Below are 57671 nucleotides of genomic sequence, written 5' to 3' on the forward strand. Positions count from 1 at the left end.
CGGCTCGTAGGCCGCCTTCGTGAACAGGCTCACTCCTACAATTGGATTGGGTATGTTCAGGTGGGGATTGGTCGGCTCGTAGGCCGCCTTCGCGAGCAGGCTCACTCCTACAATTGGATTGGGTGTCAGTTGGGGACTGGTCGGCTGTCAGGCCACCTCCATGCGGCAAAGCCGCCCCACTCAACAGGATGAGCGTTAGCTCGGCTGCAGCTCTTGATCTTGATCTGAAAGGCCCCTTCGGCAGGCTGAGTGGAGGGGTTTATCCGGGGGTGGGAGCGAAGCGACCGTTTGGCGCAGCCAAACACATCGAGAGGAGGTGCAGCGAAGCAAACCGTAGACGATGCCCCCGGATGAACCCCGCAACGAAGGAACCCGAGCCTAAGCGAGGGCCGAACGCCGGGGCCCAGCCTTTTGGTTACTTTTTGGCGTCTGAAAAAGTGACCCGCTGTAAGAGCGGAACCGCCACCCGCCCCACCCACAGAAACGGATATACCCCCACCCCCAAAGAACATGGTCGGCCCAAAGGCCGCCAAGACAAACAGCCCAAAAAAAACCCCCAAGGCATACACCTCAGGGGTTTCAGACAAAACACCTCAACGCTTAATGATGCTCACGCGTCGCACGGAACTTCACATCCGGCCAACGCTCCTCCATCAACGCCAGGTTAACCCGCGTCGGCGCAAGATAGGTCAGGTGACCACCACCATCCAACGCCAGGTTCTCCACAGCCTTGTTAGAGAATTCCTCAAGCTTCTTCTTGTCAGCGCATTCAATCCATCGCGCAGAGTACACAGTGATCGGCTCATACGAGCACTCGACCTTGTATTCCTCTTTCAAGCGGCTGGCGACCACATCGAACTGCAGCACACCGACGGCGCCAAGGATGATGTCGTTGCTGCGCTCCGGGAAGAACACCTGAGTGGCGCCCTCTTCAGCCAGTTGCTGCAGGCCCTGACGCAGCTGCTTGGATTTCAGCGGATCACGCAAACGCACGCGACGGAACAGTTCCGGGGCGAAGTGCGGGATACCGGTGAAGCCGAGGACTTCGCCTTCGCTGAAGGTGTCGCCGATCTGGATCGTGCCGTGGTTGTGCAGACCGATGATGTCACCGGCGTACGCCTCTTCCAGTTGCTCACGCTCGGAGGAGAAGAACGTCAGGGCGTCGCCGATGCGCACGTCCTTGCCGGTGCGCACGTGGCGCATCTTCATGCCTTTTTCGTACTTGCCGGAGCAAATACGCATGAAGGCGATACGGTCACGGTGTTTCGGGTCCATGTTCGCCTGGATCTTGAAGATGAAGCCCGAAAACTTCTCTTCGACCGGCTCGACGGTACGCTCGTTGGCGACACGGGCCAGCGGGCGCGGTGCCCAGTCCACTACCGCGTCAAGCACGTGGTCGACACCGAAGTTGCCCAGTGCGGTACCGAAGAACACCGGGGTCAGTTGACCGTCGAGGAACTCCTGCTGGTTGAACTCGTGGCAGGCGCCCTGCACCAGTTCCAGCTGTTCGAGGAAACGGTCGTACTCGTCGCCCAGGTGCGCACGCGCCTCGTCCGAGTCGAGCTTCTCGATGATCTTGGTTTCGGTGCGTTCGTGACCGTGACCGGCGGTGTAGACAATGATGTAGTCGTCGGCCAGGTGGTACACGCCCTTGAAATCGCGGTAGCAACCGATCGGCCAGGTGATCGGCGCAGCCTTGATCTTCAGAACGGCTTCGATCTCGTCGAGCAGTTCGATCGGGTCGCGGATGTCGCGGTCGAGTTTGTTGATGAAGCTGACAATTGGCGTGTCACGCAGACGGCAGACGTCCATCAGCGCAATGGTACGCGGCTCTACACCTTTACCGCCGTCAAGGACCATCAGTGCCGAGTCCACCGCCGTCAGGGTGCGGTAAGTATCTTCGGAGAAGTCTTCGTGGCCCGGGGTGTCGAGCAGGTTGATCATGTGTTCGCGATACGGGAACTGCATGACCGACGTGGTAATGGAAATACCCCGTTGCTTCTCCATCTCCATCCAGTCGGATGTCGCATGGCGATCGGATTTACGGGATTTCACCGTACCGGCCACCGCAATCGCCTTGCCCATCAACAGGAGCTTTTCGGTGATCGTGGTTTTACCGGCATCGGGGTGGGAAATAATGGCGAAAGTGCGGCGTTTCGCGACTTCGGCGGCCTGGTTGGTCATGGGAAATCGCCTGGCGGTGATTCAAAAAAGGGCCGCGATTATAGCCCAAGTCGATGCAATAACCGAACCGTTGAGCACATTAAGGGTGGCCAAATGCTGCCCCGGATGGGAACCTTTTAAAGCACGGAGACGTCCATCCCCTGTTACGACATTTCGTCAGGGGCTGAAAAATCAGCAAGTTAGCCTGACGAGGCTGCGCTTATGGCTCGCTTTCAGACCGCTTTGCCGGCTCTGAAAAACGGCTACTTTTCGCGAACGACTCTCCCGGCAGCCATGTACGGCATGCCACACGGGACTGCGCTCGCCGACTATAAAAAAGGAGTCCGCCTGTGGCTATCCGCTATGGCAAAGGGCTGATGGGAGGTGCGGTGGTGATCGCGCTCCTGGCCCTGCTGGTCCACTGGATCGGCATCAACACGATCGAACACTACCGCGACGATTTGTTGTTTTACCTGCAAGCTCATCTGATTCTCGTCCTCGCTTCAATGCTGGCCGCCCTTGTCGTGGGCATCCCCGCCGGCATCTTCCTCAGTCGCCCGACCATGGTCGGACGTGCCGAACGCTTTATGCAGATCTTCAATATCGGCAACACCGTGCCACCGTTGGCCGTGCTCGCGATTGCCCTGGGCATTCTCGGCATCGGTAGTGGCCCGGCGATCTTCGCTCTGTTCCTCGCCTCCCTGTTGCCGATTGTGCGCAACACCTACGAAGGCCTGAAAAACGTGCAGGGCTCGCTGAAAGAAGCGGCCGTCGGCATCGGCATGACCCCGCGCCAGGTGCTGTGGAAAGTCGAATTGCCCAACGCCGTGCCGATCATCGTTGGTGGTGTGCGTGTGGCGCTGGCGATCAACGTCGGGACTGCGCCACTGGCGTTCCTGATCGGTGCCAACAGCCTCGGCAGCCTGATCTTCCCTGGCATCGCCCTGAACAATCAGCCGCAACTGCTGCTCGGCGCTGCGTGCACCGCACTGCTGGCCCTGCTGCTCGATGGCGTGGTCACCCTCGCCAGCCGTCTCTGGCTGGAACGCGGTCTGCGCCCGTCTTAAGGCTTTTGCGAAGGAATGAATATGAAACGACTTAGCTTGATCCTAGGCTGCGTCCTGCTGTTTGCAGGATTGGCGCAAGCCGCCGAGAAACCCGTGATCCGCCTCGGCGCCCGGGTGTTCACCGAGCAGACCCTGCTCGCGGAAATCACCGCGCAATACCTGCGCAGCAAAGGCTACGACGCGCAGATCACCGGCGGGCTGGGCAGCAACCTAGCCCGCAGCGCCCACGAAAGCGGGCAACTGGACATGCTCTGGGAATACACCGGCGTGTCGCTGGTGGCCTACAACCATGTCACCGAAAAACTCGACAGCGAACAGTCCTACGCCCGGGTCAAACAACTCGACGCGAAAAAAGGCCTGGTCTGGCTGACCCCGTCGAAATTCAGCAATACCTACGCCCTCGCGCTGCCGAAAAACGTCGCCGAGGAATATCCGCAGATCACCAACATCAGTCAGTTGAACGAAGTCCTGCGCGCCGAGGCCAAGACCAATCATCTGGTGGCTTTGGACACCGAGTTCGCCAACCGCTCTGACGGGCTGGTCGGCATGGTCGATCTCTACGGCATGAACCTGACCCGCAAGAACATCCGCCAGATGGACGCGGGGCTGGTCTACACCGCGCTGCGCAACGGCCAGGTGTTTGCCGGTCTGGTCTACACCACTGACGGTCGTCTCAACGCCTTCGGCCTGAAACTGCTCGACGACGACAAGCACTACTTCCCCGACTACACCGCCGCGCCGGTGGTGCGTCAGGCGTATCTGGATGCGCACCCGCAACTGGCCGAGCAACTCAAACCGCTGGCCGAACTGTTCGACGACGAAACCATGCGCCAGCTCAACGCGCGGGTCGATGTCGATCATGAGAGCCCATCGAAAGTGGCCGCCGATTTCCTGCGTCAGCATCCACTCAACTAAGGAGGAAAAGTCATGGAATTTCTGAACGCCTTTTCCCACCTCGACTGGCAGCAGGTGATGCACCTGACCTGGCAGCACATCACCCTGGTCGGCATCGCAGTGACGCTGGCGATCCTCATCGGTGTGCCGCTGGGCATTCTGATGACCCGGTTTCCGGCCCTCGCCGGGCCTTTGCAGGCCAGCGCCACGGTGCTGCTGACCGTGCCGTCGATTGCGCTGTTCGGCCTGCTGCTGCCGTTCTATTCGAAGTTCGGCCAGGGCCTGGGGCCGATGCCGGCGATCACCGCAGTGTTCCTCTATTCGCTGCTGCCGATCATGCGCAACACCTACCTCGCCCTGACCGGCGTCGAACCGGGCATCCGTGAAGCCGCACGCGGTATTGGCATGACCTTCGGCCAGCGCCTGCGCATGGTGGAGCTGCCGATTGCGGTGCCAGTGATCCTCGCTGGCGTGCGCACCGCCGTGGTGATGAACATCGGCGTAATGACCATCGCCGCGACCATCGGCGCCGGCGGCCTCGGCGTGCTGATCCTCGCCTCCATCAGCCGCAGCGACATGTCGATGCTCATCGTCGGCGCGCTGCTGGTCAGTCTTCTGGCGATCTTCGCCGACCTTCTCCTGCAGTGGCTGCAACGTACGCTGACTCCAAAAGGACTCCTCAAATGATCGAACTTCAAAACCTCAGCAAAACTTTCCAAAGCAACGGCAAAGACGTCAAAGCCGTGGACTCGGTAAGCCTGACCGTCAATGAAGGCGAAATCTGTGTGTTCCTCGGGCCATCGGGTTGCGGCAAAAGCACCACGCTGAAAATGATCAACCGCCTGATCAAACCGACTTCAGGCAAGATCCTCATCAACGGCGAAGACACCACTGATCTCGACGAAGTGACCCTGCGCCGCAACATCGGCTACGTGATCCAGCAGATCGGTCTGTTCCCCAACATGACCATCGAAGAGAACATCGTCGTCGTGCCGAAACTGCTCGGCTGGGACAAACAGAAGTGCCACGACCGTGCTCGCGAATTGATGAGCATGATCAAACTGGAACCCAAGCAGTATCTGCACCGCTACCCGCGTGAACTGTCCGGCGGCCAGCAACAGCGCATCGGCGTGATTCGCGCACTGGCGGCGGATGCGCCGCTATTGTTGATGGATGAGCCGTTCGGCGCGGTCGATCCGATCAACCGCGAGATGATCCAGAACGAATTCTTCGAGATGCAGCGCGCGCTGAACAAGACCGTGATCATGGTCAGCCACGACATCGACGAAGCGATCAAGCTGGGCGACAAGATCGCGATTTTCCGCGCCGGCAAACTGTTGCAGATCGATCACCCCGACACCCTGCTCGCGCATCCGGCGGACGACTTTGTCAGCAACTTCGTTGGCCAGGACAGCACCCTCAAACGCCTGCTGCTGGTGAAAGCCGAAGACGCCGCCGACAACGCGCCATCGGTCAGTCCGGACACCCCGGTGGCCGATGCGCTGGAGTTGATGGACGAGCATGACCGCCGCTACGTGGTGGTCACCTGCGCCGAGAACAAGGCGCTGGGTTACGTGCGTCGTCGCGACCTGCACCGTCAGACCGGGACTTGTGCGCAATTCCTGCGCGAATTCAACGCCACGGCGGCGTACGACGAGCATTTGCGCATCCTGCTGTCGCGCATGTACGAGTTCAATCGTTCGTGGCTGCCGGTGATGGATGCCGAGCGGGTGTTCCTCGGCGAGGTGACGCAGGAATCGATTGCGGCTTATCTGAGTTCGGGGCGTTCGCGCGGGATGAAGACCAATATCGTCTCGCCGGCTGAGGCCGTGGTCGCGTAAAAACGCAAAACCGTGGGAGCGAGCCTGCTCGCGAAGGCGCAATATCAGTCAGCAATGATGCTGGCTGTGAGAATGCTTTCGCGAGCAGGCTCGCTCCCACAGGAATTGTGTAATTTTATGGTCACGCGCAGGGCGGAAAAAAATCTCAACAGCAGCGTCCGCAGAACCTCTGCAAACAGACCTCCCCAAACAACCAAAATCCCCCTCACACCCTCGTCTCGCCGCCAACGTCGCCGATGTTGATGCCATCACACTTACCCACGAGTTAGCCGGCAAAAGCCGCGAACGTGCAGGTATTTTTAACACTTTAAAAATCTCTGGGAACATCTGCCCGTCATCTCGGTCGGCTACAAAGAGTGATATCCGCGACGCACGTCAGAAGCGTGCAAAAACGCGACATTTTTAGTTGATCTCAGGCCCCTCACGTCCTAAAGTTCGCGCCGAACGTCCATGCTGGAAACGATCCATCCGGCTCAAGTACTGACGACGAGACAGCAAGGCCAAGGGAAAGAAAGCTACATTTCCCATGGCCTTTTTGCTTTCGGCGACATGCCTTGGGAAGTAGGCGAACCAAAGTGGGGATACGGAGGACGTTCATTTGCACCCATTGATTAACGACGTTTGCCACTAGGAGTCCCAAGTATGTCGATCCAGGTCGAAGACTATTTCGCGCGCGCTACATTCGACAAAATGAAGGCGTTTGCCGACAAACAGGAAACCCCGTTCGTGGTGATCGACACCGCGATGATCGCCCAGGCCTACGATGACCTGCGCGCCGGTTTCGAATTCGCCAAGGTCTACTACGCGGTCAAGGCCAACCCGGCCGTCGAGATCATCGACCTGCTCAAAGAGAAAGGTTCGAGCTTCGACATCGCCTCCATCTATGAGCTGGACAAAGTGATGGATCGCGGCGTCAGCGCCGACCGTATCAGCTACGGCAACACCATCAAGAAATCCAAGGACATCCGCTACTTCTACGAGAAGGGCGTGCGTCTGTTCTCCACCGACTCCGAAGCCGACCTGCGCAACATCGCCAAGGCGGCGCCGGGTTCCAAAGTCTATGTACGCATCCTCACCGAAGGTTCAACCACCGCCGACTGGCCACTGTCGCGCAAGTTCGGTTGCCAGACCGACATGGCCATGGACCTGCTGATCCTCGCTCGCGACCTCGGCCTGGTGCCGTACGGCATCTCGTTCCACGTGGGCTCGCAGCAGCGCGATATCAGCGTCTGGGACGCGGCGATCGCCAAGGTCAAAGTGATCTTCGAACGCCTGAAAGAAGAAGACGGCATTCACCTGAAGCTGATCAACATGGGCGGCGGCTTCCCGGCCAACTACATCACCCGCACCAACAGCCTGGAAACCTACGCCGAAGAAATCATCCGTTTCCTGAAAGAAGACTTCGGTGATGACCTGCCGGAAATCATTCTCGAACCGGGCCGTTCGCTGATCGCCAACGCCGGCATCCTGGTCAGCGAAGTGGTACTGGTTGCACGTAAATCGCGCACCGCCGTCGAGCGTTGGGTGTACACCGATGTGGGCAAGTTCTCCGGCCTGATCGAAACCATGGACGAAGCGATCAAGTTCCCGATCTGGACCGAGAAGAAAGGCGAGATGGAAGAAGTGGTGATCGCCGGCCCAACCTGCGACAGCGCCGACATCATGTACGAAAACTACAAGTACGGCCTGCCACTGAACCTGGCGATCGGTGATCGTCTGTACTGGCTGTCGACCGGTGCCTACACCACCAGTTACAGCGCCGTGGAGTTCAATGGCTTCCCGCCGCTGAAATCGTATTACGTGTAAGCGATGCTTCAACTGAAAAGGCCCATGCATGCATGGGCCTCTTTTATTTGCGCAGCCAGGTCTCAAGATGATTGAGCATCGTCATGAACTCATCGGCGCCCTCTTGCGTGGCGGCCAGGTGGAAATTCAACTCGCCGAGTTTCGACACACGCTCTGCCCTCAATAAGTCATTGAACAGCATGTCGATGCGCAAGCCCGTTTCTTCGAGAAACACGCTGATGTGCGAACTCACGGAAGCCAATCCGTTAAACAACCCGGCAATATCAGCTTTGTATTCTGCGGCTCTGACGAGCAGATCCGCTGACGAATAAGCCAGGTCCCAAACCGGCGTCGTGCGCGCTTCACGAAACAACTCCTCAACCACTGCGGGCTGGGTATGGCACTGGCACGAGCGATGATCCATCGCCCTGCCAAACACCGACTTGAGTCCGAATGACTCGTCATGCACCTCGGCGATGGTGTATTTCAGTTGGCGTATCGCTGCCCTCAGCGAGGAAAAACGAAGCGCCAGTTCGTGAACAAGGTCCGGGACATCGGTGGGGGGAAACAACTTCCAGGTTGGCGACCTGGATAAGCTGTACAACTTGAAATCCACCTGACTGAGAGGCTCGTTCCTTGAAGTATTCCGGATGATTTCCAGCGTTTCAGCGGTAAACGCAGCGAGATCCGCGACGTAGGTGCTGCACTGGCGCCGAGCCTCTTCGGTGCGCTGCCAGAACTCCTGCAAGTAGCACGCATTGAAACTGGCGTTGTTCAAACGCGAATCACTGGCCAGTACCGCCAGTTGATGACCGCTGGCTCTGCGACGTTCAAACACCAAAGGAATATTGTTGAAGGTGGGGTGAAGAGAACCGAGGAAACTTGTGTATCGATCCAGCACGCGTCGTTGCGCTGTGGAGAATTCATAGGCTAGTGTTTTCATGAGTGACAGGGAAGCGGTGGGCATGTCGCCCACCGCCTCGACTCCTTACTTCTGAACAGTTTTCAGGAACTGCCTGACGTCGGCAATCCGGGTAATTGCTTCTGCCGTTCGCTGCTCGACTGGCTGCGACTTGTCTTGCTTGAAGTCCCGGGTGAAAATCTCAAACCGGATTACCAGATTCGAGAACTCATTCACGTAACCCCAGCGCTCGTCGTCCAGTTGGTCGAGGACTCGCACCAGCTGAATCTTTCCATCGATCTGTTCAATATCGTTGATGTGCTTCTTCAACTGCGCCCTTAGATCAGCCGCTTTTTCCTTGAGCTGGTTGTAAGCCGCCAGCATGTTCAGATAGGAAATGGCCTCGCCTATACCCGCGATCATTTTTTTCAAGGTATCAATGGCGAACAGCGCAATCTGGATCTGCGGTGGCGCCAGCCCCAGGGCTTTCAGGTTATCCAGTGTCAATCGGGCTTCCTGACCGATTTTCTCCACCCCTGCTTTCGCGAGCAGCTCGAGCGCTTCAGACACCGAGTTCATCTGTTTCTCGAAATCGACGACTTTTCCTTCCGCCTTGACCTTCAGTGCCTCGGTGGAGGCCCGGTCCTTATGTAGCGTCATGATCCATTGCGCCGAAGCCAACCGGTCATAGGCGGTACTCAAGCCGTTGTGGGTCATTTTCAAATCGGCCGCGTATTCGGCGACTTTCATCGATACATTCTTGAGCTCGCTTTCCATTTCCTCGTGGATTTCATCCGCGTCTTCCGGATATTCGAGACGTTCGCTCAGAGCGGTCTTCAGCTTGTTCTGCGCACGCTCCAGATTGATCCCTATCGTCTGGGCCTGATTACGAAGTTCAAATGTGGCTTTCTGGATAGCGACCGTCAGCCCATTCATTGTGCGGACGGTACCCGGCAGATAATTGAACTGTTCGCCCAGCATTTGCGCAGTGACATTACTCGCCTGAACCGCGGCACCCTGTGCCCGCAAAGCCACGACATCAAAATCCGAAACGGCAGGATGATTACTTAGCGACAACATGGTTGTTTTACTCCTAGATACTGCAATGCCGTTTTCATACTCTTTATCTGCCGCCGCGAAGACGTCCAGCAGCTGATCGGAACTCACCTTGATCTGCTCCCACGGATCAACAATGCCGAGAATCTGGTTCTTGAACTTCCTCAGGGAAGTTGCTTCTTGAAGCTGATCCACTTCTTTGACGGAGGCATTGATATAGGTGCTCAGCGCATTCCATACCAGCATCAGGTTCTGCGTGGCGACTTCAGCTTCAATCGCTACATAACTCAGGTTTTGCAAATCATCGCGCACTTTGTTCAGGGAGCTCAGCGTCTGGTCTTTGCTGGCCATTACCTCGTTGGAGGCCTGTTGCTCCGCCTTCAACAGGTTTCGCTCCTTGCGGATCTTTTCAGCTTTGACGCCCTGATAGATACCGAGAATCAAACCACCGATATTCAGTGTCGCTGCCGACCTGATCGCTTCCTGAACCAACTGATCATATTGCTTGTTCAGTTCATCGATTTCTTTCGAGCGCTGGTCGATTTCGTTCTGCAGGGCCTGGATGTCTGCCTGATAGGTATTGCGCGACACGAACTCCAGTCGCAGCTTGATCTCCGGCAGCACGATCTCGCGCATATCAGTGCCGAAACTGTCGAGCTCTGACCTGACATGCTCGGCCTTCGCGTGGCACTGCATGACTTTGGCCAGCATGTCATTCAGGTAGGCCTTGATTTCTGGCACATCACCGGACGGCAATTCCAAGTCGGGAAGACCCGGCATCGTGCGCTTCAGCTGCAGATACTCTTCCGGCGTATTGATGTCGTATTCCTCCAGATACCTGGAGGCTTTCAGGTCTTCGTAGATCTCTACGATGCCTTTACCCGTACGAATGATGCTGCCGGCAAAAATCTTCAGATCAGTACCCGTGAGCATGATTTTTTCACGCAACGTGGGCCAGCGCTTCGCATGGTCGAAGGTACAGGTGAATGTCCGCAGGAAGTCTGTTGCCTTGAGACCAACACTCCCCGTATCCCCGGCGCCATAATTCAGGAAGGCAACGACATCCGCCAGCCGAACGGGAAACGACAGCCCCAGATCCTGATACTTGCGCAGGTTGACAATCTGCTTTTTGGTTAACTGAATCCCGGTTTCCCGATTGTATTCTTCACCTTCACCGAGCGAAGCATTTACAAACATCAGAGGCGCCTTTGCGGCGACCTCGACAATCTTGCTGTCCATTTTGAACTCCATAAGATACTCCTTGTATTCTTCGGATATTTAATAAAAGTCATTTTATATACACAACATCATCAAGCGACTCACTTCAACTTGAGTACCGACATCGCAAAACAACCTTAGGACAGCAAGACAGCAATCAACAAGCGTTAAAATATTAGCAATCAATACAATTAAATCATCGACCCAGACACTTAACCAAGAACAACCATATCAACTTTACAAAACCAACTAACCGCAGAATAAATACTTACAAAGCAACTAACTCTTCCAACCGCAATTTATAAGCGCCGGCCATTGCACGAATGTGCGGATGTTGTGCATTCAACAAAGACACACTGGCGATTCGCAGGAAATTCACATTGCCCGCGCACAGCGCCTTGCGTAGCCAACCGAGAGCGTCATCAATGCGTCCCTCATCGGCAAGCACCGCGGCGTGACTGAATTGACCACGAAAATCGCCGCCCTCAGCCGCTCGACGATACCAGTCACGCGCCGCTGGCAGATCTTGCGGACAGTGACGTCCTTCTTCCAGATACCGGCCCAACAGGTTCATCGACTTGGCATGTCCCGACTCGGCAGCGCGGCAGTACAGGGCGAGGGCCTGCGCCTGGTTTGCGGGTATTCCACGTCCGGTGGCATGCAGATTTGCCAGGTTGTACATCGCCCAATCAAGCCCCGCGTCGGCGGCCGTCTGGTAATGGCGTGCAGCGAGTTCTGCGCTGGCCACACAACCCCAGCCATGTTCATGACAACGGCCGAGCATATTGCGCGCCATCAGATGCCCTTGCCCGGCAGCGATGCCGAACCAGCGCAGCGCCAGCGGCAGATCCTGGGCGATGCCGCGGCCGTCGAGCAGAATTTGTCCGAGCAGCGCCTGCGCTTCGACAATGCCCTGGCCGGCCGCGAGCAGAATCGCCTGCGCGGCACGGGCCGGGCTTTCTTCGAGCATGGCGCTGAGTTGCGTGCCGTCGAGCACTTCTTCGCGCCGCAGTTGGTAACTCATACCTCGACCCAGCGCCGCAACAGATTGTGATAGGTGCCGGTGAGGCGGATCAGCGACGGGTGATCGGGCATGTCTTGCGTCAGTTGCTGGATCGCCCCGTCCATTTCGAACAGCAGCGCACGCTGGCTGTCTTCGCGTACCAGGCTTTGCGTCCAGAAGAACGACGCATAGCGCGCACCGCGGGTGACGGCGTTGACCTTGTGCAGGCTGCTGCCCGGGTACAGCACCATGTCGCCGGCGGGCAGCTTCACTCGCTGGGTGCCAAAGGTGTCCTGGATTTCCAGCTCGCCACCGTCGTAATCCGCAGGCTCGCTGAAAAACAGCGTGGCCGACAGATCGGTGCGCACCCGCTCGATACTGCCCTTGGGCTGGCGCACCGCATTGTCGATGTGAAAGTCGAAACTGCCACCGGCCGTGTAGCAGTTGAGTAACGGCGGGAACACTTTGTGCGGCAGTGCAGCGGACATGAACTGCAGGTTTTTCCACAGCCGTTCGAGCATCGCCGCACCAATTTCCTTGGCCAGTGGATGGCCCTCCGGCAACTGCAGGTTGTGCTTGGCCTTGGCCGATTGAAAACCGGCCGTGATCTTGCCATCGGCCCAGTCGGCCTGTTCCAGAGCCTCGCGGATGCGCCGCACTTCGTCTTTCTCGAACAGAGCAGGGATGTGCAGCAGCATGTCGAAGTCACCTGATGGCAAAGAGGCGGCAATGGTATTGATTCTTATTGGCTGTGTAAAACCCGCTAGACGAATGAACTGGCAAAAACCGTAAGGTTAAATTGTAAAGAATGTAAATTCAGTACGGATAGCAATGTTTCGCAATTGATACGAATACCTGTTTACCCTATATTCCGCCCCCTCAAATCCTTGGGGAGGGAATAAAAATGGCACGTCAACACGCACAATTACCGGTGAGTTCACCACGTCTGCTCGCTTCCGCCATCGGCGTGGCAATCACCGCCGGTTCCGCTGGCCACATGGTGTTCGCCGCCGAGAAGACCGACAGCAAAGCCTCCGGCAATGCCATCGCCCTGGACGCTACCGCCATCACCGGCCAAGCCCAGGACTCGACGTCCTATCAGGTCGAAAAAGCCTCCTCGCCCAAGTACACCGCACCGCTGGTCGACACGCCGCGCTCGGTGACCGTGATCCCGCAACAAGTTTTGAAAGACACTGGCGCCCTGAACATGCAGGACGCGCTGCGCACCGTACCGGGCATCACTTTTGGCGCCGGTGAAGGTGGCAACCCGCAGGGTGACCGTCCGTTCATCCGTGGTTTCGACGCCCAGGGCGACACCTACCTCGACGGCGTGCGTGACACCGGTTCGCAGAGCCGCGAAATCTTCGCCGTGGAAAACATCGAAGTCAGCAAAGGCCCGAACTCGGCTATCGGCGGTCGCGGCGCGGCCGGTGGCAGCATCAACCTGGTGAGCAAGAAAGCGCACCTGGGCAACTCCTTCGACGGCGGCTTCACCTGGGGCTCCGACCAGACTCAGCGCTACACCCTGGACGGCAACTACCAGTTCAGCGACACCGCTGCCGGCCGTCTGAACCTGATGAGCCACGAGAGCAACGTCGCCGGGCGTGACAGCGTCGACTATGACCGCTGGGGTATCGCCCCGTCTCTGGCGTTCGGCCTTGGCACCGACACCCGCGTCAATCTCGATTACTACCATCTCGAAAGCAACGACACTCCGGACTCGGGCATTCCGTACACCATTCCGGCCGGTGGTTCGGCTGCACGCACCAAGTCCAACCCGGACAAACCGTACTCGGGTGGCGATCACAGCAACTTCTATGGACTGGACGGTCGCGACTTCCGCAAGGGCCGCACCGACACCGCGACCTTCGCCATCGAGCACGACCTGAGCGACTCGCTGACCATCAAGAACACCCTGCGCCACGGCACCAGCATGCAGGACTACATCCTGACCCAGCCGGACGACAGCAAGGGTAACGTCAACAACGGCAGCGTCTGGCGTCGTGCGAATACTCGAGTGAGCAACACCGAGACCACCACCAACCAGACTGACCTGTTCGGCAACTTCTACGTCGCCGGCTTCAAGAACAGCTTCTCCACAGGTGTCGAATACACCTACGAGGAAAGCCAGAAATCTTCGTACAACGTCAACACTGACACGACGCCGCGCTCGGCTGGCAACTCCAGCAGCAACTGCACCCCGTCGATGATCGGCGCGTCCAGCGGCTACAACTGCACTTCGCTGTCGAATCCGAACCCGGGTGACCCGTGGAACGGCGCGATCTCGCGCAATTACGCCGGTACCGACACCAAGGCCAATACCTACGCCCTGTATGCGTTCGACACCCTGGAGTTGTCCGATCAGTGGCTGGTGAACATGGGCCTGCGCTATGACCACTTCGACACCAAATACCGTACCTACGATGGCTCCGGCGCGACCGTCGTGACCAAAGGTGTTGAATCGAAAGGCAAGGACACCAGCGAGTTCGTCACCGGCCAGTTCGGCGTGGTCTACAAGCCGGCGCCAAACGGCAGCATCTACGCCTCGTATGCCACCTCCGCCACACCACCGGGCAGCACCCTGGGTGAAGGCATGGACGGCAACCCGTTGGGCGGCACCACCGATCGCAGCGGCAACCTGCTGAGCAGCGACATGGAGCCGGAAACCACCAAAAACTACGAAATCGGTACCAAGTGGGATTTGCTCAATGATCGCCTGTCGCTGACCGCCGACATCTTCCGCACCGAGAAAGACAACGCGCGCGTTCAAGTCGATACCACCTCGTACGAAAACGTCGGCAAGACCCGCGTGCAAGGTATCGAGCTGTCGGCCAGCGGCAAGCTCACCGACAAGTGGCAGGTGTTCGCCGGTTACGCCTACATGGACAGCGAGCAAGTGGACGGTGGTGACTTGCCGGCCAACAAAGCCAACAACGGCAACGAGCTGCCTAACACACCGAAAAACAGCGCCAGCCTGTGGACCACTTACCAGGTCACGCCGAAGCTGACCATCGGTGGCGGTGCGTTCTATGTCGATGACGTGTTCGGCAGCGTGGCCAACACCACCATGGTCGACTCGTATGTGCGTTACGACGCCATGGCGGCCTACAAGCTGACCAAGAACGTCGACCTGCAACTCAACGTGCAGAACCTGACCAACGAAACCTACTACGACAAAGCCTTCGCGACCCACTTCGCCAATCAGGCGGCGGGCCGTACGGCGCTGTTGAGCACCAACTTCCACTTCTGACCGATGTTGTAAATGTGCGAGAACCTGTAGGAGTGAGCCTGCTCGCGATGAGGTTGTGTCAACCAGCGAATGGATTTGACTGATCCACCGCTATCGCAAGCAGGCTCACTCCTACAAAGGCATGCGCCGCGAGACCATGGCCCCGTTCATTCATTTGAACGGGGCCTTTGTGCGTAATCAAAGAAGCTCTCGACAACCCACGGCATAATGCGCGCCGTGATGACATATTTTCGAACGGACAAGGCGAGCGACGTGTTGAAGAAAACCCTGTTCCAGCTGCACTGGTTTTTTGGCATCACTGCCGGGCTGGTGCTGGCCCTGATGGGCATTACCGGTGCCGCCTATTCGTTTCAGGACGAAATTCTGCGGGCGCTGAACCCGTCGGTATTGCAGGTGGAAAAACAGGTCGCCGGCGTCCTGCCTCCAGTCGAGCTGGTAGAGCACATCGAAGCAACCTCCGGCAAAAAGGTCTCGATGCTCTGGGTCGAGACTGACAGCGGCACCGCCGCACGTGTCTACTTCACCCCGCCCAAAGGCGAGCGCCGTGGCGAGATGCGCTATTTCGATCCGTACACCGGCGAGTTCATGGGCGACGCCGTAGGCCAGGATTTCTTCGGCCTGATGTTGCAACTGCACCGCTTCCTCGCCATGGGCGATACCGGGCGCAACATCACCGGCGCGTGCACCCTGATCCTGTTGTTCTTCTGCCTCTCCGGGCTGTACCTGCGCTGGCCACGACAGTGGAACAGCTGGCGCGTGTGGCTGACCCTCGACTGGAAGAAAAAGGGCCGCAGCTTCAACTGGGATTTGCACTCGGTGGCCGGCACCTGGTGCCTGCTGGTGTATCTGCTGCTGGCATTGACCGGGTTGTCCTGGTCGTACGAGTGGTACAACAAAGGCCTGACCAAACTGCTTTCCGATGCGCCGCAAAACGAGCGCGTGCGCGGCGGTCGCGGCCCGGCGCCGGAAGGTCCGGCACCAACCGCCGACTACGCGGCAATGTGGAGCAGCATCTACAGCGCGGCCGGCCCGGGCCTGTCGGCCTACAACATCCGTATGCCGCCAGTGGCCGGGCAACCGGCGACCGTGTTCTACCTGCTCGACAGCTCACCGCATGAGCGCGCCTTGAACCAGATCACCCTCGACCCGGTCACCGGCATCGTCAAACGCGTCGACCGCTACGCCGACAAGAGCTTCAAGGCGCAGTTGCTGACCAGCATTTACGCGCTGCACGTCGGCAGCTATTTCGGGCTCGCCGGACGGATCATCGTCACCCTCGCCGCCTTGTGCATGCCGCTGTTTTTCATCACCGGCTGGTTGCTGTATCTGGATCGTCGGCGCAAGAAAAAGCAGATTCAGGACGCGCGCAAAGGCCTCGAACAACAGGCTGGCAATGCACCTGGATGGCTGATCGGTTTCGCCAGCCAAAGCGGTTTCGCCGAACAACTGGCGTGGCAGACTGCCGGACAATTGCAGGCCGCCGGGTTGCCGGTCAAGGTGCAGCCATTGGCGGATGTCAGCGCGCAGGATCTGTGTGAATCGAACAACGCGCTGTTCGTGGTCAGCACCTTCGGCGACGGTGAAGCACCGGACAGCGCTCGCGGCTTCGAACGCAAAGTCCTGCGCAACGCCGCGAGCCTCGATGGCCTGAACTACGCGGTACTGGGTCTGGGTGACCGTCAGTATTCGCACTTCTGCGGCTTCGCCCGACGCCTGCATCAATGGTTGAGCGAGCACGGCGGCAAGACCCTGTTCGCCCCGGTCGAAGTCGACAGCGGCGACCCGTATGCCCTGCGTCACTGGCAGACTCAACTCGGGCTGCTCACCGGGCAAACGCCAGTCGACACCTGGCAAGCGCCGAGTTACGAAAACTGGACGTTGGTGCGCCGCGAACGGCTGAACCCCGACAGCAGTGGTTCGCCGGTTTACCTGTTGGGCCTGAGCGCACCGAGCACCAGCAGCTGGCTGGCCGGCGACCTGGTGGAAGTACTGCCGCGCAATTGCGCGTGGGCGGTCGAGCATTTCCTCGACGGCCTCGGCATTCGTGGCGAAACCAGCGTGAAGATCAACGGCCTCGAAGAGCCGCTGGAAGTTGCCCTCGCCTCGCGTCAGTTGCCGGAGCACCGCGCCCATCTGGTCGGCCTGCACGCGCAGGCGCTGGTCGATGCGATGGTGCCGCTGGCGATGCGCGAGTACTCGATTGCGTCGATCGCCGCTGACGGAGTGCTGGAGCTGATCGTGCGTCAGGAACAACACAGCGATGGCAGCCTGGGCATCGGTTCCGGCTGGCTGACCGAGCATGCCCCGGTCGGCGGCAGCATCAGCCTGCGCGTGCGCCGCAACAGTGGCTTCCACCTGCCGAACCAACCAGTGCCGATGATTCTGCTGGGTAACGGCACCGGTCTTGCCGGGTTGCGCAGCCTGCTCAAGGCGCGCATCGCCGACGGCCAGCAGCGCCACTGGCTGCTGTTCGGCGAACGTAATCGTCAACACGACTTCCTCTGTCGGGCAGAGCTGGAAGAGTGGTTGATCAATGGCGATCTGGCCCGACTGGACCTGGCGTTTTCACGGGATCAGGCGCAGAAGATTTACGTGCAGGATCGCCTGCGCGAATCCGCTGACGAGCTGAAGCAATGGCTGGCTGACGGTGCGGTGATCTACATCTGCGGTAGCCTTCAGGGCATGGCCGCCGGCGTGGATCAGGTGCTCAACGACATCCTCGGCTCCACCGAAGTCGAACGCCTGATCGAACAGGGCCGCTACCGCCGCGACGTTTACTGAGATTACTCACCTTCCTGAGGGAGCGGGCTTGCTCGCGAACGCGGTGTGTCAGCGGAGTCAATGTCGACTGACATGACGTCTTCGCGAGCAAGCCCGCTCCCATAAGGAAGTTGCAGTACCGGTTAAATCACACCGGTTGCAACTTCTGCTCAAACACGCTCACCCCATTCAAATCCCGCAACACCACGCTCATCTCCCCGCTCTGCCCCTCAATATTCACCTCGCCAAAAAACTGAAAGCCGGCAAACGGTGAGGCGTTCTGCGTTGGCGGTGCCTTCTGGAACACCACTTCCGGGCCAAAGGTCTTGTCCAGTGGATTAGGCCCGAAGCTCCCGGCATTCAACGGCCCGGCGACAAACTCCCAGAACGGTTCGAAATCCTGAAACGCCGCACGATCCGGGTGGTAGTGATGCGCCGCGCAGTAATGCACGTCCGCCGTCAGAAACACGAAATTGCGCACCTGCTGCGCCCGCAGAAAACCGAGCAGCTCGGCAACTTCCAGTTCACGCCCCTGAGCCGGGCCGGGATCGCCGTTGGCCACGGCTTCCCAGCGCGCCACGCCCGGACTGACTTCACCGTCCGGCACACCGAGGCCGATCGGCATGTCGGCGGCGATCACCTTCCACTGCGCCTTGGAGTGCTTCAGCCCACGCTTGAGCCAATCCAGTTGCTCACGCCCCAGGAACGGTTTCGCCGCGCCGAGATTGTCGTCATTGGCGCCGCGATAGCTGCGCATGTCGAGCACGAATACGTCGAGCATCGGCCCATAGCTGAGCTTGCGATAAATCCGCCCGCCACCGTCGGCCGCCTGCAGGCGCATTGGCGAATATTCGAGCCAGGCTTTGCGCGCACGGCCAACCAGGGTGTGGATATCTTTTTCCTGATAACGCTCGTCGAGTTGTTTGCCCGGCGACCAGTTGTTGACCACTTCGTGGTCGTCCCACTGCCAGATCTGCGGCACTTCGGCGTTGAAGCGGCGGATGTTTTCGTCCATCAGGTTGTAGCGGTAGTTGCCGCGATAGTCGTCCAGCGTCTGGGCGACTTTGCTCTTGGCTTCGGTGGTGAGGTTGCGCCACACGCGACCACCTTCGGTGGTCAACTGCGCCGGCACCGGGCCGTCAGCGTAGATGGTGTCGCCGCTGTGGATAAAGAAGTCCGGCAGGCGCAGGCGCATGGATTCGTAGATGCGCATGCCGCCGATGTCCGGGTTGATGCCGAAGCCCTGGCCGACGGTGTCGCCACTCCAGACGAAACGGATGTTGCGCCGCGCGGTCGGTGCGCTGCGCAAGTGACCGAGCCACGGTTCGCTGGCGACGCCGGTTTGTGCGTCCTTGAAATACACCCGATAGAAAATCGCCTGATCGACGGGCAGCCCGGTGAGTTCAACCCGGGCGGTGAAATCCGTGCGCGCATCGGCCAGTGGCGAGACCACACGGCGCGGGTGGCGAAACTGGCTGCGGGTGTCCCACTCGACCACCATCCGCGCAGGACGGTCGCTGCGGCTCCAGATCATCGCTCGGTCGCCTTGCAGGTCGCCGGACTGCACGCCGTCAGTCAGTTGTGGCCGATCCTTGACCGACGCAATCACCGCCGGCGCCAGCCCCGGCATCAACAGACCGGCACCGACCACTTGCATGACGCGCCGCCGACCCGGATTGAAATCGCTCATGGTGTTCTCCCTGAAAAAGGAAAACTTAAGCACGGGATGATGAATCCGGCATGACAACACCTCCCCCTGTGGGAGCGGGCTTGCTCGCGAAGACGTCGTGTCAGTCGATATTTCTTTGACTGACATACCGCTTTCGCGAGCAAGCCCGCTCCCACAGAGGATCGGTGTCAGGCTTTGGCAGGTTCCATCGCCAGCTCCACGGCTTCCGGGCGTTTGACTGTCGCGTAAATCACCGCCGTCAATAGACTCCCCGCCACAATCGCCAGCAGATACAACAACGCATGATTGATCGCATTCGGAATCGCCAGCACAAACAGGCCGCCGTGTGGCGCCATCAGTTTGCAGCCGAAGTACATCGACAACGCCCCGGTCAACGCACCACCGGCGATGCTCGCCGGGATCACCCGCAACGGGTCTTTGGCGGCAAACGGAATCGCCCCTTCGGAGATGAAGCACAGTCCCAGCACCAGCGCCGCTTTACCGGCCTCGCGCTCGGTCTGGGCGAACTTGCGCCGGGCGATGAAGGTGGCGATGCCCAGCCCGATCGGCGGCACCATCCCGGCGGCCATGGTCGCGGCCATCGGCGCGTAACTCTGCGACGCCAATAGCCCCACCGAGAACGCATACGCCGCCTTGTTGATCGGCCCGCCGAGGTCGACGCACATCATGCCGCCGAGCAACACGCCGAGCAGGATCGCGTTAGTGGTGCCCATGCTGTCGAGGAAATGCGTGAGCGCCGCGAGCATGCCGGCGACCGGTTTGCCCACCACGTAAATCATCACCAGCCCGGTGATCAGGCTGGCGAACAACGGGATGATCAGGATCGGTTTCAGCGCTTCGAGGCTCTGCGGCAATGCCACGTAACGACTGATCAGCCTGGCCGCATACCCGGCGATAAACCCGGCGACGATACCGCCGATGAAGCCGGCGCCCAACGTGCTCGCGAGCAAGCCGCCGATCATCCCCGGCGCCAGGCCCGGACGATCCGCAATCGAGTAGGCAATGTAACCGGCCAACAACGGCACCATCAGCTTGAACGCAGTCTCGCCGCCGATCTGCATCAGCGCCGCCGCCAGCGTGCCCTCTTCCTTGAACGCGGTAATGCCGAAGACGAACGACAACGCGATCATCAAACCACCGGCCACCACCATCGGCAGCATGAACGACACCCCGGTCAGCAGGTGTTTGTAGACCCCGGTTTTCTCTTGCCTGGCCGGCGCCTTGCCGTCATTCGCCGCGCTCTCCACCTGAGCGTCGGCGAGGGCTTTTTTCAGCGTCGCTTCAGACTGCTTCAACGCAATACTGGTGCCGCAGCGATAGATTTTCTTGCCGGCGAAACGTTCGGTGGCGACTTCGATATCCGCCGCCAGCAACACCACATCGGCCTCGGCAATCGCCGTCGCGCTGAGCGGGGTTTTCGCGCCGACCGAGCCCTGGGTTTCGACGTGTAGTTCATAGCCCAGACGCTTGGCGGTTTGCTGCAACGCCTCGGCGGCCATGAAGGTGTGGGCGACACCGGTCGGGCACGCAGTGATCGCAACGATGCGCGGCGCACGTTGCGCAGCGGCTGCCGGGGCGGCGTTGGTGGCAACGTATACTTGCGCCTCTTCGGCACCACGGCGCAGCACAGCGTCGATGTCCTGCAGCGCCTGCGCCGGGGCAATACGGAACACCCGTTTGCCGACAAAACGCGTCATGTCGACGTCGCCGGTGGTCACCAGCAACACCCACTCCGCCGCGGCGATGGTGGCGGCTGACAGTTCACGTTCCGGGTGCGCCGCATCCACCACCTCGACGCTGGTGCTCCAGCCCTGACGCTGAGCCGCGGCGTCGAGCAGACGGGCGCACAGCACACTGGTGACCATGCCGTTCGGGCAGGCCGTGACAATGGCTAACTTCATGACAAACCCTCTTATTGTTCTGTCAGGGGACGCACGCGTACGCCCTGTTCGAGCTGCGCCAGTTGCGCCGCATCGTTGATGCCGAAACCGATTTGCGTCACCGCCATCGCGGCAATCGCCGTGGCGCTGCGCAAGGTTTGCTCGGGCGTGTCGGCACTGAGCAAACCGTGGAGCATGCCGGCCAGCAATGAGTCACCGGCACCCACCGTACTGGCGACCGCGACCTTGGGCGGCGTGGCATGCAGCGCCGAACCGACGCTGAACCAGTTCACACCGTCAGCGCCGTGGGAAATCACCACATGCTCGATACCCTTGGCATGCAGGCACGCCGCTGCCTGCGCTTCGGCGGCGTGCGAAACCACATCGCAATCGAGTGCATCGGCGAGTTCTTCGGTGTTCGGCTTGATCAGCCACGGGCGCGCTTCAATGGCTGCGCGCAAGGCTTCACCGCTGCTGTCGAGGGCGACTTTCATGCCGAGCCCGTTCAGCCGCTCGATCAGTTCACGCAACCACTGCGCCGTGACGCCACGCGGCAAACTGCCGGCGACCACCACCGCGTCATGCCCCGGTGCAATCTGCACCAGACGCTCAAGCAACGCCTGCTGCGCCGCCGCGTCGACCACCGGCCCCGGGCCGTTGATGTCAGTGATGCGGCCGTCGCGCTCGGCGACTTTGATGTTGCTGCGCGTCTCCCCCGGCACACGGATGAACGCGTCGACAAAGCCGCGCCGGGCGAACAGGGTTTCGAACGCCTGCAGATTGTCTTCGCCGAGAAAGCCGCTGACCGTCAGTTGATGCCCGAGGTCAGCCAACACCTGCGCAACGTTCACGCCCTTGCCGGCGGCATGGGTGTGCATCTCGTCGCTGCGGTTGACCTGACCGGCCTCCAGACGTGACAGCTCGACCGTGAGGTCCAGCGCCGGGTTGAGGGTCAGGGTGAGAATCTTGGCCATTACAGGGCCTCCACTAATGCACGCACTTCGTTCGCGCTGCCCACGGTGAGGGCTTGTTGAGCAAGGGTTTGCGCCTGGGTCAGGCTGAGTTCGCGGATGCGTGCCTTGACCTCGGCGATGCTGCGACCGGACACGCTCAGCTCATCGACGCCGAGGCCGACCAGCACCGGCACTGCCAGCGGGTCCGCCGCCAGTTCGCCGCACACGCCAACCCATTTGCCATGGGCATGCGCGGCGCGCACGGTGATGTCGATCAGTTGCAGCACCGCCGGGTGCAGGCCATCGGCCTGGGCCGAGAGCGTCGGGTGACCCCGGTCGATGGCCAGGGTGTATTGGGTCAGGTCGTTGGTGCCGACGCTGAAGAAGTCGACTTCCTTGGCCAGTACCGGCGCCAGCAACGCGGCGGAAGGCACTTCGATCATGATCCCCAGTTGCAGGTCAGTGACCGGAATTTCCACACGCAGACGCTCAGTCATGTCGCGGGCCTGACGCCACTCTTCAACGCTGCCGACCATGGGGAACATGATGCGCAATGGACGGTTGTCCGCCGAACGCAGCAAGGCGCGCAGTTGCGCCTCCATGATCTGCGGACGCTGCAACGTGAGACGAATGCCGCGCACACCGAGGAACGGGTTTTCTTCCTTGGCGATCGGCCAATACGGCAGCGGCTTGTCGCCGCCGACATCCAGCGTACGCACCACCAGCGGACGCCCGGCGAGGCCGTCAAGGACGCGGCGGTATTCGGCTTCCTGAGTCGCTTCGTCCGGCGCCTGCGGGTGCGCCATGAAAATCAGCTCGGTGCGCAGCAGACCAATGCCTTCGGCGCCCTGCTCCACCGCCGCGGTGACACCGGCGCTTTCACCGATGTTGGCGAACACCTCAACGGCGTGACCGTCAGTGGTGTGCGCCGGTTGATGACGTTGTTCGGCGGCAGCCTTGAGGCGTTGCTCGCGGGTGTCGCGCTCTTCAGCAGCGCGTTGCAGGGTCGCGGCATCGGCGTCGACGTGCAGGCGACCGCGCTGGCCGTCGAGCAGCAACGGCGTGCCCGACTTCAGCAGCAGCACCGCCGCGCCGGCGCCCACCAGCGCCGGAATCCCGAGGGCACGCGCGACGATTGCACTGTGCGCCGTGGCGCCACCACGAGCGGTAAGAATCCCCGCCACACGCGCCGGATCGAGCCGTGCAACGTCCGATGGCCCGACTTCGTCCATCACCAGAATGTACGGTTGCTCCGGTTCGCTCGGCGTCTGCACACCGCAGAGTTGCGCCAGTACCCGGCGACCGATGTCCCGCAGGTCCGCCGCCCGCTCGGCGAGCAACGCGTCCTGCAGCGATTCCTGTTGTCTGGCCGCTGCCTCGATCACCGCCATCCACGCGGCTTCGGCGCTCTCGCCCTGCTTGAGGCGAGTGTCGACTTCGTCGGTCAATTCCGGGTCTTCGAGCATTTCCTGATGGGTGATAAAGATCTCGCGAATTGCCTTGGCTTTGCTGCGTTCGACCAGGCCCTGAATGTCACGGCGCACGTCGTTCAGTGCTTGCTTGAGGCGCTCGCGCTCAATAGCGGCGGACTCACCGCGCAACGGGTAATCGATGGCTTGCTGCACTTGAATATGCGCCGGGCCGATAGCGATGCCCGGCGCGGCAGGAATCGCCTGCAACTGCGCGCCGGACGCCGGGGCGACCAGCACTTCGGCGATATCGGCGATGACTTCGCGCGGCTGGCTCACCGCTGGCAACGGCTCGACTTCTTCACCGAGGCCTTCTTCGATAGCGGCCAGCAGGGCCGGCAAGGCGTCGGCGGCGATGCTCGGTTCGGCGATCAATTCCAGCACCTGACCACGACGGGCACCGAGGCTGAGCAGCTTGCTCAGGCTCTTCACCGAAACGGCGCTGTCCTGGCCGTCGACGATGCGCAGGCGAATTTCGCCGTCAAAACTCTTCGCCAGTTGCGCGAGAATCTTTGCCGGGCGCGCATGCAAACCGTGGGCGTTGGCCAAGGCGATGCGTGCGCTCGGCCAGTCGGCCGGCAGTTCACCGCCGAGCACTTCGAGGACTTTGCGGCTGCTGGTGGCGCGGCCCAATTCATGGCCGCGACCTTCAATCAGCAACGCGCACAGACGTTCGAGCAGCGCCTGATGCGCTTCACCGAGACTGGCCAGGCAGAACAGACCGCTGAGCGGCTGGCCGAGGTAGCGCATCGGTTTGTCCGGGGTGACGAACGCCAGGCCTGGACGCTTCACGGTCTGCTCGCTGTGCAGCCACCACAGGCCATCGCCCAACGGCAACGCTTCGACTTGCTGCAACACAGCGGCAAAGCCGTTGCTCACACAATCGGCCTGACGCAACAGACGCGCGCCACGCCAGACCAGCTCTTCGAAATCGTCAGCCGACACACCGAGGCCAATCATCTGCGCATCGAGCGCCAACTCCTGCGGTGCGCCTTGCAGCAGTTTCAGCAGTGCCTCAGGGGAGCTGGCGCGACGCAGGGCCTGGCCCAGATCGGTCTCGCCGAGGGCGCGGGTCAGCAGTTGCAGCAGGCGCAGATGCTCGTCGGATTTGGCCGCGATGCCGATCGCCAGATAAACGATCTGCCCATCGCCCCAATCCACGCCCTCGGGAAACTGCATCAGGCGCACGCCGGTGGCGAATACCTGATCACGGGTTTCCGGAGTGCCGTGGGGGATGGCAATACCTTGACCGAGAAAGGTCGAGCCCTGGGCTTCCCGGGCCTGCAAGCCGGCGAGGTAGCCATCGGCAACCAGACCATCGGCCACCAGATGATTGGCGAGCAATTGCAGGGCGGCGGGTTTATCCACAGCCGACTGGCCCATGGATATCTGCTCTATAGTGAGCTCGAGCATGCGATCTCCTTTTTGGCGCCTGATGACGCCAGGTATTGTTTTGAATTGTTTGCAGCTTAGGCGCTGTGGGCCATCCTTTTCAGGGGCAGTTTTGGCGGTTTCACGGCAGAACCGGCCAAAGGCGTCTAAAACGTAGAAAATACGCTTGCTGAAACGTTTAATCTAGATTGATCGGCACGTTACTCGATAATGTCTCATCCTTGAAGTCCAACTTGTCGGATGCGCTGCGACAATAGTCGTCTGCCCTAATCGGGTAGGATTGGCGAAAATGTCGGGGCTAGCTCGAAAAAACAAGGAAATACCGGGTTGAAACTCAGTGATATCGCGCGGTTGGCCGGAGTGTCCGTGACCACCGCCAGCTACGTCATCAACGGCAAGGCCGAACAGCAGCGCATCAGCAACGCCACGGTCGAGCGGGTGCGTGCGGTCGTCGAACAACACGGCTTCACACCCAACCCGCAAGCGGCCGGGCTGCGAAGTCGGCACACGCGCACGTTGGGCTTTATTCTGCCGGATCTGGAAAACCCCAGTTACGCGCGAATCGCCAAACTGCTGGAGCAAGGCGCACGTGCGCGCGGCTATCAGTTGCTGATCGCCAGCTCCGATGATGCCCCGGACAGCGAACGCCAGTTGCTGCAACTGTTCCGCGCCCGCCGTTGCGATGCGCTGATCGTTGCCAGTTGCCTGCCGGCCGGTGATGACAGCTACCGCCAGTTGCAGGCCAAGGGCTTGCCGATCATCGCCATCGACCGGGTCATGGAGCCTGAGCATTTCTGCTCGGTGATCAGCGATGACCGCGAAGCCAGCCTGCACCTGACCCAGAGCCTGCTCGACCCGCAGCCCAAGCAGATCGTGCTGCTGGGCGCGCGCCCGGAACTGAGCATCAGCCAGGAACGTGCAGCCGGGTTCAAACAGGCCCTCGTCGACTTCAAAGGCGAAGTGCTGGTCGAACACGCCGAGTCCTTCAGCCGTGAATGCGGCAAGCAGTTGATGGAAGAACTCCTGCAGCGTCTGGGGCATTTGCCGGACGCGCTGGTGACCACCTCCTACGTGTTGCTGCAGGGTGTGTTCGATGCGCTGCATGATTTCCCGCTCAAATCCCGGCCGCTGCGTCTCGGCACCTTCGGTGACACGCAGTTGCTGGACTTCCTGCCGTTGCCGGTCAACGCCATGGCCCAGCAGCACCAGTTGATCGCCGACAAGGCGCTGGAACTGGCGCTGGCCGCCGTCGAGCAATCCGAATACAAGCCTGGCGTGCAGGCCATCGCCCGTACGTTCAAGCAGCGCATTCACCGGGACTGAGCCGTGGAGCTGATCGACAGCCACACCCACCTCGACTTCCCCGACTTCGATGCCGATCGCTCGGCGTTGCTCGTCGAAAGCCGCGCCCTGGGGGTGCGGCGGATGGTGGTGCTGGGGGTCTATGAGGGCAACTGGCAACGGGTGTGGGATCTGGTGCAGAGCGATGCCGAGTTGTACGCGGCGTTCGGTCTGCACCCGGTGTACCTCGATCAGCATCGTGCGCAGGATCTGACCACGCTGGGCGACTGGCTGACCCGCCTGCGCGGCCATCGGCAGTTGTGTGCGGTGGGCGAGATCGGCCTGGATTACTTCATCGAAACCCTCGACCGCGAGCGCCAGCAGGCGCTGTTCGACGCGCAGCTGCAACTGGCGGCGGATTTCGATCTGCCGGCGCTGATCCACGTACGCCGCAGCCACGCCGCGGTGATCGCCACACTCAAGCGCTACAAACTCAAACGCGCCGGCATCATCCACGCCTTCGCCGGCAGCCGTGAAGAGGCACGGGAATACATCAGACTCGGTTTCAAACTGGGGTTGGGCGGTGCGCCGACCTGGCCACAAGCGCTGCGCATGCATCGGGTATTAGTGGATCTGCCGCTGGATTCGATCGTGCTGGAAACCGACTCGCCGGACATGGCTCCGGCGATGTTCCCTGGCCAGCGCAACAGCCCCGCTCACTTGCCGGCGATCTGCGCGGCACTGGCCGAGTTGATGAATATCAGTGCAGAGCAACTGGCGGCGGCCAGCACGGCCAACTGCGGCGAAGTGTTCGGCTGGTAATCAGTCGGCGTGGGCCTTGGCGGTGTCGAGGACCAAGGTCATGTGCTGGCGATGGTGAACAAAACGCAGCAGCGCGAAGTACACGAAAAGCACGATCAGCGAGGCATTCAGCTGTTCAGTCACGCTGAGCAATCCGATCCACTCCATGACCAGCGCCACCAGTAACGCGGTGCACACCGTTACCGACGCACTGAAGCGCAACAGTCCCAGCGAATCGAGGGACTTGAAGCGCTTGATCTGTTTCGGGCAGCGCAGCTCCAGGCTTTTCTGGCAGTGCGCGCAGGTGAACGGTTCATTGATTGCAATGGCATTGAGTTGCCACGGTTTGAGCAGTTGCGTGGTCTGGCAATGAGCACAACGGCCCTGGACTCCCAGGGTTGCAACGGACATGAGCGGCCTCCTCGACGCAATCATCGGAACTGGGATACTGGCTCATTAATGACGGAACGCCAGCCGCCGAAAGAAAACAGGATTTGGCTTACAAGCGTAAGTATCAAAGCATTACAAAATGTTCTGACATTACCGCCCTTGCAGGCGTGAGCCTGCTCGCAATAGCGGTGTATCGGCCGACAACGGTGCTTGCGACAGATCGCATTCGCGAGCAGGCTCGCTCCCACAGGAGGCAACTCAGACGCGGAAGGCGCTGATCAGTTGCTTGAGCTCCACCACCTGCGCCGACAGCGCCCGGCTGGCGTCCTCAGTCTGATGCGCGCCATGGGCCGTACGCTCGCCGGCGCGGTTGATCTCGACGATGTTCTGGTCGATATCGTGCGCCACGGCGGTTTGTTGCTCAACGGCCGCGGCGATCTGTTGGTTCTGATCGACGATCATGCCCACCGCACCCAGGATATTTTCCAGCGCCTGCTGGACCTTTTCCGACTGCCCGACCGTGCCGTTGGCCATCTGATGGCTGACGCCCATGGCCTTCACCGCTGCACCGACGCCACCGTGCAGCTTGGCGATCATCAGTTCGATTTCTTCAGTTGATTGCTGGGTGCGCTTGGCCAGGGTACGCACCTCGTCCGCCACCACAGCGAACCCCCGGCCCTGCTCACCGGCGCGGGCCGCTTCGATGGCCGCATTGAGCGCCAGCAGGTTGGTTTGCTCGGCGATGCTCTTGATCACTTCCAATACACGGCTGATCGACTGGCTGTCACTGGCTAACTGGTTGATCACCAGCACTGACTGATCGATCTCGCTGGCGAGCGCGGCAATGCTGCCCTGCTGCGATTCCACCAGTGTGCGGCCACTGATGGTTTCGTCATTGACGCTGTGCGCGCTGCTCACCGCTGCCGCCGCGCTGCGCGCCACTTCCAGCGAGGTCGCCGACATCTGGTTCATCGCGGTGGCCACTTGCTCGATCTGCGTGCGCTGTCCGGCCACGGCCTGATTGCTTTGCGCGGAGACGTTCTCCACCTGCCCGGCCTGACGCTCGACTTCACCCACGGTGTGGCCGACCCGCTCGATCAGATCGTGGATCTTTCTCACGGTGCCGTTGAACACCTCGCCCAACTCGCCCAGTTCATCACGACTGTGGGCGACGAAATTGACCGTCATGTCACCGGCCGCGACCTTGTCCATCATGGCGCCCAGACGCTTGAGCGTGGTGCGGGTCGACGCGTAGAAACCACCGTAGAGATAGAAAATCAGCACGAATACCACCGACAACGCCACGGCCTGCAGGACCATGTGCGTGCGGTTCTGCGCCAGGCGCTGCTGCAGTTGAGTATCGAGAAACTTCAGGGTCGCGTCATTGAGCTGATAAGTCTCGGCCATCAGCCCGGTGACCTGGTCGTAGAACGCTTGCCATGGAGTATCGAGGGTTTCAGCCACCACGACTTTCTCTTCAAACAGTTCACTGGCCTGTTTGAGCGAAGCCTTGCTGCTGTCGGCCTGCGCACTGAGGCCTGCGCGCGCAGCTTTGCTGGAATCGAGGGCATCCTGCAGTTTCAGCGCGTATTCGGCCTGGAGCTTTTCGATCTGTGCAAGCAACTCGTCAAACCGGGTGCTCGACGAACTGTTGAGAAAGCCCTGGCCCAACGAATAGGAACCGATGGCCCGGCCTTCACCGAGAGTCTGGGTCACGGCGGGGGTAATGGTGGTGACCAGCTCGCTGAGCTGACGGATGTCGCCCTGATTGTCACGGCTCAGACCGGCTTGACTGGCGATGATCTGGCTGAAGATCTGCGCGTTGCCGAGCAGCTTGCCGATCATAGCGCTTTTGCTTTGCAGGGAGTTTTCCGCCTGCTGGGCCTTGAACGCGCTGATCATTTCATCGCGTTTGCCGTCAAAAACCTTGCTCTGCTCGGGATCCTCGGTCGTCGCCTTCAGGCTTTGCAAACGTGAAAGGATGGTTTGTTCCAGGCTGTTGATCTGCGACTCGAGATCATCGGCCTTGCCGGACTGGCCGAGGATGACGTTGATCTGCACCCGGTTATTGAGGGTTTCCAGATCCCGGCGCAGCGTCAGGCTGCTGCCCAGCAGGTCGAGGCTCTGCAACTCGACCCGGGTGCCCTGGAATTCGCGATAGGAATCGCGCACCAGATAGAAATTGGTCACCAGCATTGGCACCAGGAACAGCACGCTGATCAGGCTGAACTTCATGCCGAAGCTCAGACGGTTCATCAGCGAGACGGCGGGATAGAGCAAGCTCTTCACTGGAAGTCTCCCTTGGCTTTTCTTGTTTTTATTGGCAGGCGCGGGACGACAGCAGATAGCCACTATCGGGCGCTGTCTCTGTATAGCTCAAATCGAGGGGAGGTTTTGTAACTTAAGGTTAACGGCTACGCGGCGCGGGCCATACACCTGCGCAGAGGGGGCAAGCCCCTCTGCACAATGCACTTCATTGAAGGAATCAGTGAACCAGCACTGTCCACAAGGCAAATCCGGCATACCACAACACTGCCGCGCGCAGCAGCAGTTCCCACAAGCAATCGAGGGTGTTGATGCCTTCAGGCCCGACCACTGGCGGCGGGATCTCACCGGCGGCCAGCCCGACCTTGTTGATCAGTTGCGCAGCACTGATGTTCCAGTTCAGCAGCTCATGCAACATCACCCGGCTGACCGCAACGAAGTTGCCGACCAGAGCCAGACTGGCAGCGAGCAAGCGCACCGGCACCCAGTCGAAGGCGTGGCGCAGCTGCCCCGCTCTTTCCACCAGCGCCTGATTCTGGCCGTGCTCTTGTGCCAGCGCCAGCAAGCGATAAGCCAGCGCCGCCACCGGACCGAGCACGAAATACCAGAAAATCACCGCGAAGAAGCTCTGATAGGCCTCCCACAACAGATGACCCTGGACCCGATCCAGCAACTGCTCGCCGCTGTCGGCGCAGATATCCAGATCACGCTTGGCCACATGCGCGGCGGCTTGCAGGTCTTCGCGGCGCCAGGCATCACGAAACGGCCCAAGCCCACCCAGCAGATCACCCCGGCCCAGGGCGTAAATCACCACCAGCACGTGCACCGGCAAGGCCAGCAAACCGTAAGCAACCGGCTCCAGGACCAACAGCAGCAAGGCGAGCAGCGCCACCGGCAGCAACACCAGAATGGTCAGCACCAGCCATGGCCGCTTGGCCAAACGCTCGCTGGTTTCGAGTTTGTGCAGTTCGCGGATCCATCCGCCATCGCGTTGAACCCGATGGCGCAGGGCCGAGAATTTCTCGATCCAGACCGCCAGCAGTAACACCAGAAAACTCATTGTCCTTCCTCTTGTGCCAGGGCTGCGCGGTAACGCGCCCAGTCGAATGCCGGGCCAGGATCGGTCTTGCGCCCGGGTGCGATGTCGCTGTGCCCGCAGATACGAGCGCCGGTGATAGCCGGAAATGCGCTTTGCAGCTGACGGGTCAGCGTGGTCAACGCCTGATACTGCGCATCGGTAAATGGCAGATCATCGGTGCCTTCGAGCTCAATGCCCACGGAAAAATCGTTACAGGTTTCGCGGCCTTCGAAAATCGACACGCCAGCATGCCACGCCCGTTCAAGACAGGAGACAAACTGGGTGACCTTGCCGTCACGTTCGATCAGAAAATGCGCGGAGACGCGCAAGTCGGCGATCCCTGCAAAGTACGGATGCTCGGTGACATCCAGACGGTTCTGGAAAAATTCCTGCACCTTGCCGGTGGCGAACTGCGCCGGCGGCAGGCTGATGTTGTGGATCACCAACAGGGAAATTTCGCCCGCAGGGCGTTCATTGAAGTTGGGCGATGGGCAGACCTGCACCCCGTGACACCACCCGCTAGCGGGATCCAACTGCATACCGATTCCTTCAACGCCGACTGTGTTGACGCCCAGTATGCCGTGATCGGCACCCGGCGCGCGATCACTTGCCGCGATTGAGTCGCCGCAGATTGCCAAGCACCGACTCCAGCGCCCGGTCGAACAGCAAGGTGTCGTCCAGCGCCCGCACCGCGCCGCGGCGGAACTCCAGGGCCAGGTCGACGCGGCTGCGCTCCAGCACTTTCATCCCGGTGCGGTCGACGAATACGTATTTGCCGGTGGTTTCAATGATGGCCGCCAGCTTGCAGCGCAGACTGTGCTCGTCGTCCTCCTGGAACGCTACCCAACTGCCCAGGCGCAATTGCTCAACCTGCCGCAGACCCGCGTCATCATGGGCAAGACCCGTCGGGTTCAGGCTGTTAGAACCTTCGTCAGCGATTCGCAAGATAATACGCTGCGACACCTCAACTACCGCCGGTGCGTTGACCGGATCCTGATCGGCAGCGGGTTCGAGTACCTGCACATGCAGCGCTTCCAGTTCGCTGAAAAATTCGCTGGTGGCAAACGGATCGAACGCCGAACTGCTCAAGCCGTCACGCAGTGACTTGAGCAACCCTGGCACCAGCGCCAGCAAACGCAGGCCGGCGTCCGCCTCGTCATGGCGCTGAACGCTCCAGACCAATTGCTTCAGGGTCTGTACGTCCGCCTGCCATTCAGCGCAGTGGTCGCCATGCTTGAGGCATGTCAGCAGCAACACCTTGCTCCAGGCATCGCGCGCGAACGTCACCACCGCCGGCGGCAGGACTTTACCCAGCAGCACCTGATTCAACGCCTGTTCGACTCGCTGGCGCGCCAGTTCGGTTTTCGCCCGGCCCTCTTCGGCATCACGCAAACGCTGCTCAAGTAATTCACTGCGTCGACGCTCATCGCCGGTGAAGGCCAGGAAGTCGGCGAGCAATTCGGAGAAGATCGCTGGATCGTCGACAAAATCGCTCAGCAAGCGCTGCACCACTTGCTCGATGCGCAGGTACAGGCTGTCGCGCGCCTCACCGTTGCAGTCGCCCCAGCCCATGGCCGCATCGGCAATTTCATTGAGCAGGCGTCGCGCCGGATGGCTGCTGCGGCTGAAAAAGCTCTTGTCGAGCACCGCCACCTTGAGCATTGGAATCTGCAGACGGGCGATCAGCGCCTTGAGCGAATCAGGCAGGTTGCGGTCCTCGAGGATGCAATCGAAGACCATCGCAATCAGATTGATCACGTCCTCGTCGGCGCCGTCGACGATGCGCGACTTGCCGCTCCTGACGCTGACCCGCGTCAGCAACTGCTCAAGCTGGTTGCGCAGATCGAAGTCGTCCTGCGCCGCCAGCGCCGGGACGTATTGCTGCAGGTGCGAGAGCAGGCGCAGCAGGTCGCGGGTGCTGATCGGTTGCGTCGCAACGCTCGGCTCCAGGGTCGGCGCGACGCTGCCACGCACATGCAAGAGCAGCTCCTGCAACGCGGCGAAGACTTCCTGCACACCTTCGTCGGCGGGCGCAGGCTCATCGCTTTCTTCGCTGCTGATACTGGCCGCAGCACGCTCGATAGCCCGCCGCGCCGGAGGCGGCTGCAGCTCGGGCAACACGCCGGTAGCGATCAGCAATTGATTGGCCTCGGCGTACAACTGCTCGGTGTCGGCCAGCACATAGCGCTCGAACAGCTTGAGCAGGATCAGCTTGACCTTGATCTCCACACCCAGGTTACGTCCGGCCTGCAGAAAATACTCGCAGAGCATCATCGGGCCGAGCGGGTTGTGCTGATCGTCGATGTGTTTGCCGAGCAGCGCGTTAAGCCGCGCCGTCAGTTGATCGAGGGCAAAGCGGTCACGCTTGAGCACCCGGCCGACCATGGTCTCGACCGCCACGCTGCGCTCCATGTCGTCGGTACGCGGTGCCGATTCCTCGAACATCAGCGTATCGGGCAGTGCGGGCTGTCCGACGTCGTATTGAATGAGGCCGACAAAGGCTTCGAAGAATTGCTCGAGAAAACCGCGCTCGATGTTTTTACGCTTCAGGCGCAGGTCGCGCATGGCTTCGAAAAAGATGTTCTGTTCGACATCATTGCGCGCCCGGTCGGCCATCTCGAACAGGGTGTCGTCGGCGTTATCGAACAACTCCTGCAAACCATGGCGCAGTTGCTGGGCAGCCTTGTCGCGGACCTGAAGCAGAATCACAGGCAGGCGGGCGAGCGGCGAGTGATTCGCCTGATCGGTAGCGGCCTTGTGCAAAGGCACTACATTCCCGTCTTTGTGCATCCAAGCCTCCTGAAACGGTGATTCTACTGGTCGACACAAATCCCTGTGAGAGCAGGCTTGCTCGCGAAATCGATCTGTCAGCAACACTATTTGTGAATGCCACGCCGCATTCGCGAGCAAGCCCGCCCCCACAGGTCTCAATGTTTCTGGCCATCGTAGACGTCAAACCTATGACGTCAAATGCAAGGCGGATTATCTTGTAAAACCTGCCTTGGGCGCCAGAGGCGTCAGGGTTTCCCCTATGCCTGCAACACCTTCCAGTGACCACAAATAACGCTGCATTGCTCACGAAAAATCGACCAGATGCAGTCACGCACGCGCGTTCTCGCCTTGGGTTGGCTCCTGCCATACCCCTATAATCGGCGCACTTAGTTTGTGGAGCCCGTTATGCCGAATCTACGTCTCGCCGATTTGACCGCCGAAATCGAAGCCAACGTGCGCCGTGCGTTGCTCGAAGACGTCGGCAGCGGCGACATCACCGCGCAACTGATCCCCGCCGAACGTCTGGCCAAAGCCACCATCATCACCCGCGACGACGCCGTCATCTGCGGTACGGCCTGGGTCGACACGGTTTTTCGTCAGCTCGATCCGCGTGTTGCGGTGCATTGGCAGGTGCGTGACGGTGAACGGGTCAAACCCAACCAGCCGCTGTTTCATCTGGAAGGTCCGGCCCGTTCGCTGCTGACCGGCGAGCGCAGTGCGCTGAACTTCCTGCAACTGCTGTCCGGCGTGGCAACGCGTGCGCAGTACCTGGCAGACTTCGTGGCGCAGACTCAGGTCAAGTTGCTGGATACCCGCAAGACCCTGCCGGGCCTGCGTCTGGCGCAGAAATACGCAGTGACCTGCGGCGGTTGCCACAACCACCGCATCGGCCTCTACGACGCGTTCCTGATCAAGGAAAACCACATTGCCGCCAGCGGTGGCATCGCGCAAGCCATCGCCGCCGCGCACAAGATCGCGCCGGGCAAACCGGTGGAAGTCGAAGTGGAAAGCCTGCAAGAGCTGAAGGAAGCGCTGGCTGCCGGTGCCGACATCATCATGCTCGATGAATTGAGCCTGGACGACATGCGCGAAGCCGTACGCCTGAACGGCGGCAAGGCCAAACTGGAGGCCAGCGGCGGGATCAACGAAAGCACGCTGTTGCCGATCGCCGAAACCGGGGTGGATTACATCTCGATTGGCGCGATGACCAAGGATGTGAAGGCGGTGGACCTGTCGATGCGCCTGAGCCTCTGAGGCCGTCACGCAATAAAAAACGCCAGCCCGGTTGAGGCTGGCGTTTTTGTTTCAGACCACCAGATTGTTCATCTCGCAGTACTCTTCCCACTCGACACCCAATACTTCGGCCGCCTCCTTGTGCAGTATCAGACGCTGCGCCTCGAACTCTTCAGGAGTGCTGGTGTACTTGAGCGTCAACTCCCATGGTTGCAGGCCCTGAGCTTCGGCTTCGTCTTCGAACGCCCACTGGATCTGGTCTTTCTGATCATCGGGACTGAGATCCTTGATCTCTTCCAGCAGTTGGGGCGCATCGAGCTTGTACTTTTCCAGCGCTTGTTCGTGGCGTTGTTCTTGAGTTAATTGGGTCATGGCGTTCTCGCTGATCGTAAGAATGGAAGATGGATCTGGATCATCAAGGATCTCTCTGACGCGGATTGTCCGGCCTTCGGAACCATTCGGGATCATCTGAAAACTGCTAAGCGATGCTCATGCAGGCATCGAATATAGGACGTTTGCATGACGAATTACACGGCTCTTTACATCTCTCGCACAAAAAGTTGACCTGCGGAACATAAATCAGGATTCCAAGTCATAGCGTTGTGCCACTTCGGCACTCACCCTCGCTGTTCACAAGGAAAACCAGTGATGCGCAGCTTTTCGAAGATTTGTTCCGTCGTGTCTGCCAGTACCTTGCTCGCCGCTCTGCTGCTACCGGCAAGCGCCATGGCGCTTGAACTGAGCTCCAGCAGTTCGTCCTATGGCGACAAGGTTTCGCTGATTCACAACGATTACGGCAAGGATGTGGTCATCAAAAGTGATATCAGCATCGATGAACTGCAAAAGATCCGCGATACCGTCCGCGACCAATCACGCCAGATTGAAGACCTCAAACGCAGCAGCGGTTCGAATTCGAACTCCAGCAGCAAAGAAATCGACGACCTGAAGAACAAGGTCAAGGATCAGGACCGTCAACTGGATACTCTCGGACGCCAGGTCGAAGACCTCAAGCGCAACAGCGGCTCAAGTTCGAATTCCGAAAGCAGCGAAATTTCCAGCCTGAAGCAGAAAATCAACGATCAGGATCGCGCCATGGATCAGCTCAAACGTACCGTCGAGGACCTGAGCCGCAAGGTGAAATAAGGGATATGGTGCCCGAGACAGGAATCGAACCTGCGACCTTCGCGTTACGAGTGCGCTGCTCTACCGGCTGAGCTACACGGGCGGTGGGCTAAACCTAGCACCGGTCTCGCCGTCCGGCAACTTCGCAGAATGTCTCGATATTTGCGAGACAAAAAAATGCCCCGCCGTTTTCACGGCGGGGCATTTTCATTGCGCTAAAGCTCTGGGGTGATTAAACGCCCGAAGCCTTGGCCGCTGCCACGTCTTTGATGGACAGCTTGATACGGCCGCGGTTGTCCACGTCCAGTACCAGCACTTCCACTTCCTGGCCTTCTTTCAGGATGTCGGTCACTTTCTCTACGCGAGCGTCGCTCAGCATCGAGATGTGCACCAGACCGTCCTTGCCAGGCAGGATGTTGACGAATGCGCCGAAGTCGACGATGCGCTCAACCTTACCGACGTAGATCTTGCCGATTTCAGCTTCTGCAGTGATGCTCAGAACGCGCTGACGAGCAGCTTCTGCAGCTTCCTTGGTTTCGCCGAAGATCTTGATCGAGCCGTCATCTTCGATGTCGATCGAAGCCTTGGTTTCTTCGCAGATCGCACGGATGGTCGCGCCACCCTTACCGATAACGTCACGGATTTTGTCGGTGTCGATTTTCATCGCGATCATTGTCGGAGCGTTGGCCGACAGTTCGGTACGCGACTGGCCGATGATCTGGTTCATCTGACCGAGGATGTTCAGGCGCGCTTCCAGGGCTTGGCCCAGAGCGATTTCCATGATCTCTTCGGTGATGCCCTTGATCTTGATGTCCATCTGCAGCGCAGTAACGCCTTTGGCGGTACCGGCTACTTTGAAGTCCATGTCGCCCAGGTGGTCTTCGTCACCGAGGATGTCGGTCAGAACAGCGAATTTCTCGCCTTCTTTAACCAGACCCATGGCGATACCGGCAACCGGCGCCTTCATTGGAACACCAGCGTCCATCAGGGCCAGGGAAGCGCCGCAAACGGAAGCCATCGAGCTCGAACCGTTGGATTCGGTGATTTCCGAAACCACACGGATGGTGTACGGGAACACGTCAGCGGCTGGCAGCATGGCCGAAACCGAACGACGGGCCAGACGGCCGTGACCGATTTCACGACGACCAGCACCACCCATGCGACCACACTCGCCCACCGAGAACGGAGGGAAGTTGTAGTGCAGCATGAACGGGTCTTTTTTCTCGCCTTCCAGGGTGTCCAGCAGCTGTGCGTCACGGGCGGTGCCCAGTGTTGCAACTACCAGAGCCTGGGTCTCGCCACGGGTGAACAGAGCCGAACCGTGGGTTTTCGGCAGAACGCCCACTTCGATGTTCAGCGGACGTACGGTGCGGGTGTCGCGGCCGTCGATACGCGGCTTGCCGTTGACGATGTTTTCGCGAACGGTGCGGTATTCGATTTCGCCGAAAGCCGCTTTGACTTCGCTGGACGAAGGCTGGCCTTCTTCACCGGACAGTTTGGCAACAACCTGATCCTTCAGCTCACCCAGGCGAGCATAACGATCGGCCTTGATGGTGATGGTGTAAGCCTGGGAGATCGCGTCGCCGAACTCGGCACGGATCGCGCCCAGCAGTTCGGTGGCTTCTGGAGCAGGAGCCCAGGTCCAGGTTGGCTTGGCAGCTTCAGCGGCCAGTTCTTTAACCGCGTTGATCACAACCTGGAACTCGTCGTGAGCGAACAGTACCGCGCCCAGCATCTGGTCTTCGGTCAGCTCTTTGGCTTCCGATTCAACCATCAGTACGGCGTCCGAAGTACCGGCAACGACCATGTCCAGGCTCGAAGCTGCCTGCTGCTCGTAAGTCGGGTTCAGCAGGTAGCCGGTGCTTTCGTGGAAAGCAACACGAGCGGCGCCGATCGGGCCGTCGAACGGAATGCCCGAGATGGCCAGGGCAGCCGAGGTACCGATCATCGCAGCGATGTCCGGATCGGTCTTCTTGCTGGTGGAAACGACGGTGCAGACAACCTGCACTTCGTTCATGAAGCCTTCTGGGAACAGCGGACGGATCGGACGGTCGATCAGTCGGGAAGTCAGGGTTTCTTTCTCGGAAGGACGGCCTTCACGCTTGAAGAAACCGCCAGGGATCTTACCGGCAGCGTAAGTTTTTTCCTGGTAGTGAACGGACAGAGGGAAGAAGCCCTTGCCTGGATCGGCTTGCTTGGCACCGACTACGGTCACCAATACGCTGACGTCGTCGTCAACGGTGACCAATACTGCGCCGGAGGCCTGACGGGCGATACGGCCAGTCTCGAGGGTAACGGTCGACTGACCGAACTGGAATTTTTTGATTACCGGGTTCACGGTGTCCTACCTTCTTTGTGGCTCTTGGGGGAACTGGTTTCTTGCGAAATTCTTGGGCAATGTCGGGAATCGGCCCGTTGACTGTCCGGGTAAAACGGTAGTGCAGATAAAACTTGAGGCTGGGAGCCTGCCAGCCACCAGCGGAAAACCGCTGATGCCTGACAGACAACCAACCTCATAGCGCAATCGCTGATTAGCGACGCAGACCCAGGCGGCCGATCAGAGCGCTGTAACGGCTCAGATCCTTGCCTTTCAGGTAGTCCAGCAGCTTGCGACGCTGGTTTACCATGCGGATCAGACCACGACGGGAGTGGTGGTCTTTACCGTTGGCCTTGAAGTGACCTTGCAGTTTGTTGATGTTGGCGGTCAGCAGTGCAACTTGCACTTCTGGCGAACCAGTATCACCAACAGCTTGCTGGTAGTCGGCAACGATTTGAGCTTTTTCTTGAACGTCGAGAGCCATGAGGCAATCCTTTTATCAGGAAACTGTTTCAAAAACAGTTTCAACAGGCCAGGGACAAATCCCTGTATCTATAAATGAGTCGTGACCGTGCCTGTTAACAGCCACACTCGCCGGCCCGCTGTTACACGGACCGGTTTCCGGTCATTCTGACCGAATCAGTCGACGTGGCGCGATGCGCCCGTCTTCGCTCACTTCACCGATACCGATGAAGCGACCGTTGTGATCCTGTACCCGTACCATGCCAAACTTCGGAGCATCCGGGGCACGTACCGGCTGGCCGTTGAGCCAGTAGAACGCGCTCGCTTCGGAGAAGTGCAGCAGCGGCCAATCCTGCAGGCCACTGTCCGATGGCATCAGGAAGCGATCGACCGCTTCGTTGCCGCCTTCGGCATGTACCGCTTCCAGCTCTTCGAGGGTAACGGTCTGCGCCAGGGTAAAAGGCCCGGCCTGGGTACGACGCAGTTCTGCGACGTACGCACCACAACCGAGTTGCTCACCGATATCCTCCACCAGGGTGCGAATATAGGTGCCCTTGCTGCAATCCACCGCAAGACGCGCAGTATCGCCTTCGAAGGCCAGCAATTCCAAGCGCGCAATAGTAACAGAACGCGGTTCGCGCTCCACTACTTCGCCTGCACGGGCCAGCTTGTACAGCGGCTGCCCGTCACGCTTGAGTGCCGAGTACATCGGCGGTATCTGACTGATTTGCCCACGAAATTTCGGTAGAACCGCTTCGACATCGGCGCGACCAACGGTCACCGGACGCTCCTGCAAAACCTCACCTTCGGCGTCTGCCGTGGTAGTGGTCTTGCCCAACTGCGCCAGGGTTTCATAACCCTTGTCGGAATCGAGCAGGTATTGCGAGAACTTGGTTGCCTCGCCAAAGCACAGCGGCAATACACCGGTGGCCAACGGATCGAGACTGCCAGTGTGACCGGCCTTCTCGGCGTTGAGCAACCAGCGAACCTTCTGCAACGCGGCGTTGGAGGTGAACCCCAGCGGCTTGTCGAGCAGGATGATACCGCTGACGTTACGACGGATACGTTTGACCTGAGCCACCGAATTACTCCTTGGTGTCTTCAGGTTCAGCGGCGGCCACGTGCTGATTATCCTCAGCCACGGCGCGCTCGATCAGCGCCGACAGGTGCGCACCACGCACGACGCTTTCGTCGTAGTGGAAGTGCAATTGCGGCACGCTGCGCAGCTTCATTTCACGGGCCAGTTGCATCCGCAGGAAGCCTGCGGCAGCGTTGAGCACCTTGATGCTTTGCGCGATATCTTCGGCGTTGTCTTGCCCCATCACGGTGATGAAGATCTTCGCGTGACCGACGTCACGACTGACTTCCACAGCGGTAATGGTGACCAGGCCAACACGTGGATCTTTGACTTCGCGACGGATCAGTTGGGCCAGCTCACGCTGCATCTGATCGCCGATACGTTGGGTACGGCTGTATTCTTTTGCCATGACTTGTTACCTGTTACTGCCCCACGGTGAAACCCGCAAGGTCTGAAAGCGGCAAACGCCCGGCCTGACAAATGCCAGACCGGGCGTTGCGTTTAGAGTCCGGGTGATGCGCCACACAGTTGAGTGCGGCCGGCCATCACGGCTCCTGAAGTGCGCGAGTTAGAGGCTGCGAGCAACCTGAACCTTCTCGAAGACTTCGATCTTGTCGCCGACTTTGACGTCGTTGTAGCTCTTCACGCCGATACCGCATTCCATGCCGGCACGTACTTCGGAAGCGTCATCCTTGAAGCGGCGCAGGGATTCCAGCTCGCCTTCGAAGATAACGATGTCTTCACGCAGTACACGGATCGGACGGTTACGGTGCACAACACCTTCGATCACCATGCAGCCGGCGATCGCGCCAAACTTCGGCGAACGGAACACGTCACGCACTTCGGCCACACCCAGGATGTTCTCGCGAACATCGCTGCCGAGCATGCCGGTCAGGGCTTTCTTGACGTCTTCGATGATGTCGTAGATCACGTTGTAGTAACGCATGTCCAGACCTTCCTGCTCGACGATCTTCCGTGCGCCAGCATCGGCACGCACGTTGAAGCCGAACAGTACAGCGTTGGAAGCCAATGCCAGGTTGGCGTCGGATTCGGTGATACCACCGACACCGCCACCGACCACGCGCACTTGCACTTCGTCGTTGCCCAGGCCGTTCAGAGCGCCCTGCAAAGCTTCCAGCGAACCACGGACGTCGGATTTGAGGACGATGTTGAGCGTCTTCTTCTCTTCCTGGCCCATGTTTTCGAAGATGTTTTCCAGCTTGCCGGCGTGAGCGCGAGCCAGTTTGACTTCGCGGAACTTGCCTTGACGGAACAGAGCCACTTCACGGGCTTTCTTCTCGTCGGCAACCACGCTCATCTCGTCGCCAGCGTCCGGAGTACCGTCAAGACCCAGGATCTCGACCGGAATGGCCGGACCTGCTTCCTTGATCGGCTTGCCGTTCTCGTCGAGCATGGCGCGCACGCGGCCATAGTTCGAGCCGACCAGCACCATGTCGCCTTGACGCAGCGTACCGTCCTGAACCAGCACGGTGGCTACCGGGCCACGGCCCTTGTCCAGACGCGATTCGACAACAACACCACGGCCAGGAGCCGATGGAGTGGCGGTCAGTTCGAGAACTTCGGCCTGCAGCAGAACGGCTTCGAGCAGTTCGTCTACGCCGGTACCCATTTTCGCCGAAACCGGTACGAATGGAGTGTCACCACCCCACTCTTCGGAAGTCACGCCGTGAACCGACAGTTCGCTGCGGATGCGATCGAGGTCGGCACCCGGCTTGTCGATCTTGTTCACCGCAACCACCAGAGGAACGCCAGCCGCCTTGGCGTGCTGAACGGCTTCGATGGTTTGTGGCATCACGCCGTCGTCCGCCGCAACCACGAGGATCACGATGTCAGTCGCCTTGGCACCACGAGCACGCATTGCGGTAAACGCGGCGTGACCCGGGGTGTCAAGGAAGGTGACCATGCCGCGTTCGGTTTCAACGTGGTACGCACCGATGTGCTGAGTGATACCGCCGGCTTCGCCAGCAGCTACCTTGGCACGACGGATGTAGTCGAGCAGCGAGGTCTTACCGTGGTCAACGTGGCCCATTACGGTCACGACCGGCGCACGAGGAACCGCTTCACCTTCGAACTTCAGGGACTCGGCCAGGGAATCTTCCAGGGCGGTGTCGCTGATCAGGGTCACTTTGTGGCCCAGTTCTTCAGCAACCAGTTGGGCAGTTTCCTGATCCAGTACCTGGTTGATGGTGGCCGGGGTACCCAGCTTGAACATGAACTTGATGATTTCGGCAGCCTTGACCGACATCTGTTGAGCGAGATCGCCAACAGTGATGGTTTCGCCGATCTTCACTTCACGCACGACAGGGCCGGTTGGGCTCTGGAAACCGTGAGCGTTGCGTTTCTTCAGCTTGGCCTTGCCGCGACCACCACGACGGAAGCCATCGCTCTCTTCGTCGGTAGTGCGTGGCGCCACACGTGGAGCCGGCGCTTTTTCTTTGACCGACGCACGATGCGGAGCGTTTTTGCGCTCGCCATCACCACTACCGCGACGATTGTTATCGTCGGCACGTGGTTTGTCCGGACGACGCTGTTCGTCGCGCTTGCGAGTGTCGGCAGCTGGCGCAGCAGCAACAACCGGCGCAGCTTCGCGCACAGGTTCGGCCACTGGAGCAGGTGCTGCAACAGCTTCGGCAGGAGCATTCGACGCAGCAGCAGGCTGGCGACGCGCTTCTTCTTCAGCGCGCTGCTTGGCTTCTTCTTCAGCCTTCTGACGGGCAGCATTTTCTACTGCGCGACGCTCTTCCAGTTCACGCTGGCGCTCGGCTTCGATTTCTTCCGGGCTACGCTGTACGAAAACTTTCTTCTTGCGAACTTCTACGCTGATGCTCTTGCTACCAGCTACACGCAGGGTGCTGGTGGTTTTACGCTGCAGCGTGATCTTGCGTGGTTCTTCCACTTTCGCCTTGTGGCTGCTTTTCAAGTGAGTCAGCAGGGATTGCTTCTCACTGTCAGTCACATGTTCTTCGGCGGCGGTGTGCGGCAGACCTGCCTCACGCATCTGCTGCAACAGGCGCTCTACCGGTGTTTTGACCTCATCGGCCAGTTGTTTCACCGTGACTTGCGTCATGCACTTCTCTCCTCAGGCCGCGCCTAATTACTCGAACCAGTGGGCTCGGGCGGCCATGATCAACTTGCCGGCACGATCATCGTCAATGCCGTCGATGTCGAGCAGGTCGTCAATAGACTGCTCGGCCAGGTCTTCGCGGGTAATTACGCCGCGCACCGCCAGTTCCATCGCCAAATCCTTGTCCATACCCTCAAGCGAGAGCAGGTCTTCGGCCGGATGGGCGTCTGCCAGCTTTTCCTCAGTAGCGATGGCTTTGGTCAACAAGCGATCCTTGGCACGAGCGCGAAGCTCGTTGACGATGTCTTCGTCAAAGCCGTCGATGTTGAGCATTTCTTCCAACGGTACGTAGGCAATCTCTTCCAGGCTGGTGAAGCCTTCATCAACCAGCACCTGAGCCAGCTCTTCGTCGACTTCCAGCTCGTCGATGAAGTTGCGCAGGATGTCGCCGGTTTCTGCTTGTTGCTTAGCCTGGATGTCCGATTCGGTCATCACGTTCAGGGTCCAGCCTGTCAACTGGCTTGCCAGACGCACGTTCTGACCACCACGACCGATGGCCTGAGCCAGATTGTCTGCGCCAACGGCGATGTCCATTGCATGGGCATCTTCGTCAACGATAATTGCCGCAACCTCGGCCGGGGACATGGCGTTGATCACGAACTGAGCCGGGTTGTCGTCCCACAGGACGATATCAACACGCTCACCGCCCAACTCACCCGACACGGCCTGGACGCGCGAACCGCGCATACCGATGCACGCGCCCTGCGGGTCGATGCGTTTGTCCTTGGAGCGGACAGCGATCTTGGCACGCGAACCCGGATCACGGGACGCTGCCATGACTTCGATCAGGCCTTCAGCGATTTCCGGCACTTCGATACGGAACAGCTCGATCAGCATTTCCGGCGCAGTACGCGACAGAATCAGCTGCGGGCCGCGGTTCTCGGTGCGGATTTCCTTGAGCAATGCACGCAGACGTACACCGACACGGAAGGTTTCGCGAGAAATGATGTCTTCACGGGCCAGCAACGCCTCGGCGTTGTTACCCAGATCGACGATCACGTTGTCGCGGGTCACTTTTTTCACGGTGCCGGAGATGATCTCTCCCAGGCGCTCGCGATAGGCGTCGACCACTTGAGCGCGCTCGGCTTCACGCACTTTCTGCACGATGACTTGCTTGGCAGTCTGTGCGGCAATGCGGCCGAACTCGATGGATTCGATTTTTTCTTCGACGACGTCGCCAACCTTGGCGCCAGGATGCGTTTCGGCAACCTTGCTCGGCCAGGTTTCGATGGCCGGATCGTCAAGATCATTCTCTTCGACGACCGTCCAGCGACGGAAAGTTTCGTAGGAACCGGTGTGGCGGTTAATTTCCACACGCAGGTCAACTTCGTCTTCAAAACGCTTTTTCGTAGCAGTGGCCAGGGCCAGCTCCAGCGCTTCAAAAATTACGCTTGCCGGTACGCCCTTTTCATTGGATACCGACTCAACAACCAGCAGTACTTCTTTGCTCATCGTACGCCTCGCCTTTCGCAAGCCATTGGATCCGCGGGATCCGCGTCTCAGTCAAAACTGGGAATAATGTTGGCCTTGTCGATCATGTCGATCGGCAACAGGAATTCATGGTCATCTACCTGCACCACGACGTCCTGCTCTTCTACACCGCGCAGAAGGCCCTGAAAGTTGCGTCGCCCTTCAAAAGGCGAGCGCAGCTTGATCTTTACTTGTTCACCGGCAAATTTTGCAAACTGCTCAAGAGTGAACAGCGGGCGTTCCATGCCAGGCGAGGAAACTTCAAGGGTGTATTCAACGGAGATCGGATCTTCAACATCCAGCACACCGCTGATCTGACGGCTGACGATGGCGCAATCATCCACCAGCACGCCGCCTTCTTTATCGATATAAACGCGCAACATTGAGTGGCGACCTTGAGCCGAAAACTCAATACCCCAGCATTCATAGCCTAGGGCCACGACCACCGGGGCCAACAAGGCCTGCAACTCTTCTAGCTTGCTCGACACCTGAACCCCCTCGTGCATGTATGTGCATGCTATGCAAAATAAAAAAATGGGCGAAACGCCCATCCTTGAAACGCCGTCGAACAGCGGCGTAGAAAGTGTCCAGCTAACAAAAAGCCCCTTAAAAGGGGCTCCTTAAACTGGTTGCGGGGGCCGGATTTGAACCGACGACCTTCGGGTTATGAGCCCGACGAGCTACCAGACTGCTCCACCCCGCGACAAAGCTGGGGCGGAAGTATACGACCGATCCCTTATAGGGTCAATGTAACCTTCCACCTGCAAGAAAGCCCGCAACAGCGGGCTCTCCTGACTAATTGGTACCGAGAAGGGGACTCGAACCCCTACACCCTATGGGCACAACCACCTCAAGGTTGCGTGTCTACCAATTCCACCACCTCGGCAAAACTACGTTTGAAACCCTTCTTACTTCTGCTCTTGAGCTGGAGGTACGTCAGTCGCTGGAGTAGCCGACTTTTGCTCTTGAAGCACCGGGACATCATCAGAAGCCGGTTGTTGTTGCTTAGGCACTTCCAACACTGCCGGGTTTGGCAAACCTGCCTGAGTCAGCTGATGAGCCTTCTCTTTAGCAAAGTAACCTAACCCCAAGCTGGTTATGAAGAAACCGGCGGCAAGTATAGCAGTAAACTTACTAAGAAAGGTAGAGGAACCTTGGCTTCCGAACACAGTATTTGAAGCACCTGCTCCGAAAGACGCGCCAGCATCCGCACCTTTACCCTGCTGCAGCAAAACCAGAGCAACTACGCCCAATGCACCCAGCAGATGAAAAACGACTACGACTGTTTCCAGCATTTTTTCAGTTTCCCGCGGCGCGACAAATCGCACCGAACTCATCTGCATTCAGGGAAGCTCCACCAATGAGCCCCCCATCGATATCCGGCATGCCGAACAGTTCGACCGCATTGGCCGCCTTCACGCTGCCGCCGTATAGAAGCCGCACACCTCGTGCGACTTCAGAATTCTCTGCCGCCAACTGCTCGCGAATGGCTTTATGCACATCCTGCGCCTGTTGCGGCGTTGCAGTCAGTCCGGTGCCAATGGCCCAGACCGGCTCGTAAGCAATGACTGCCTTGGCAAAGGCACCAACACCCAGCTCCTCGATGATGCTGCCCAGCTGACGCCCGACAACCTCAAGAGTTTTTCCGGCTTCGCGCTGCTCGAGGGTTTCCCCTACACACAACACCGGAATCAAGCCACATGCCTGTGCCGCTGCGAACTTGCGATTCAGCATCCCGTCTCGCTCGCCCATTATCTGGCGGCGCTCGGAGTGCCCGACAAGCACCAGGGAACAACCCGCATCCACCAACTGACTCGGCGCAATCTCACCGGTCAATGCACCTTGCATGGATTCCACCGCAGAGTTCTGCGCGCCGACCGAAATCGACTTGCCTTTCAAGCCATCAATCACTTGATTGATATGCAAGCAAGGCGGGAATACCGCGACATCAACACCGCTTGGCAAGGCCAGATGACGAAGACCGTTGATCAGCTCAGCGACGCTGGCGCGGGTACCGTGCATCTTCCAGTTACCAGCTACCATAGGGCGACGCATGCTGTACCTCGTCGGTCAAAGTGGGCGCAGATGTTACCCAACACAATCATGGCTGGCAAGCCGAATCAGGCAGAAACTTCACTTACCAGTTTTGCCAGTTCTTCGGCATAGGCGCGAACCTGAGTTTCATCCTCACCTTCGACCATCACACGCACCAGCGGCTCTGTGCCGGACTTGCGCAAAAGCACCCGGCCACGACCCGCCATTGCCTGGGTGACACGCGCACTGGCTTCCTTGACAGCCGGATGCTCAAGCGGACTTTCGCCACCACCGAATCGGACGTTGATGAGCACCTGAGGGCACTTGCGCAGAGCCTGACGAGTTTGCGCCAGTCCTTCATTACGTGTCTTCAATGCCATCAGCACCTGCAACGCTGCGATGATCGCATCACCGGTAGTGGTGTGATTGAAGCAGACGACGTGTCCGGAATTTTCACCACCCACCAGCCAGTGGCGCTCCAGCAACTCGGCAATCACATAACGGTCGCCAACGTTGGCACGAATGAACGGAATCGAAAGCTCGGCGAGTGCCAACTCAAGCCCAAGGTTGCTCATCAGCGTACCAACGACCCCCCCCTGCAACTTGCCACGCTCGTGCAGATCGCGGGCAATAATAAACAGCAACTCGTCACCATCAACGATGGCACCGGTGTGATCGACCATCAGCACCCGATCACCGTCACCATCGAAGGCGATACCCAGGTCGGCGCGCTCAGCCAGCACGGCAGCCTGCAGTTGACCCATATGAGTCGAGCCGCAATTGTCATTGATGTTCAGACCATTGGGCTGGGCCGACAGCACGACCACTTCAGCACCCAACTCACGAAAGACACTCGGAGCGACCTTGTAAGTTGCACCGTGCGCGCAGTCGATAACGATCTTCAGGCCAGAAAAACTGGTGCCGGTCGGCACACTGCTTTTGCAAAATTCGATGTAGCGACCGGAAGCATCGTTGATTCGCGATACTTTGCCGATCTTGCTCGACTCAACGACAGTCATTGGCGCATCGAGCAACTCTTCGATCATCAACTCCAGCTCGTCGGGCAGCTTGGTGCCTTTCCCGGAGAAGAACTTGATGCCGTTATCGTCATGTGGATTGTGCGAAGCGCTGATCACGATCCCGGCTTCAGCCTGGAATGTGCGCGACAGATAGGCAATGGCCGGTGTCGGCATCGGGCCGAGGAGCATCACGTCGGCGCCCGCCGACGTCAGGCCTGCCTCAAGCGCCGACTCGAACATATAGCCAGAGATTCGCGTGTCCTTGCCGACCAGCACCTTGCAGGCGCCCATCTTGCGAAACGCCATCCCCGCCGCCCAGCCGAGCTTGAGCATGAAGTCAGGGGTGATCGGATACTCACCAACACGACCACGAATACCGTCAGTGCCAAAATACTTCTTGCTCATAAGTGCTCCATCATTCTTATTCGGCTGATTCCACGGCCGCGAGCATGCGCACCACGTCTACCGTTTCCGCCACATCATGGACGCGCAATATACGCGCTCCTTTCACCGATGCCAGTGCTGCCAGTGCCAGCCCGCCATGCAGACGCTCGCCCACGGGACGATTCAGCGCCTGGCCGATCATGCTTTTGCGTGAAACGCCAACCAACAGCGGACGACCCAGCGCATGCAGGTCTTCCATATGTTTGAACAAGCTTAGATTGTGCTGCAGGGTTTTGGCGAAACCGAAACCGGGATCAAGAATGATCCGCTCGGCAGGAATGCCTGCCGCCGCACATTGCGCCATACGCTCAGACAGAAAATCGCTCACTTCGCGAGTCACGTCCTGGTAGTGCGGATTGTCCTGCATGTCACCCGGCTCGCCGAGCATATGCATCAGACAGACCGGCAGGCCGGTTGCCGCTGCGGCATCCAGCGCGCCATCACGGCGCAGCGAACGCACATCGTTGATCAAGCCGGCGCCGAGGCGCGCAGTTTCGCGCATCACCGCAGGTGTCGACGTATCGACCGAGATGACCACATCCAGTTCGCGATTGATCAGCTCTACGATGGGCGCTACGCGCTCCAGCTCTTCCAGCGGCGAAACCGCGCGGGCACCTGGGCGGGTCGACTCACCACCGACGTCAATCAGCGTCGCCCCGGCCGCCACCATGGCCTCGGCGTGGCGCAAGGCCACGTCCCGCTGGCTGTAACGGCCGCCGTCGGAAAAAGAATCAGGGGTGACATTGAGAATGCCCATGACATGCGTCCGGGCCAAATCAAGAACCCGGTTGCCGCAAGGCAACCGGGTCAGGGACTGTACAGAAGTCATTTCAAACCTTAAACGTCAGCAGCCGGACCGCCAATCGGTGTTTCCGGACGCTCATCCTGGACCACTGGAGGCGGCGTACCGGTGCCGGTACCGCCCGACCAGTCGCGAGGTTCACGAGGTGTACGGCCCGCCATGATGTCGTCGATCTGCTCGGCATCAATCGTTTCGTACTTCATGAGCGCATCCGCCATTGCGTCCAGCTTGTCGCGGTTGTCCGTGAGAATCTGTTTCGCGGTGCCGTAGCACTGATCGATGATGCTGCGCACTTCCGAGTCGATCAGCTTGGCCGTCTCACCGGAGAAACTTGCATTCTGACCACCACCGCCGCGACCGAGGAACACTTCACCCTCTTCTTCGGCGTACATCAGCGGACCGAGTTTTTCCGACAGACCCCACTTGGTCACCATGTTCCGTGCAATCTGGCTGGCACGCATGATGTCGTTGGAAGCGCCGGTGGTTACACCGTCGAAACCAAGGGTCATTTCTTCAGCGATTCGGCCGCCGTACAGCGAGCAGATCTGACTGATCAGTGCACGCTTGGACAGGCTGTAGCGATCCTCTTCCGGCAGGAACATGGTCACACCCAGCGCACGACCGCGCGGAATGATCGAGACCTTGTAGACCGGATCATGCTCAGGCACTACGCGACCAACGATGGCGTGGCCGGCTTCGTGATAAGCGGTGTTCTGTTTTTCTTTCTCGGACATGACCATCGATTTGCGCTCGGCGCCCATCATGATCTTGTCTTTAGCCAGTTCGAACTCTTTCATTTCAACAATGCGCTTGCCGCTGCGCGCAGCGAACAGCGAAGCTTCGTTGACCAGGTTGGCCAGGTCCGCACCAGAGAAACCCGGAGTACCACGCGCGATGACTGCCGGAGCAACGTCGTCACCCATTGGCACTTTGCGCATGTGAACCTTGAGGATCTGCTCACGACCACGGATATCCGGCAAACCAACCACCACCTGACGGTCGAAACGTCCCGGACGCAGCAGCGCAGGGTCGAGCACGTCAGGACGGTTGGTAGCAGCAATCACGATAATGCCGTCGTTCATCTCGAAGCCGTCCATCTCCACCAGCAATTGGTTGAGAGTCTGCTCGCGCTCGTCGTGACCGCCACCCATGCCGGCGCCACGGTGGCGACCGACGGCGTCGATTTCGTCGATGAAGATGATGCATGGAGCGTGTTTCTTGGCTTGTTCGAACATGTCGCGAACACGGCTCGCACCGACACCCACGAACATTTCAACAAAGTCGGAACCGGAAATGGTGAAGAACGGCACCTTCGCTTCGCCGGCAATCGCCTTGGCAAGCAAGGTTTTACCGGTGCCCGGAGGACCGACCATCAGCACGCCGCGCGGAATGCGACCGCCCAGACGCTGGAACTTGCCCGGGTCACGCAGAAACTCGACCAGCTCGCCAACTTCTTCCTTGGCTTCGTCGCAACCGGCAACGTCAGCCAAGGTGGTTTTCACCTGGTCTTCGGAAAGCAGGCGCGCCTTGCTCTTGCCGAAGCTCATCGGTCCGCCCTTGCCGCCCGCCCCGCCCTGCATCTGGCGCATGAAGAACATGAACACCGCGATGATTACCAGGATCGGGAAGCTGGCCACCAGGAGCTGGGTCCAGATGCTTTGCTGCTCAGGCTGTTTGCCTTCGACCACAACGTGGTTGTCGACCAGGTCGCCGATCAGGCCATTGTCCTGGATCGCCGGACGAATGGTCTTGAAGCTGTCGCCGTCGTTGCGTTTGCCGGTAATCACATAGCCGTCAACGGCTACGCGCTCGACCTTGCCATCCTTGACCTGCTGGATGAAGTCGGAATAGTTGAGGGTCTGCGGCTCGTTAGGGCTGGAGAAGTTGTTCATCACCGTCACCAGGACTGCCGCGATGATCAACCACAGGATCAGATTCTTTGCCATATCGTTCAATTAACTACCCTCTGAAGCAAGCTCCGCTACTGGCGCGCGCTTCGCATGATATTCACCGGCCTAACTTACTACATTACCTACAGCTCTGGCAGGCGCCGTCTGTAACCCTTTGTGAAACACTTTCTACACAATATTCGCTTATGCGCGCGGGGCGAAATACGAAATACCTATCACCCCGCCGAAAAACCTCGTTTTACTCACTACGCCCGCGGTAACCCCAAGCCAGCATGTATTGCTCGCGGGAACTGCCACGGGACGAATCCGGCTTGATCATCTGGATCTTGTCGAATTTTTTGCGAGCGTCCTTCAGGTAAACATCAAACCCTTCGCCCTGAAAGATCTTGATCACGAAATTACCGCCCGGCTTGAGAATCCGCTCCGCCAGATCAAGCGCCAGCTCGCAAAGGAACATGGCTTTTGGCATGTCCACTTCAGGCGTACCACTCATATTGGGGGCCATATCGGAAATCACAAGGTCCACCTGCGAATTACCCACGGCTTCAAGGATCCGCGCGAGCACTTCGTCCTCGGTGAAGTCACCCTGGATGAAATTCACGTCCGGGATGCTGTCCATTTCCAGGATGTCCGAGGCGATCAGACGCCCCTGACCACCGATCAGCCGGCTAGTCACCTGCGACCAGCCACCAGGCGCGGCACCCAGGTCGACAACGCTCATGCCGGGACGGATCAGCTTGTATTTCTCCTGGATCTCCAGAAGCTTGTAACTTGCACGCGAGCGGTAGCCATCCTTCTGCGCCTGCTTCACATAGGGATCGTTGACATGTCGTTTCAGCCAACCAAGGCTTGTCTTGGAACGCGCCATTGGGCACCTCGATGATAAGGGTCGTGATTAATTGGGCGGATCCACGAACCCTCGGGTAAAATGGCCGCCATTTTACAGAATCCAGACGAAAGGGTCAGATTATGCCGCTCACTCCAGAGCAGAAGAAACAGTACAAATCCATTGGCCACCATCTGAAACCCGTTTTGACGGTGGCGGACAACGGTTTGACTGAAGGTGTGTTAGCCGAACTTGAACGCGCATTGGCGGATCACGAGCTGATCAAGATCAAGCTCAACATCCTCGATCGCGAGTCGCGCCTGGCGCACATTGCAGAACTGTGCAAGGTCGGCAAAGCGGACCTGGTTCAGGTCATCGGCAAGATGGCACTGGTTTACCGCAAGAACTTCAGCGTCAACAAGCAGCTGTCGAACGTTCATCGCTTCAAGTGATGACAAGGGTCAAGGGTGTGCTTCGCGCACCCTGCCACTCCATCCCGGCACTGGTTGCAGCACCAGCACCAGGCCTGAAAAGCCCAATACCAGAAAACTGAATTCCTGCCAGCGCTGCGCATCCGGCCAGCCGACACGCACGGCGACAAACATCGCACACGCGTACAACGCCATCAGCAGCACCTGCCCGCGAAAATCCCGCCATAGACTGACAAGGCCCTCGGCCTGTACCAGCACCAAAGCCTGAAAGATCACGCACGCGAGGGCAAAACTCACCACCGGCACTGCAAACGCATCGGCGATCTCATCGACCAGCAACGGTGCCAGACCAATCTTGCCCAACACCGCTCGCAAACCGAGATGAATCAACCAGAAGCCGCCGACCCACAACATCTGGGCCAGCTGCCAAAGCATGGCGCCCGCACGTAGCGGGCGCCCTCTTTCAGATGTGACGGACTTCGACAATCTCGTACTCGATAACGCCGCTTGGCGTTTTCACGGCGACTACATCGCCCTCTTCCTTGCCGATCAAGGCACGGGCCAGAGGCGAGCCAACCGAAATCTTGCCGAGTTTGAAGTCAGCCTCGTCCTCACCCACGATGTGGTAAGTCACGGACTCATCAGTCTCGACGTTGGCGATTTCGACGGTTGTACCGAAGATCACCTTGCCGGTATGAGGAATAGTCGTGACGTCGATGATGACCTGATTCTGAATCCGGCCTTCGATGTCACGAATCCGCGCCTCTACCATGCCCTGCTGTTCGCGGGCGGCATGGTATTCGGCGTTTTCCTTCAGGTCACCCAACTCGCGAGCCGTACCGATGTCCTGGCTGAGCTTCGGACGAACGACCTTGGTCAGATGAGCGTGTTCTTCTTCCAGGGCTTTCGCGCCCTGGACGGTCATTGGGTATTTGATCATGCCTTCAATCCTGCGTGTAGATCCTGCAAGCGGCGCACGGTCTTCTCGGGACCGAACTTCAGCGCTTCACAGATAGCTTCGCCCGCCGCAATGGTGGTAGTGCAGTAAATCTTGTGCTGCAGGGCATTGCGACGAATGGAGTAGGAATCAGCGATCGACTGACGACCTTCAGTGGTGTTGATGATCAGGGTGACTTCGTCATTCTTGATCATGTCGACCACGTGCGGACGACCCTCGGTCACCTTGTTCACGCGGCGCACTTTCAGGCCTGCGGCTTCGATCAGCTTGGCAGTACCGGCAGTGGCGACCACTTCGAAGCCCAAGTTGATCAGATCACGGGCCACGCCTGCAACCAGTGGTTTATCGTCGTCACGCACGCTGATGAACGCGGTACCGCCGGTCGGCAGCACTTCGCTCGCGCCCATCTGGGCCTTGGCGAACGCTTCACCGAAGGTGTCGCCGACGCCCATCACTTCACCGGTGGACTTCATCTCTGGGCCGAGGATCGGGTCAACGCCAGGGAATTTGGCGAACGGGAACACCGCCTCTTTCACGCTGTAGAAGTTCGGGATGATTTCCTTGGTGAAGCCGATTTCCTTCAGGGTCTTACCGGCCATGACGCGAGCAGCGATCATTGCCAGAGACACACCGATGCACTTGGACACAAACGGTACGGTACGGGAAGCGCGCGGGTTGACTTCGATGACGTAGATGTCTTCGCCTTGCAGCGCCAACTGTACGTTCATCAGGCCGACAACGCCCAGTTCCAGGGCCATTTTCTTGACCTGTTCGCGCATCTCGTCCTGGATGTGCGCCGGCAGCGAGTAGGGTGGCAGCGAGCACGCGGAGTCACCGGAGTGAACGCCCGCTTGCTCGATGTGCTGCATGATCGCGCCGATCACCACATCTTTGCCGTCGCATACCGCATCCACGTCCATCTCGATGGCGCAGTTGAGGAAGTGATCGAGCAGCACCGGGCTGTCGTTGGACACTTGCACCGCGTCACGCAGGTAACGCTTGAGTTCGTCTTCCTTGTAAACGATTTCCATCGCGCGGCCGCCCAGTACGTAGGACGGGCGCACCACCAGCGGATAGCCGATTTTGGCGGCAGCACGAACAGCTTCGTCTTCGCTGCGCACAGTGGCGTTTGGCGGCTGACGCAGGTTCAGGCGCTCAACCATTTGCTGGAAGCGCTCACGGTCTTCGGCGCGGTCGATTGCGTCCGGGCTGGTGCCGATGATTGGCACGCCCGCCGCTTCAAGGGCACGAGCCAGTTTCAGCGGAGTCTGGCCGCCGTACTGGACGATCACGCCTTTCGGCTTCTCTACACGGCAGATTTCCAGCACGTCTTCCAGAGTCACCGGCTCGAAGTACAGGCGGTCGGAAGTGTCGTAGTCGGTGGAAACGGTTTCCGGGTTGCAGTTGACCATGATGGTCTCGTAACCGTCTTCGCGCAGTGCGAGGGCTGCGTGCACACAGCAGTAGTCGAACTCGATACCCTGGCCGATACGGTTCGGACCGCCACCCAGAATCATGATCTTGTCGCGACCGGACGGCGCTGCTTCGCACTCTTCCTCGTAAGTCGAGTAGAGGTAAGCGGTGTCGGTGGCGAACTCGGCAGCACAGGTGTCAACGCGCTTGTAGACCGGGAACACTTCCAGCTTTTGACGGTGAGTACGCAGATTCTTCTCGGTCACACCCAGCAGCTTGGCCAGACGCTGATCGGAGAAGCCTTTGCGCTTGAGCTTGTACATCAGGTCGCGGTCGATAGCGGACAGACCGAGGGTCTTGACCTTCTCTTCGTCCTTGATCAGATCTTCGATCTGTACCAGGAACCACGGGTCGATCATGTTCATGCCGAAGATTTCTTCGACGGTCATGCCGGCGCGGAACGCATCTGCCACGTACCAGATACGCTCGGCGCCCGGCACGGTCAGCTCACGCTTGAGCACGCTCATGCTTTCCGGGTTGCTCAGGTCGAGCTTCTCGTCCAGACCGCAAACGCCGACTTCCAGACCGCGCAGGGCTTTCTGCAGGGATTCCTGGAAGGTGCGACCGATGGCCATGACTTCACCCACCGACTTCATCTGGGTGGTCAGGCGCGCGTCAGCCTTGGCGAATTTCTCGAAGGCGAAACGTGGCAGCTTGGTCACGACGTAGTCGATCGACGGTTCGAAGGACGCCGGGGTCTTGCCGCCGGTGATGTCGTTCGACAGTTCGTCGAGGGTGTAGCCCACCGCCAGCTTGGCGGCGACTTTGGCGATCGGGAAACCGGTGGCTTTCGAAGCCAGCGCCGAGGAACGCGATACGCGCGGGTTCATCTCGATCACGACCATGCGGCCAGTGTTCGGGCAGATACCGAATTGAACGTTGGAACCGCCGGTCTCGACGCCGATCTCGCGCAGTACCGCCAGGGAGGCGTTACGCAGGATCTGGTATTCCTTGTCGGTCAGGGTCTGCGCTGGAGCCACGGTGATCGAGTCACCAGTGTGCACGCCCATCGGGTCGAAGTTCTCGATCGAGCAGACGATGATGCAGTTGTCCTTTTTGTCGCGGACAACTTCCATTTCATATTCTTTCCAGCCGATCAGCGATTCGTCGATCAGCAGCTCTTTGGTCGGCGACAGGTCCAGACCACGGGCGCAGATTTCTTCGAACTCTTCACGGTTGTAAGCGATACCGCCACCGGTGCCACCCATGGTGAAGGACGGACGGATGATGCACGGGAAGCCCAGGGTCTCGAGGACCGCGTTGGCCTCTTCCATGCTGTGGGCGATACCGGAACGCGGGCACGCCAGGCCGATGGATTTCATCGCCTTGTCGAAACGCGAACGGTCTTCAGCCTTGTCGATGGTGTCGGCGTTGGCGCCGATCATTTCTACGCCGAATTTTTCCAGAACGCCTTCGCGCTCCAGGTCCAGGGCGCAGTTCAGAGCGGTCTGGCCGCCCATGGTTGGCAGCACCGCATCCGGACGCTCTTTTTCGATGATCTTGGCAACAGTCTGCCACTTGATCGGCTCGATGTACGTGGCGTCGGCCATGTCCGGGTCGGTCATGATGGTGGCCGGGTTGGAGTTCACCAGGATGACGCGATAACCCTCTTCGCGCAGGGCTTTGCAGGCCTGGGCGCCGGAGTAGTCGAATTCGCAGGCCTGGCCGATAACGATCGGGCCAGCGCCGAGAATCAGGATGCTTTTAATGTCTGTACGTTTTGGCATGGGTTTGTCACTCAAATCCGCAGGTCAGTCGGCAAGCCGTCTTGATCGATTTCTGAAGTCTCGAAGGGGCCGCCGGTGCCGGGGCCGCCCTCGAGGGCTTCTCTCTACAGTCTCAAGGCGAACGCTTAGCGTCGCTTGGCCATCTCGTTGATGAAGCGGTCGAACAGTGGCGCGACATCGTTCGGGCCCGGGCTCGCTTCAGGGTGGCCCTGGAAGCTGAACGCGCTCTTGTCGGTGCGCTCGATGCCCTGCAGGGTGCCGTCGAACAGCGATTTGTGAATCGCGCGAACGTTGGCGGGCAGGGTTTCTTCGTCTACCGCAAAACCATGGTTCTGGCTGGTGATCATCACGACACCCGTGTCCAGATCCTGCACCGGGTGGTTCGCACCGTGGTGACCGTGACCCATTTTCAGGGTCTTGGCGCCGGAGGCCAGGGCCAGCAGTTGGTGGCCGAGGCAGATGCCGAACACCGGAATTTCGGTTTCCAGCACTTCCTTGATCGCCTTGATCGCGTAGTCGCAAGGCTCCGGGTCACCCGGGCCGTTGGACAGGAACACGCCATCCGGTTTCAGCGCCAGCACATCGGCGGCCGGAGTCTGGGCTGGCACCACGGTAACGCGGCAGCCGCGCTCGACCAGCATGCGCAGGATGTTGACCTTGACGCCGTAGTCGTAGGCAACCACGTGGTATGGCAGCTCGGAGGCTTCGATGGTCGCGTGGCTGTCGGTCTTCAGATCCCAGACAGTCGAGCGCCATTCGTATTGGGTCTTGGTGCTGACGACTTTTGCCAGATCCATGCCCTTCAGGCCAGGGAAGCCTTGCGCCGCGGCGATTGCCGCCTCTTCGGAGATGTTGTCGCCGGCCATGATGCAGCCGTTCTGTGCGCCTTTTTCGCGCAGGATGCGGGTCAGGCGGCGAGTGTCGATACCGGCGATCGCCACAACATTGTTGGCTTTCAGGTAATCGGACAGGGACATCGTGTTACGCCAGTTGCTCGCTACCAGCGGCAGGTCACGGATGACCAGGCCAGCGGACCATACGCGGTCAGACTCGGCGTCTTCCGGCGTGGTGCCGGTATTGCCGATGTGCGGGTAAGTCAGGGTAACGATCTGTTGGGCGTAGGAAGGATCGGTAAGGATTTCCTGATAGCCGGTCATTGCGGTGTTGAACACCACCTCACCAACGGTTTGACCGTCGGCTCCAATGGCTTCGCCGCGAAAAATGCTGCCATCAGCAAGGGCAAGTATGGCTGGCTTAGTCAAGAAGACCTCCCGTAAATAACGCATGAAAGGGCGATCGCAGGTTGTAAAA

The 57671-nt window shown here is 59.4% G+C and carries 44 protein-coding genes, 3 tRNA genes and 1 pseudogene; 12 read left to right on the plus strand and 36 right to left on the minus strand.

What is annotated here, in order from left to right:
• Positions 1–600 precede the first annotated feature (600 nt).
• Positions 601–2184 (minus strand): peptide chain release factor 3, encoded by a 1584-nt coding sequence (locus tag U862_RS0110850; RefSeq protein WP_025110426.1) that lies wholly within the window; start codon positions 2182–2184, stop codon positions 601–603.
• Positions 2185–2540: 356 nt separating this feature from the next.
• On the opposite strand from U862_RS0110850, the gene U862_RS0110855 reads away from it, so the two are divergent.
• From U862_RS0110855 to U862_RS0110875, 5 genes are all read left to right on the plus strand, one after another.
• Entirely contained in the window at positions 2541–3230 is a 690-nt protein-coding gene (locus tag U862_RS0110855) for an ABC transporter permease (protein ID WP_172667905.1), read from the plus strand.
• Positions 3231–3251: 21 nt separating this feature from the next.
• Positions 3252–4145: a glycine betaine ABC transporter substrate-binding protein gene (locus tag U862_RS0110860; RefSeq protein ID WP_025110427.1), complete on the plus strand. Its 894-nt coding sequence runs from the start codon at positions 3252–3254 to the stop codon at positions 4143–4145.
• A gap of 12 nt (positions 4146–4157) precedes the next feature.
• A complete protein-coding gene (locus U862_RS0110865; RefSeq protein ID WP_025110428.1) occupies positions 4158–4811 on the plus strand; it encodes an ABC transporter permease in 654 nt (217 codons plus the stop codon).
• The gene (locus U862_RS0110870) at positions 4808–5965 is read left to right on the plus strand and encodes a betaine/proline/choline family ABC transporter ATP-binding protein (RefSeq protein ID WP_025110429.1); all 1158 of its coding nucleotides are present in this window, start codon (positions 4808–4810) and stop codon (positions 5963–5965) included. Before U862_RS0110865 ends, U862_RS0110870 begins: the two co-directional genes overlap by 4 nt.
• A 642-nt stretch (positions 5966–6607) precedes the next feature.
• Complete coding sequence (locus tag U862_RS0110875) at positions 6608–7771, plus strand: type III PLP-dependent enzyme (RefSeq protein ID WP_025110430.1); 1164 nt, start codon at positions 6608–6610, stop codon at positions 7769–7771.
• Between the two features lie 43 nt (positions 7772–7814).
• Here U862_RS0110875 and U862_RS0110880 read toward each other — a convergent pair whose 3' ends face one another.
• The 4 genes from U862_RS0110880 to U862_RS0110895 all read right to left on the minus strand — a co-directional run bounded on the left by U862_RS0110880 (position 7815) and on the right by U862_RS0110895 (position 12626).
• The gene (locus U862_RS0110880; protein ID WP_256214668.1) at positions 7815–8717 is read right to left on the minus strand and encodes a hypothetical protein; all 903 of its coding nucleotides are present in this window, start codon (positions 8715–8717) and stop codon (positions 7815–7817) included.
• A 21-nt stretch (positions 8718–8738) separates the two neighbouring features.
• Complete coding sequence (locus U862_RS0110885) at positions 8739–10946, minus strand: alpha-xenorhabdolysin family binary toxin subunit A (protein WP_256214662.1); 2208 nt, start codon at positions 10944–10946, stop codon at positions 8739–8741.
• A 247-nt stretch (positions 10947–11193) separates the two neighbouring features.
• Positions 11194–11949: a tetratricopeptide repeat protein gene (locus U862_RS0110890; RefSeq protein ID WP_025110433.1), complete on the minus strand. Its 756-nt coding sequence runs from the start codon at positions 11947–11949 to the stop codon at positions 11194–11196.
• Positions 11946–12626, minus strand: coding sequence for a Fe2+-dependent dioxygenase (locus U862_RS0110895; protein WP_025110434.1), 681 nt, complete (start codon positions 12624–12626; stop codon positions 11946–11948). The genes U862_RS0110890 and U862_RS0110895 overlap by 4 nt, the downstream gene beginning before the upstream one ends.
• Before the next feature lie 206 nt (positions 12627–12832).
• On the opposite strand from U862_RS0110895, the gene U862_RS0110900 reads away from it, so the two are divergent.
• Both U862_RS0110900 and U862_RS0110905 read left to right on the plus strand, forming a co-directional pair.
• Positions 12833–15178, plus strand: coding sequence for a TonB-dependent siderophore receptor (locus U862_RS0110900; RefSeq protein ID WP_025110435.1), 2346 nt, complete (start codon positions 12833–12835; stop codon positions 15176–15178).
• Positions 15179–15430: 252 nt separating this feature from the next.
• On the plus strand, positions 15431–17959 hold the full coding sequence (locus U862_RS0110905) for a sulfite reductase flavoprotein subunit alpha (RefSeq protein WP_025110436.1): 2529 nt from the start codon (positions 15431–15433) through the stop codon (positions 17957–17959).
• Between the two features lie 127 nt (positions 17960–18086).
• Here U862_RS0110905 and U862_RS0110910 read toward each other — a convergent pair whose 3' ends face one another.
• From U862_RS0110910 to ptsP, 4 genes are all read right to left on the minus strand, one after another.
• Entirely contained in the window at positions 18087–19628 is a 1542-nt protein-coding gene (locus U862_RS0110910) for an alkaline phosphatase (protein ID WP_025110437.1), read from the minus strand.
• Between the two features lie 167 nt (positions 19629–19795).
• Positions 19796–21529, minus strand: a complete 1734-nt coding sequence (locus U862_RS0110915) for a PTS fructose-like transporter subunit IIB (protein ID WP_025110438.1) — start codon at positions 21527–21529, stop codon at positions 19796–19798.
• Positions 21530–21540: 11 nt separating this feature from the next.
• On the minus strand, positions 21541–22482 hold the full coding sequence (gene pfkB, locus U862_RS0110920; protein ID WP_025110439.1) for a 1-phosphofructokinase: 942 nt from the start codon (positions 22480–22482) through the stop codon (positions 21541–21543).
• On the minus strand, positions 22482–25343 hold the full coding sequence (gene ptsP / locus U862_RS0110925) for a phosphoenolpyruvate--protein phosphotransferase (RefSeq protein WP_025110440.1): 2862 nt from the start codon (positions 25341–25343) through the stop codon (positions 22482–22484). The genes pfkB and ptsP overlap by 1 nt, the downstream gene beginning before the upstream one ends.
• Before the next feature lie 306 nt (positions 25344–25649).
• Here ptsP and cra point away from each other — a divergent pair, with 306 nt between their 5' ends.
• Positions 25650–26645, plus strand: a complete 996-nt coding sequence (gene cra, locus U862_RS0110930; RefSeq protein ID WP_025110441.1) for a catabolite repressor/activator — start codon at positions 25650–25652, stop codon at positions 26643–26645.
• Positions 26646–26648: 3 nt separating this feature from the next.
• A complete protein-coding gene (locus U862_RS0110935) occupies positions 26649–27425 on the plus strand; it encodes a TatD family hydrolase (protein ID WP_025110442.1) in 777 nt (258 codons plus the stop codon).
• On the opposite strand, the gene U862_RS0110940 is transcribed toward U862_RS0110935, so the two are convergent.
• The 6 genes and pseudogenes from U862_RS0110940 to U862_RS0110960 form a co-directional block, all read right to left on the minus strand.
• Positions 27426–27815 (minus strand): hypothetical protein, encoded by a 390-nt coding sequence (locus U862_RS0110940; protein ID WP_025110443.1) that lies wholly within the window; start codon positions 27813–27815, stop codon positions 27426–27428. It lies immediately after the preceding gene.
• Positions 27816–28052: 237 nt separating this feature from the next.
• On the minus strand, positions 28053–28982 hold the full coding sequence (locus U862_RS31460) for a methyl-accepting chemotaxis protein (protein WP_371262572.1): 930 nt from the start codon (positions 28980–28982) through the stop codon (positions 28053–28055).
• Positions 28959–30050 (minus strand): annotated as a pseudogene (locus U862_RS31465) (methyl-accepting chemotaxis protein); the annotation flags it as partial. The pseudogene U862_RS31465 and the gene U862_RS31460, both read right to left, overlap by 24 nt.
• A gap of 229 nt (positions 30051–30279) precedes the next feature.
• Entirely contained in the window at positions 30280–31119 is an 840-nt protein-coding gene (gene ampE, locus U862_RS0110950) for a regulatory signaling modulator protein AmpE (RefSeq protein ID WP_025110445.1), read from the minus strand.
• Positions 31116–31676: a 1,6-anhydro-N-acetylmuramyl-L-alanine amidase AmpD gene (gene ampD, locus U862_RS0110955; RefSeq protein WP_025110446.1), complete on the minus strand. Its 561-nt coding sequence runs from the start codon at positions 31674–31676 to the stop codon at positions 31116–31118. Before ampD ends, ampE begins: the two co-directional genes overlap by 4 nt.
• A gap of 64 nt (positions 31677–31740) precedes the next feature.
• On the minus strand, positions 31741–33927 hold the full coding sequence (locus tag U862_RS0110960; protein WP_025110447.1) for a DUF1631 domain-containing protein: 2187 nt from the start codon (positions 33925–33927) through the stop codon (positions 31741–31743).
• A 387-nt stretch (positions 33928–34314) separates the two neighbouring features.
• Between U862_RS0110960 and nadC the strand changes: the two genes are divergently transcribed.
• A complete protein-coding gene (gene nadC / locus U862_RS0110965; RefSeq protein ID WP_025110448.1) occupies positions 34315–35163 on the plus strand; it encodes a carboxylating nicotinate-nucleotide diphosphorylase in 849 nt (282 codons plus the stop codon).
• Positions 35164–35214: 51 nt separating this feature from the next.
• Here nadC and U862_RS0110970 read toward each other — a convergent pair whose 3' ends face one another.
• Positions 35215–35514 carry a DUF6388 family protein gene (locus U862_RS0110970; protein WP_025110449.1) on the minus strand — a complete coding sequence of 100 codons (300 nt, stop codon included), beginning with the start codon at positions 35512–35514 and terminating at the stop codon, positions 35215–35217.
• Between the two features lie 276 nt (positions 35515–35790).
• Between U862_RS0110970 and U862_RS0110975 the strand changes: the two genes are divergently transcribed.
• Positions 35791–36285, plus strand: coding sequence for a hypothetical protein (locus tag U862_RS0110975; protein ID WP_025110450.1), 495 nt, complete (start codon positions 35791–35793; stop codon positions 36283–36285).
• 6 nt (positions 36286–36291) lie between these two features.
• Here the strand turns inward: U862_RS0110975 and U862_RS0110980 are convergent.
• The 16 genes from U862_RS0110980 to rlmE form a co-directional block, all read right to left on the minus strand.
• Positions 36292–36367, minus strand: a tRNA-Thr gene (locus tag U862_RS0110980).
• Between the two features lie 129 nt (positions 36368–36496).
• Positions 36497–38602, minus strand: coding sequence for a polyribonucleotide nucleotidyltransferase (gene pnp, locus U862_RS0110985; RefSeq protein WP_025110451.1), 2106 nt, complete (start codon positions 38600–38602; stop codon positions 36497–36499).
• 193 nt (positions 38603–38795) lie between these two features.
• Positions 38796–39065, minus strand: a complete 270-nt coding sequence (gene rpsO, locus U862_RS0110990) for a 30S ribosomal protein S15 (protein ID WP_003221553.1) — start codon at positions 39063–39065, stop codon at positions 38796–38798.
• Positions 39066–39206: 141 nt separating this feature from the next.
• Entirely contained in the window at positions 39207–40124 is a 918-nt protein-coding gene (truB, locus tag U862_RS0110995) for a tRNA pseudouridine(55) synthase TruB (protein ID WP_024011571.1), read from the minus strand.
• A 4-nt stretch (positions 40125–40128) separates the two neighbouring features.
• Positions 40129–40530, minus strand: a complete 402-nt coding sequence (gene rbfA / locus U862_RS0111000) for a 30S ribosome-binding factor RbfA (protein ID WP_007953741.1) — start codon at positions 40528–40530, stop codon at positions 40129–40131.
• Between the two features lie 159 nt (positions 40531–40689).
• On the minus strand, positions 40690–43209 hold the full coding sequence (gene infB / locus U862_RS0111005) for a translation initiation factor IF-2 (RefSeq protein WP_025110452.1): 2520 nt from the start codon (positions 43207–43209) through the stop codon (positions 40690–40692).
• A 27-nt stretch (positions 43210–43236) separates the two neighbouring features.
• The gene (nusA, locus tag U862_RS0111010; protein ID WP_003221546.1) at positions 43237–44718 is read right to left on the minus strand and encodes a transcription termination factor NusA; all 1482 of its coding nucleotides are present in this window, start codon (positions 44716–44718) and stop codon (positions 43237–43239) included.
• Between the two features lie 47 nt (positions 44719–44765).
• Complete coding sequence (gene rimP, locus U862_RS0111015) at positions 44766–45224, minus strand: ribosome maturation factor RimP (RefSeq protein WP_007915250.1); 459 nt, start codon at positions 45222–45224, stop codon at positions 44766–44768.
• 138 nt (positions 45225–45362) lie between these two features.
• Positions 45363–45439 (minus strand) — tRNA-Met (locus U862_RS0111020).
• Between the two features lie 97 nt (positions 45440–45536).
• Positions 45537–45622, minus strand: a tRNA-Leu gene (locus U862_RS0111025).
• Between the two features lie 22 nt (positions 45623–45644).
• Entirely contained in the window at positions 45645–46031 is a 387-nt protein-coding gene (secG, locus tag U862_RS0111030; protein WP_016986497.1) for a preprotein translocase subunit SecG, read from the minus strand.
• A 4-nt stretch (positions 46032–46035) separates the two neighbouring features.
• Positions 46036–46791 carry a triose-phosphate isomerase gene (gene tpiA / locus U862_RS0111035; RefSeq protein WP_008088336.1) on the minus strand — a complete coding sequence of 252 codons (756 nt, stop codon included), beginning with the start codon at positions 46789–46791 and terminating at the stop codon, positions 46036–46038.
• Positions 46792–46856: 65 nt separating this feature from the next.
• Entirely contained in the window at positions 46857–48194 is a 1338-nt protein-coding gene (gene glmM / locus U862_RS0111040; RefSeq protein WP_025110453.1) for a phosphoglucosamine mutase, read from the minus strand.
• A 16-nt stretch (positions 48195–48210) separates the two neighbouring features.
• The gene (folP, locus tag U862_RS0111045; RefSeq protein WP_025110454.1) at positions 48211–49062 is read right to left on the minus strand and encodes a dihydropteroate synthase; all 852 of its coding nucleotides are present in this window, start codon (positions 49060–49062) and stop codon (positions 48211–48213) included.
• A gap of 8 nt (positions 49063–49070) precedes the next feature.
• Positions 49071–50981, minus strand: a complete 1911-nt coding sequence (gene ftsH / locus U862_RS0111050) for an ATP-dependent zinc metalloprotease FtsH (RefSeq protein ID WP_025110455.1) — start codon at positions 50979–50981, stop codon at positions 49071–49073.
• Positions 50982–51183: 202 nt separating this feature from the next.
• Complete coding sequence (rlmE, locus tag U862_RS0111055; RefSeq protein WP_025110456.1) at positions 51184–51813, minus strand: 23S rRNA (uridine(2552)-2'-O)-methyltransferase RlmE; 630 nt, start codon at positions 51811–51813, stop codon at positions 51184–51186.
• Positions 51814–51914: 101 nt separating this feature from the next.
• Here rlmE and U862_RS0111060 point away from each other — a divergent pair, with 101 nt between their 5' ends.
• A complete protein-coding gene (locus U862_RS0111060) occupies positions 51915–52223 on the plus strand; it encodes a YhbY family RNA-binding protein (RefSeq protein ID WP_003221534.1) in 309 nt (102 codons plus the stop codon).
• A gap of 9 nt (positions 52224–52232) precedes the next feature.
• Here U862_RS0111060 and U862_RS0111065 read toward each other — a convergent pair whose 3' ends face one another.
• The 4 genes from U862_RS0111065 to carA form a co-directional block, all read right to left on the minus strand.
• Entirely contained in the window at positions 52233–52637 is a 405-nt protein-coding gene (locus tag U862_RS0111065) for a hypothetical protein (RefSeq protein WP_025110457.1), read from the minus strand.
• Positions 52638–52665: 28 nt separating this feature from the next.
• Entirely contained in the window at positions 52666–53142 is a 477-nt protein-coding gene (gene greA / locus U862_RS0111070; protein WP_003221530.1) for a transcription elongation factor GreA, read from the minus strand.
• On the minus strand, positions 53139–56360 hold the full coding sequence (gene carB / locus U862_RS0111075) for a carbamoyl-phosphate synthase large subunit (protein ID WP_025110458.1): 3222 nt from the start codon (positions 56358–56360) through the stop codon (positions 53139–53141). Before carB ends, greA begins: the two co-directional genes overlap by 4 nt.
• 125 nt (positions 56361–56485) lie before the next feature.
• Positions 56486–57622, minus strand: a complete 1137-nt coding sequence (carA, locus tag U862_RS0111080; RefSeq protein ID WP_007953761.1) for a glutamine-hydrolyzing carbamoyl-phosphate synthase small subunit — start codon at positions 57620–57622, stop codon at positions 56486–56488.
• Between the last annotated feature and the right edge of the window lie 49 nt (positions 57623–57671).

Source organism: Pseudomonas sp. H1h (assembly GCF_000633255.1).
Lineage (GTDB): Bacteria > Pseudomonadota > Gammaproteobacteria > Pseudomonadales > Pseudomonadaceae > Aquipseudomonas.

What these genes read in the sequence shown, in the direction of transcription:
- U862_RS0110850 (WP_025110426.1), bottom strand. Translation starts at nt 2,184, where the DNA reads ATGACCAACCAGGCCGCCGAAGTCGCGAAACGCCGCACTTTCGCCATT.
- U862_RS0110855 (WP_172667905.1), top strand. Translation starts at nt 2,541, where the DNA reads ATGGGAGGTGCGGTGGTGATCGCGCTCCTGGCCCTGCTGGTCCACTGG.
- U862_RS0110860 (WP_025110427.1), top strand. Translation starts at nt 3,252, where the DNA reads ATGAAACGACTTAGCTTGATCCTAGGCTGCGTCCTGCTGTTTGCAGGA.
- U862_RS0110865 (WP_025110428.1), top strand. Translation starts at nt 4,158, where the DNA reads ATGGAATTTCTGAACGCCTTTTCCCACCTCGACTGGCAGCAGGTGATG.
- U862_RS0110870 (WP_025110429.1), top strand. Translation starts at nt 4,808, where the DNA reads ATGATCGAACTTCAAAACCTCAGCAAAACTTTCCAAAGCAACGGCAAA.
- U862_RS0110875 (WP_025110430.1), top strand. Translation starts at nt 6,608, where the DNA reads ATGTCGATCCAGGTCGAAGACTATTTCGCGCGCGCTACATTCGACAAA.
- U862_RS0110880 (WP_256214668.1), bottom strand. Translation starts at nt 8,717, where the DNA reads ATGCCCACCGCTTCCCTGTCACTCATGAAAACACTAGCCTATGAATTC.
- U862_RS0110885 (WP_256214662.1), bottom strand. Translation starts at nt 10,946, where the DNA reads ATGGACAGCAAGATTGTCGAGGTCGCCGCAAAGGCGCCTCTGATGTTT.
- U862_RS0110890 (WP_025110433.1), bottom strand. Translation starts at nt 11,949, where the DNA reads ATGAGTTACCAACTGCGGCGCGAAGAAGTGCTCGACGGCACGCAACTC.
- U862_RS0110895 (WP_025110434.1), bottom strand. Translation starts at nt 12,626, where the DNA reads ATGCTGCTGCACATCCCTGCTCTGTTCGAGAAAGACGAAGTGCGGCGC.
- U862_RS0110900 (WP_025110435.1), top strand. Translation starts at nt 12,833, where the DNA reads ATGGCACGTCAACACGCACAATTACCGGTGAGTTCACCACGTCTGCTC.
- U862_RS0110910 (WP_025110437.1), bottom strand. Translation starts at nt 19,628, where the DNA reads ATGAGCGATTTCAATCCGGGTCGGCGGCGCGTCATGCAAGTGGTCGGT.
- U862_RS0110915 (WP_025110438.1), bottom strand. Translation starts at nt 21,529, where the DNA reads ATGAAGTTAGCCATTGTCACGGCCTGCCCGAACGGCATGGTCACCAGT.
- pfkB (WP_025110439.1), bottom strand. Translation starts at nt 22,482, where the DNA reads ATGGCCAAGATTCTCACCCTGACCCTCAACCCGGCGCTGGACCTCACG.
- ptsP (WP_025110440.1), bottom strand. Translation starts at nt 25,343, where the DNA reads ATGCTCGAGCTCACTATAGAGCAGATATCCATGGGCCAGTCGGCTGTG.
- U862_RS0110940 (WP_025110443.1), bottom strand. Translation starts at nt 27,815, where the DNA reads ATGTCCGTTGCAACCCTGGGAGTCCAGGGCCGTTGTGCTCATTGCCAG.
- U862_RS31460 (WP_371262572.1), bottom strand. Translation starts at nt 28,982, where the DNA reads ATGACGGTCAATTTCGTCGCCCACAGTCGTGATGAACTGGGCGAGTTG.
- ampE (WP_025110445.1), bottom strand. Translation starts at nt 31,119, where the DNA reads ATGAGTTTTCTGGTGTTACTGCTGGCGGTCTGGATCGAGAAATTCTCG.
- ampD (WP_025110446.1), bottom strand. Translation starts at nt 31,676, where the DNA reads ATGCAGTTGGATCCCGCTAGCGGGTGGTGTCACGGGGTGCAGGTCTGC.
- U862_RS0110960 (WP_025110447.1), bottom strand. Translation starts at nt 33,927, where the DNA reads ATGCACAAAGACGGGAATGTAGTGCCTTTGCACAAGGCCGCTACCGAT.
- nadC (WP_025110448.1), top strand. Translation starts at nt 34,315, where the DNA reads ATGCCGAATCTACGTCTCGCCGATTTGACCGCCGAAATCGAAGCCAAC.
- U862_RS0110970 (WP_025110449.1), bottom strand. Translation starts at nt 35,514, where the DNA reads ATGACCCAATTAACTCAAGAACAACGCCACGAACAAGCGCTGGAAAAG.
- U862_RS0110975 (WP_025110450.1), top strand. Translation starts at nt 35,791, where the DNA reads ATGCGCAGCTTTTCGAAGATTTGTTCCGTCGTGTCTGCCAGTACCTTG.
- rpsO (WP_003221553.1), bottom strand. Translation starts at nt 39,065, where the DNA reads ATGGCTCTCGACGTTCAAGAAAAAGCTCAAATCGTTGCCGACTACCAG.
- rbfA (WP_007953741.1), bottom strand. Translation starts at nt 40,530, where the DNA reads ATGGCAAAAGAATACAGCCGTACCCAACGTATCGGCGATCAGATGCAG.
- infB (WP_025110452.1), bottom strand. Translation starts at nt 43,209, where the DNA reads ATGACGCAAGTCACGGTGAAACAACTGGCCGATGAGGTCAAAACACCG.
- nusA (WP_003221546.1), bottom strand. Translation starts at nt 44,718, where the DNA reads ATGAGCAAAGAAGTACTGCTGGTTGTTGAGTCGGTATCCAATGAAAAG.
- secG (WP_016986497.1), bottom strand. Translation starts at nt 46,031, where the DNA reads ATGCTGGAAACAGTCGTAGTCGTTTTTCATCTGCTGGGTGCATTGGGC.
- tpiA (WP_008088336.1), bottom strand. Translation starts at nt 46,791, where the DNA reads ATGCGTCGCCCTATGGTAGCTGGTAACTGGAAGATGCACGGTACCCGC.
- glmM (WP_025110453.1), bottom strand. Translation starts at nt 48,194, where the DNA reads ATGAGCAAGAAGTATTTTGGCACTGACGGTATTCGTGGTCGTGTTGGT.
- folP (WP_025110454.1), bottom strand. Translation starts at nt 49,062, where the DNA reads ATGACTTCTGTACAGTCCCTGACCCGGTTGCCTTGCGGCAACCGGGTT.
- ftsH (WP_025110455.1), bottom strand. Translation starts at nt 50,981, where the DNA reads ATGGCAAAGAATCTGATCCTGTGGTTGATCATCGCGGCAGTCCTGGTG.
- rlmE (WP_025110456.1), bottom strand. Translation starts at nt 51,813, where the DNA reads ATGGCGCGTTCCAAGACAAGCCTTGGTTGGCTGAAACGACATGTCAAC.
- U862_RS0111060 (WP_003221534.1), top strand. Translation starts at nt 51,915, where the DNA reads ATGCCGCTCACTCCAGAGCAGAAGAAACAGTACAAATCCATTGGCCAC.
- U862_RS0111065 (WP_025110457.1), bottom strand. Translation starts at nt 52,637, where the DNA reads ATGCTTTGGCAGCTGGCCCAGATGTTGTGGGTCGGCGGCTTCTGGTTG.
- greA (WP_003221530.1), bottom strand. Translation starts at nt 53,142, where the DNA reads ATGATCAAATACCCAATGACCGTCCAGGGCGCGAAAGCCCTGGAAGAA.
- carB (WP_025110458.1), bottom strand. Translation starts at nt 56,360, where the DNA reads ATGCCAAAACGTACAGACATTAAAAGCATCCTGATTCTCGGCGCTGGC.